Source organism: Microbacterium aureliae (assembly GCF_054780155.1).
This window is the reverse complement of sequence record NZ_BAAGWW010000002.1, coordinates 337004-378161: the sequence shown is the minus strand read 5'-3', so window position 1 is coordinate 378161 and position 41158 is coordinate 337004. Positions and strand designations below refer to the sequence as shown.

Annotated in this window: 44 protein-coding genes and 1 pseudogene (1 of these 45 only partly in view); 14 read left to right on the top strand and 31 right to left on the bottom strand. The window is 72.1% G+C overall.

Translation table 11 applies throughout. The features are described from left to right. Window positions 1-309 precede the first annotated feature (309 nt). From ACYVF4_RS07850 to ACYVF4_RS07840, 3 genes are all read right to left on the bottom strand, one after another. Window positions 310-1347, bottom strand: coding sequence for a zinc-binding dehydrogenase (locus tag ACYVF4_RS07850; protein WP_460721453.1), 1038 nt, complete (start codon window positions 1345-1347; stop codon window positions 310-312). Window positions 1348-1507: 160 nt separating this feature from the next. Then, window positions 1508-2389 (bottom strand): EamA family transporter, encoded by an 882-nt coding sequence (locus ACYVF4_RS07845; protein ID WP_460721451.1) that lies wholly within the window; start codon window positions 2387-2389, stop codon window positions 1508-1510. Continuing rightward, window positions 2386-3657 (bottom strand): serine hydrolase domain-containing protein, encoded by a 1272-nt coding sequence (locus tag ACYVF4_RS07840; RefSeq protein WP_460721449.1) that lies wholly within the window; start codon window positions 3655-3657, stop codon window positions 2386-2388. Before ACYVF4_RS07840 ends, ACYVF4_RS07845 begins: the two co-directional genes overlap by 4 nt. A gap of 87 nt (window positions 3658-3744) precedes the next feature. Here ACYVF4_RS07840 and ACYVF4_RS07835 point away from each other — a divergent pair, with 87 nt between their 5' ends. Beyond that, window positions 3745-4044 carry a DUF2470 domain-containing protein gene (locus ACYVF4_RS07835; protein WP_460721447.1) on the top strand — a complete coding sequence of 100 codons (300 nt, stop codon included), beginning with the start codon at window positions 3745-3747 and terminating at the stop codon, window positions 4042-4044. A 44-nt stretch (window positions 4045-4088) separates the two neighbouring features. Then, complete coding sequence (locus tag ACYVF4_RS07830) at window positions 4089-4736, top strand: biliverdin-producing heme oxygenase (RefSeq protein WP_460721445.1); 648 nt, start codon at window positions 4089-4091, stop codon at window positions 4734-4736. 4 nt (window positions 4737-4740) lie between these two features. On the opposite strand, the gene ACYVF4_RS07825 is transcribed toward ACYVF4_RS07830, so the two are convergent. Further along, the gene (locus ACYVF4_RS07825; RefSeq protein ID WP_460721443.1) at window positions 4741-6111 is read right to left on the bottom strand and encodes an ATP-dependent DNA helicase; all 1371 of its coding nucleotides are present in this window, start codon (window positions 6109-6111) and stop codon (window positions 4741-4743) included. A 63-nt stretch (window positions 6112-6174) separates the two neighbouring features. Here ACYVF4_RS07825 and ACYVF4_RS07820 point away from each other — a divergent pair, with 63 nt between their 5' ends. Continuing rightward, window positions 6175-7335 carry a hypothetical protein gene (locus ACYVF4_RS07820; RefSeq protein ID WP_460721441.1) on the top strand — a complete coding sequence of 387 codons (1161 nt, stop codon included), beginning with the start codon at window positions 6175-6177 and terminating at the stop codon, window positions 7333-7335. 185 nt (window positions 7336-7520) lie between these two features. Here the strand turns inward: ACYVF4_RS07820 and ACYVF4_RS07815 are convergent, their stop codons facing one another. From ACYVF4_RS07815 to ACYVF4_RS07805, 3 genes are all read right to left on the bottom strand, one after another. Beyond that, complete coding sequence (locus ACYVF4_RS07815; RefSeq protein ID WP_460721439.1) at window positions 7521-8255, bottom strand: tyrosine-protein phosphatase; 735 nt, start codon at window positions 8253-8255, stop codon at window positions 7521-7523. Next, window positions 8252-10231 carry a cytochrome c oxidase assembly protein gene (locus tag ACYVF4_RS07810; protein ID WP_460721437.1) on the bottom strand — a complete coding sequence of 660 codons (1980 nt, stop codon included), beginning with the start codon at window positions 10229-10231 and terminating at the stop codon, window positions 8252-8254. Before ACYVF4_RS07810 ends, ACYVF4_RS07815 begins: the two co-directional genes overlap by 4 nt. Before the next feature lie 71 nt (window positions 10232-10302). After that, entirely contained in the window at window positions 10303-10590 is a 288-nt protein-coding gene (locus ACYVF4_RS07805; RefSeq protein WP_460721435.1) for an HU family DNA-binding protein, read from the bottom strand. Window positions 10591-10810: 220 nt separating this feature from the next. Here ACYVF4_RS07805 and ACYVF4_RS07800 point away from each other — a divergent pair. Next, window positions 10811-11248: pseudogene (locus ACYVF4_RS07800) on the top strand (ion channel); the annotation flags it as partial. A 353-nt stretch (window positions 11249-11601) separates the two neighbouring features. Here the strand turns inward: ACYVF4_RS07800 and ACYVF4_RS07795 are convergent. The 16 genes from ACYVF4_RS07795 to ACYVF4_RS07720 all read right to left on the bottom strand — a co-directional run bounded on the left by ACYVF4_RS07795 (window position 11602) and on the right by ACYVF4_RS07720 (window position 26482). Beyond that, window positions 11602-12768, bottom strand: coding sequence for an alpha/beta hydrolase (locus ACYVF4_RS07795; protein WP_460721433.1), 1167 nt, complete (start codon window positions 12766-12768; stop codon window positions 11602-11604). An 88-nt stretch (window positions 12769-12856) separates the two neighbouring features. Further along, window positions 12857-13162 (bottom strand): 30S ribosomal protein S14, encoded by a 306-nt coding sequence (rpsN, locus tag ACYVF4_RS07790; protein WP_169583741.1) that lies wholly within the window; start codon window positions 13160-13162, stop codon window positions 12857-12859. A gap of 3 nt (window positions 13163-13165) precedes the next feature. After that, a complete protein-coding gene (gene rpmG / locus ACYVF4_RS07785) occupies window positions 13166-13336 on the bottom strand; it encodes a 50S ribosomal protein L33 (RefSeq protein WP_018173550.1) in 171 nt (56 codons plus the stop codon). Then, window positions 13336-13572, bottom strand: coding sequence for a 50S ribosomal protein L28 (gene rpmB / locus ACYVF4_RS07780; protein WP_055987914.1), 237 nt, complete (start codon window positions 13570-13572; stop codon window positions 13336-13338). The genes rpmG and rpmB overlap by 1 nt, the downstream gene beginning before the upstream one ends. Window positions 13573-13691: 119 nt before the next feature. Further along, window positions 13692-14444 carry a DNA-3-methyladenine glycosylase gene (locus ACYVF4_RS07775; protein WP_460721430.1) on the bottom strand — a complete coding sequence of 251 codons (753 nt, stop codon included), beginning with the start codon at window positions 14442-14444 and terminating at the stop codon, window positions 13692-13694. Between the two features lie 11 nt (window positions 14445-14455). Beyond that, a complete protein-coding gene (locus ACYVF4_RS07770) occupies window positions 14456-15868 on the bottom strand; it encodes a hypothetical protein (protein ID WP_460721428.1) in 1413 nt (470 codons plus the stop codon). Next, on the bottom strand, window positions 15858-16556 hold the full coding sequence (locus ACYVF4_RS07765) for a TIGR03943 family putative permease subunit (RefSeq protein WP_460723074.1): 699 nt from the start codon (window positions 16554-16556) through the stop codon (window positions 15858-15860). Before ACYVF4_RS07765 ends, ACYVF4_RS07770 begins: the two co-directional genes overlap by 11 nt. A gap of 88 nt (window positions 16557-16644) precedes the next feature. Next, window positions 16645-17673 carry a permease gene (locus ACYVF4_RS07760; RefSeq protein WP_460721426.1) on the bottom strand — a complete coding sequence of 343 codons (1029 nt, stop codon included), beginning with the start codon at window positions 17671-17673 and terminating at the stop codon, window positions 16645-16647. After that, a complete protein-coding gene (locus ACYVF4_RS07755) occupies window positions 17660-18073 on the bottom strand; it encodes a Fur family transcriptional regulator (RefSeq protein WP_460721424.1) in 414 nt (137 codons plus the stop codon). The genes ACYVF4_RS07760 and ACYVF4_RS07755 overlap by 14 nt, the downstream gene beginning before the upstream one ends. A gap of 43 nt (window positions 18074-18116) precedes the next feature. After that, window positions 18117-18986, bottom strand: a complete 870-nt coding sequence (locus ACYVF4_RS07750; protein ID WP_460721422.1) for a metal ABC transporter permease — start codon at window positions 18984-18986, stop codon at window positions 18117-18119. 13 nt (window positions 18987-18999) lie between these two features. Continuing rightward, window positions 19000-19809: a metal ABC transporter ATP-binding protein gene (locus ACYVF4_RS07745; RefSeq protein ID WP_460721420.1), complete on the bottom strand. Its 810-nt coding sequence runs from the start codon at window positions 19807-19809 to the stop codon at window positions 19000-19002. After that, complete coding sequence (locus ACYVF4_RS07740; RefSeq protein WP_460721418.1) at window positions 19806-20789, bottom strand: metal ABC transporter solute-binding protein, Zn/Mn family; 984 nt, start codon at window positions 20787-20789, stop codon at window positions 19806-19808. The genes ACYVF4_RS07745 and ACYVF4_RS07740 overlap by 4 nt, the downstream gene beginning before the upstream one ends. A gap of 912 nt (window positions 20790-21701) precedes the next feature. Next, the gene (locus ACYVF4_RS07735; protein WP_460721416.1) at window positions 21702-23084 is read right to left on the bottom strand and encodes a dihydrolipoamide acetyltransferase family protein; all 1383 of its coding nucleotides are present in this window, start codon (window positions 23082-23084) and stop codon (window positions 21702-21704) included. Window positions 23085-23126: 42 nt separating this feature from the next. Next, window positions 23127-24092, bottom strand: coding sequence for an alpha-ketoacid dehydrogenase subunit beta (locus ACYVF4_RS07730; protein WP_460721414.1), 966 nt, complete (start codon window positions 24090-24092; stop codon window positions 23127-23129). Window positions 24093-24181: 89 nt separating this feature from the next. Further along, window positions 24182-25345, bottom strand: coding sequence for a thiamine pyrophosphate-dependent enzyme (locus tag ACYVF4_RS07725; protein WP_460723072.1), 1164 nt, complete (start codon window positions 25343-25345; stop codon window positions 24182-24184). A 15-nt stretch (window positions 25346-25360) separates the two neighbouring features. Further along, window positions 25361-26482 carry a histidinol-phosphate transaminase gene (locus ACYVF4_RS07720; RefSeq protein ID WP_460721412.1) on the bottom strand — a complete coding sequence of 374 codons (1122 nt, stop codon included), beginning with the start codon at window positions 26480-26482 and terminating at the stop codon, window positions 25361-25363. Window positions 26483-26530: 48 nt separating this feature from the next. Here ACYVF4_RS07720 and ACYVF4_RS07715 point away from each other — a divergent pair, with 48 nt between their 5' ends. Genes ACYVF4_RS07715 through ACYVF4_RS07705 form a run of 3 tightly spaced genes read left to right on the top strand, consistent with a single transcriptional unit; the run spans window position 26531 to window position 27536 of the window. Then, window positions 26531-26737 carry a ribbon-helix-helix protein, CopG family gene (locus tag ACYVF4_RS07715; RefSeq protein ID WP_460721410.1) on the top strand — a complete coding sequence of 69 codons (207 nt, stop codon included), beginning with the start codon at window positions 26531-26533 and terminating at the stop codon, window positions 26735-26737. Next, entirely contained in the window at window positions 26734-27108 is a 375-nt protein-coding gene (locus tag ACYVF4_RS07710) for a type II toxin-antitoxin system death-on-curing family toxin (RefSeq protein ID WP_460721408.1), read from the top strand. Before ACYVF4_RS07715 ends, ACYVF4_RS07710 begins: the two co-directional genes overlap by 4 nt. Before the next feature lie 35 nt (window positions 27109-27143). Further along, a complete protein-coding gene (locus ACYVF4_RS07705; RefSeq protein WP_460721406.1) occupies window positions 27144-27536 on the top strand; it encodes a phage holin family protein in 393 nt (130 codons plus the stop codon). Here ACYVF4_RS07705 and ACYVF4_RS07700 read toward each other — a convergent pair. From ACYVF4_RS07700 to ACYVF4_RS07690, 3 genes are all read right to left on the bottom strand, one after another. Then, window positions 27508-28863 (bottom strand): hypothetical protein, encoded by a 1356-nt coding sequence (locus ACYVF4_RS07700; protein ID WP_460721404.1) that lies wholly within the window; start codon window positions 28861-28863, stop codon window positions 27508-27510. The genes ACYVF4_RS07705 and ACYVF4_RS07700 overlap by 29 nt on opposite strands. Continuing rightward, window positions 28860-29153 (bottom strand): hypothetical protein, encoded by a 294-nt coding sequence (locus ACYVF4_RS07695; RefSeq protein ID WP_460721402.1) that lies wholly within the window; start codon window positions 29151-29153, stop codon window positions 28860-28862. Before ACYVF4_RS07695 ends, ACYVF4_RS07700 begins: the two co-directional genes overlap by 4 nt. A gap of 108 nt (window positions 29154-29261) precedes the next feature. Beyond that, window positions 29262-31961 carry an ExeM/NucH family extracellular endonuclease gene (locus ACYVF4_RS07690; RefSeq protein WP_460721400.1) on the bottom strand — a complete coding sequence of 900 codons (2700 nt, stop codon included), beginning with the start codon at window positions 31959-31961 and terminating at the stop codon, window positions 29262-29264. 130 nt (window positions 31962-32091) lie between these two features. Here ACYVF4_RS07690 and ACYVF4_RS07685 point away from each other — a divergent pair, with 130 nt between their 5' ends. The 3 genes from ACYVF4_RS07685 (at window position 32092) to ACYVF4_RS07675 (ending at window position 34937) form a co-directional block, all read left to right on the top strand. Then, window positions 32092-32598, top strand: a complete 507-nt coding sequence (locus tag ACYVF4_RS07685; RefSeq protein WP_460721398.1) for a low molecular weight protein-tyrosine-phosphatase — start codon at window positions 32092-32094, stop codon at window positions 32596-32598. Window positions 32599-32639: 41 nt separating this feature from the next. Beyond that, window positions 32640-34022, top strand: a complete 1383-nt coding sequence (purB, locus tag ACYVF4_RS07680) for an adenylosuccinate lyase (RefSeq protein ID WP_460721396.1) — start codon at window positions 32640-32642, stop codon at window positions 34020-34022. Window positions 34023-34112: 90 nt separating this feature from the next. Beyond that, window positions 34113-34937: a hypothetical protein gene (locus ACYVF4_RS07675; protein WP_460721394.1), complete on the top strand. Its 825-nt coding sequence runs from the start codon at window positions 34113-34115 to the stop codon at window positions 34935-34937. A 17-nt stretch (window positions 34938-34954) separates the two neighbouring features. Here the strand turns inward: ACYVF4_RS07675 and ACYVF4_RS07670 are convergent, their stop codons facing one another. Beyond that, the gene (locus tag ACYVF4_RS07670) at window positions 34955-35287 is read right to left on the bottom strand and encodes an amino acid transporter (protein ID WP_460721392.1); all 333 of its coding nucleotides are present in this window, start codon (window positions 35285-35287) and stop codon (window positions 34955-34957) included. Beyond that, the gene (locus tag ACYVF4_RS07665; RefSeq protein ID WP_460721390.1) at window positions 35284-36057 is read right to left on the bottom strand and encodes an acyl-CoA synthetase; all 774 of its coding nucleotides are present in this window, start codon (window positions 36055-36057) and stop codon (window positions 35284-35286) included. The genes ACYVF4_RS07670 and ACYVF4_RS07665 overlap by 4 nt, the downstream gene beginning before the upstream one ends. A gap of 100 nt (window positions 36058-36157) precedes the next feature. On the opposite strand from ACYVF4_RS07665, the gene ACYVF4_RS07660 reads away from it, so the two are divergent. Then, window positions 36158-36307 (top strand): hypothetical protein, encoded by a 150-nt coding sequence (locus ACYVF4_RS07660; RefSeq protein ID WP_460721388.1) that lies wholly within the window; start codon window positions 36158-36160, stop codon window positions 36305-36307. A 12-nt stretch (window positions 36308-36319) separates the two neighbouring features. Here ACYVF4_RS07660 and ACYVF4_RS07655 read toward each other — a convergent pair whose 3' ends face one another. Beyond that, the gene (locus tag ACYVF4_RS07655) at window positions 36320-37117 is read right to left on the bottom strand and encodes an alpha/beta fold hydrolase (protein WP_460721386.1); all 798 of its coding nucleotides are present in this window, start codon (window positions 37115-37117) and stop codon (window positions 36320-36322) included. A 69-nt stretch (window positions 37118-37186) separates the two neighbouring features. Between ACYVF4_RS07655 and ACYVF4_RS07650 the strand changes: the two genes are divergently transcribed. Beyond that, window positions 37187-38113: an NADP-dependent oxidoreductase gene (locus tag ACYVF4_RS07650; protein WP_460721384.1), complete on the top strand. Its 927-nt coding sequence runs from the start codon at window positions 37187-37189 to the stop codon at window positions 38111-38113. Between the two features lie 220 nt (window positions 38114-38333). Here the strand turns inward: ACYVF4_RS07650 and ACYVF4_RS07645 are convergent, their stop codons facing one another. Beyond that, the gene (locus ACYVF4_RS07645) at window positions 38334-38630 is read right to left on the bottom strand and encodes an Rdx family protein (protein ID WP_460721382.1); all 297 of its coding nucleotides are present in this window, start codon (window positions 38628-38630) and stop codon (window positions 38334-38336) included. 305 nt (window positions 38631-38935) lie between these two features. Between ACYVF4_RS07645 and ACYVF4_RS07640 the strand changes: the two genes are divergently transcribed. Both ACYVF4_RS07640 and ACYVF4_RS07635 read left to right on the top strand, forming a co-directional pair. Further along, on the top strand, window positions 38936-39199 hold the full coding sequence (locus ACYVF4_RS07640) for a hypothetical protein (RefSeq protein ID WP_460721381.1): 264 nt from the start codon (window positions 38936-38938) through the stop codon (window positions 39197-39199). 39 nt (window positions 39200-39238) lie between these two features. Beyond that, window positions 39239-40513 (top strand): NAD(P)/FAD-dependent oxidoreductase, encoded by a 1275-nt coding sequence (locus ACYVF4_RS07635; RefSeq protein WP_460721379.1) that lies wholly within the window; start codon window positions 39239-39241, stop codon window positions 40511-40513. A gap of 8 nt (window positions 40514-40521) precedes the next feature. Here the strand turns inward: ACYVF4_RS07635 and ACYVF4_RS07630 are convergent, their stop codons facing one another. Continuing rightward, window positions 40522-41158, bottom strand: partial view of an SDR family oxidoreductase gene (locus ACYVF4_RS07630; protein ID WP_460721378.1) — the 3' portion only. Its footprint extends 32 nt past the window's final position; the window shows 637 of its 669 coding nt (coding positions 33-669); its start codon lies beyond the right edge, outside the window — the gene reads right to left on this strand; the stop codon is at window positions 40522-40524.

Here is a 41158-nt window from a genome sequence, read left to right as displayed (position 1 = left end):
GTGGGGGTGCGGGGTCAGGGCGTCGGTGGGTCGGGGTGGCCGGGGGGGTGGGGGTGCGGGTGGCGGCGAGCCGCGGGGATCGCGGCGAGCCACGGGGCGACGTCCCCAGTCTCGCGCGGAATCCCCTGGTTCGGCCGGCAGCGCGCACGCCGCAGCCGGCGAGCGCTCGCGGGGAGGGGGGCGGGGGGGTTGGCGAGCCGCGGGGATCGCGGCCAGACACGGGGCGACGCCCCGGTCTCGCGCGGAACCCCTTGGCTCGCGAAGAAACCCCGGGGTCGCCCCGCGAGCGCTATCGCGGCACCCCGCCCGTCACGGCATCCGCGGGTCGAGCATCGTCATGCCCGCGGGCGCCGCACGGTCGAGCAGCGGCAGCAGCTCCGCGGCGTCGGCGAGCCCGATCACGCGCTCGATCAGGTCCTGGGGGCGCAGCGCGCCGGATTCGATGAGGGCGAGCATGGCGGGGTAGTCGGCCGCGGCCATGCCGTGACTGCCGAGGATGTCGAGTTCCCACGCGATGACCCGCGCCATCGGCATCCCGGACGATCCCGTCGCCGACGGCAGCAGACCCACCTGCACGTGCCGGCCGCGGCGGCGCAGGCTGAGGACCCCATCGGATGCCGTCTGCTCGCTGCCGACGGCATCGATCGAGACGTGGGTGCCGCCGGTGAGTTCGTGTACGCGACCGGGGACGTCGGCGTCGCCCGCGTGCACGACGTGCTCGGCGCCGAGCCGGGAAGCGGCGGCGAGCGCGGCGTCGTTGCGGTCCACGGCGACCACCCGCGCACCGAGGGCGCGGGCGATCATGACGGCGCTCAGGCCAACGCCTCCGGCGCCGACGACGGTGACCCACTCCCCCGGCTGGACGCGGGCGCGGCCGGTGAGCGCACGGAAGGCGGTGGCGAACCGGCAGCCGAGCGCCGCCGCGGCTTCGAAGGACACGGCATCCGGGATCGGGACGAGGTTCGTGTCGGCCGCGTGGAGCGACACGCGCTCGGCGAACGAGCCCCAGTGCGTGAAGCCGGGCTGCTCCTGGTCCGGGCACACCTGCGCCTGCCCGGTGAGGCACCACTGGCAGCGCCCGCAGCCGCACACGAACGGGACCGTGACGCGGTCTCCGACCGACCACCGCCCGACGCCGTCGCCGACCTCGACGACGACCCCGGCGAGCTCGTGCCCGGGGACGTGCGGCAGGGCGATGTCCTCGTGGCCCGCCCACGCATGCCAGTCGCTGCGGCACAGCCCGGTGGCACGCACCTCGACCACGACACCGCCTGGCGCCGCCGCGGGTGCGGGCACGTCGCGCACCGCGAGGGGCTGCCGGACGGCATCCATCACGATCGCGCGCATCTGGTCACGGTACCGCGGGCGGGCCACGGCCCCGGCCCCAGGCGTGACCGGATCACGTGATGCGCACGACCTCACCCGTTGTTTCCGGTTCGCAGCGGGTGATCTCGTGCGCATCACGTGATCTGTAACGGAAGGGAGGCCGCGGACGGGATGCGGCTCGTCACCCCAGCGGCTCGGCCGCCCGGCGCGCGGCCCGCGCGGATGCCTGGACGGCCCCGACGCTGGCGGCGATGACCAGGGCGATGCCCACCATCTCGAGCCACGTCAGGTGCTGGCCGAGCAGCAGGAATCCGGCGATCGCGGCCGTGGCGGGTGCCAGCGACATCAGGATCGCGAAGGCGGATGCCGGCAGTCGCCGCAGCGCCAGTAGCTCGAACGCGTAGGGGATCGTCGAGGACAGCACCGCCACCGCCGCCCCCAGGGCCACCAGCTCGAGGCGGAGCAGGGCGGCACCGGCATCCGTCAGCCCGAAGGGCAGCGACAGCAGCGCGCCCGCCGCCATCGCGAGGGCGAGCCCGTCGAGCTTGGGGAAGACCCGGCCGACGCGCGCCGACGCCAGGATGTAGAAGGCCCAGCTCGCCGCGGCGCCGAGTGCGAACGCCACGCCGAGCGGGTCGAGACGGTCCCACCCGCCGCCGCCCAGGGCGAGGACGCCCGCGAAGGCCACGATCGCCCACACCCACGCCGACGCGCGGCGGCTGGCGACGATGGACAGCACGAGGGGTCCGAGCACCTCGATCGTCACGGTGACGCCCAGGGCGAGACGCTCGAGGGCGAGGTAGAAGAAGCCGTTCATGACGGCCAGGACGACGCCGAACCACACCACGTCACGCCACGCGGATGCCGTGTGCCCGCGAAGCCGCGGACGGGCGATCAACAGAAGCAGCACCGCTGAGAAGACCAGCCGCAGCATGACCATGCCGAGGGGCCCGACCTCGGGGAAGAGCAGGACGGCGAAGGACGCCCCGATCTCTTGGCAGGCCAGGCCCGCCACGACGAGCAGGACGGCGGGCGCCCCGGCCGGACGCGCGGTGGCGCTCACTCCGTCGGTGCGGAGCAGACGGCGTTCTTGTCGATCGTCTTCGAGAACTGCTCCGGCGTCCACGGCAGGCCGGCGCTTGGGGCCTCCTGCCCGGACGCCGCCGGCGCCTTCGACGCGATGGCGGCCAGCTCGAACGCGAGCCAGCCGGCGAAGTTCGGGTGAGCCGAGGAGTTGTTCAGCACGACGGCGACGGTGAGGCCGGTGTCGGGGTCGGCGTAGGCGGAGGTCAGGTACCCGGGCACGGAGCCGGTCTGGCCGACCATCGACCCGGCGCGGAACGCACCGCCGGCGTAGGTGTACCACGACGACGAGGTCGGCGACGGCGGCTTGCCATCGTCGAACCGGGACGTGCCGGTGAGGGTGCCCGTGGCGAGCGCCTGCGTGTACCGACCGAGGTCGGTGATCGTCGTCATGACGCCGCCGTCGGTGAACGCGGTCGTGAGCGAGACGTTCGAGACGTCCGCCGGCTCCGCGCAGTCCCAGGTGCCCTCCACGCGCGGGGAGCGCAGACCGCTCAGACGCGGGGCCTCGGTGGGGGTGGCGGCGAGGTAGGTGCCCTCGAGGTCGAGGGGGTCGGTGACGTACTCGCGCAGCAGGGCGGACATCCGCTCGCCGCTGGCGTTCTCGAGCGCGAGGCCCAGCAGCAGGTAGCCGGCATCCGAGTCGGTGTAGCGGGCGCCCGGCTCGGCCGTGCGCTCCTGCCCGAGCCCATAGGTGGCGAGCTCGAGCGGCACCCACTTGCGCTCCGGATTGTCGAGCCACATGCGCAGCAGCCGCTCGGAGTACGAGCCGATGCCGCTGGTGTTGTCGCACAGCATCTCGAGGGTGACGTCGGTCAGGTCGGCGACGCCGGGGACGTGAGTGGCCACGTCGTCGTCGACGTCGAGGACGCCCTCCTTGGCGAGCTCGTACACGACGTCGCACGTCATCGCCCGCGTGATCTTGCCGGCGCGGAACTGCATGTCGGCGGTGACCTCGTCGCCGCCGGGCGTCGTCGTGCCGACACCCGAGACCCAGCTGCCGCTCCACGGCGCCCACACCCCGACGATCGCCCCCGAGGCGCCGCTGGCGACGACCGCGCGGTCGACCGCTTCGCGCAGGGGCGTCAGGGTCTCTTCGGGAAAGTCGCCCTCGACCTGAGCGGGGACGTCGATCGAGACCGAGACGTCGTTGGAGCAGGCGGAGAGGCCCAGGACCAGGGCCGCTGCAGTGACGACGGCCGCGGTGCTCCTCGTCGCTGAGGACCACGTGGTGGGTCGGAACGGCATAACACTCCCCGAGGATCGTCCTTAGATTCAAACACACGCCGCTCGCACCAGGACATTCCCTTACAATCCGGCTCGTAGGCTGGCGAGGTGACGCACACCTTCGACGCGGGCGCGACCGCCGGCATCCTTCGCCATATGAATGAGGACCATGCCGGGGACAGCCTGCTCATCGCACGTGCGTTCGCGGTCGAGGACGCCGTCGCCGCGACGATGACGGGGCTCGACGGGGATGCCGGCACCTGGCTCGTCGAGCGCGCCGACGGCTCGCACACCGAGGTCCGCGTGGCGTGGCCGCAGGGCGCGATCTCGGAGCGCCCCGAAGTGCGGCGCGAGATCGTCGCGCTCTACCGCGCCGCGTGCAAACGCCTGGGGGTCACGCCCCGCTGAGGCCTCACAGGGGCGGGTCGGGGGCGGCGCCTAGCATGGAGCGGATGGACGACACCACTCCGTTCTCGGCCGAGCTGCGCGAGCGCTCGTCGCAGGCGCACTCGTCGAGTGAATCGGCCGGCTTCATGTCCGACCTCGTCACCGGCGACGGCACGCGCGCCGACTACGTCGCCCTGGTGGCCCAGCACTGGTTCATCTACGACGCCCTCGAACGCGCCGCCGAACGGATGCGGGAGGACGCGGTCGCGCGCGTCTTCATGTCGCGCGAGCTGACCCGCGTGCCGGCGCTCGAGGCCGACCTGACCTACCTCATCGGCGACGACTGGCGGCAGCGCATCACGCCGCTGCCGGCCACGCGGCGCTACGTCGAGCGGATCGAGCACGTCGGCCGGACCTGGCCGGGCGGATTCGTCGCCCATCACTACACCCGCTACCTCGGCGACCTGTCGGGCGGGCTGTACATCGGCCGGCTCATGGCCCGCCGCTTCGGCTTCGACACCGACGGGGTGGCGTTCTACGTCTTCGACGACATCGCCGACCCGAAGGCGTTCAAGGACGTCTACCGCGAGCAGCTGGATGCCGCCCCGTGGGACGACGCCGAACAGGAGCGCGTGATCGACGAGGTGCTGCTCGCCTACCGGTTCAACACCGAGGTGTTCGAGGAGCTCGCTGCCGCGAAGCGCGCGGGCTGACGCGTCAGGCGGTCGCGGGGCGGGCGGCGGCGCGCCTGTCCGCCATCCACCGCTGCACGTCCGGGTCCACGCGGATGTCGCTCGGCCGCAGCGGCCGCGACAGGTAGAGGCCGTCGAGCGAGGTCAGCCGCGACAGCGCCACGTACGTCTGGCCGGGCGCGAACGCGCCGGATCCCAGGTCGATCACGGCACGGTCGTAGGTCTTGCCCTGCGACTTGTGGATCGTCACCGCCCACGCCAGCCGCAGCGGGAACTGGGTGAACTCGGCGACGATCTCGCGGCTGAGGGACTTCGAGCCGGGGTCGTACGCGTAGCGGAACCTCTCCCACACCGCCGGCTCGACATCGACCTCGTCACCGTCGATGTCCACCCGCACGGATTCGCCGGCGATGCGGGTGACTGTTCCGATCGTCCCGTTCACCCAGCGCGGCGGCTCGCCGAAGGACGACGTGTCGTTGCGCAGGAACATCACCTGCGCCCCGACCTTGAGCCGCAGCTCGGCGTCGGCGGGGTAGGCCGCATCCCCGCGCCCGAAGTCTCCGTTCACCTCGGCGTTGGCGGTCTGCAGTCGTCCGGGCAGCGCATCGAGGTGGCGCCGGTTGATGGTGTTGACGATGTCGTTGCGGGTGGCGAGGGTGATGATCGGGGTCTCGTCCTCGGCCGGGTCGGGGGGCGTGCGGGCGCCGGTGTCGTTGAGCACCTGCGCGATGTCGGCGGTGACCCGGCCGTAGCGGACGGCGTTGAGCATCGCCTTGAAGGACTGATCCGCCTGCCGGTGGATGTCGATCAGCTCGCGCACGCGCAGATCGGCGCCGTACGACCCCACATCCAGGATGCCGTCGGTCGCCGCCTCGCCGTTCCACACCTTCGCGTCGAAGAACCAGAACGAGCGGTAGTGGTCGCGGATGTAGCGCAGCTCGTCGCCGCGCGGCGGCACCGGGGCCAGCTGATACGGGTCGCCGAACATGACGACCTGCACGCCGCCGAAGGGCTCGGACCGCCGCCCGCGGGCCTGCCGCAGCGACCGGTCGATGCCGTCCATGAGGTCGGCGTTGACCATCGAGACCTCGTCGATGACGAGGGTGTCGATCGCGTTGAGGATCTTGCGGGTCGCGTCGGACTGGTCCAGCTGGGTGTTGGCGATCAACCCGATCGGCAGCCGGAACAGCGAGTGGATCGTCTGCCCCTCGACGTTCAGGGCCGCCACGCCCGTCGGCGCGCACACGGCGATCGTCTTCGAGGTGTTCCACGCCAGGTGCTGCAGCAGGGTCGACTTGCCGGTTCCTGCGCGCCCGGTGACGAACACGTGCTCGCGGGTGTCCTCGATCAGCCGGAAGACCGCCTCTTGTTCGGCAGAGAGCGGCGGCCTGGTCACCGGTTCATGGTAATCGGCGGCGGCTCCTGCCGTTTCCCAGGTGTGGGTTCCTAGACTGACCCTGTGGACCAAGGGGCGGTGGACACCTACGCTGCGCGCGCGTCGGCGCCTGCAGCCGCCGGGCCCGTGAGGACGCCCCCGCCCGCGCCGCCGGCATCCGATGCCCCCACGCCCGCGCCGCCCAAGCGCATCCGGGTCTGGCCGTTCCTCGCCGTGCTGGCGCTGCTGTTCGCCCTGCTCGCGGGAGCCGTGTGGGCCACCAGCGCCTTCCTCTACCGCGAGCTCTACAGCCCCGGCGCGTTCGTCGAGCGGTATCTGTCGCTCCTCGCGGACGGCCGGGCCGCCGACGCACTTGCCGTACCCGGCGTCGCGGTGGACTCCGCCGCCCTCGAAGATGCGGGCCTGCCGGCCACGGCATCCCAAGCCCTTCTGCGCCGCGCGGCGCTGGCGCAGCTGAGCGACATCGTGATCGTCGCGGAGTCGACCGACGCCGAGACCGGCATCACCCGGGTCACGGCGGACTACCGCTCCGGAGGGTACGAGGGCCAGGCCGTGTTCGCCGTCGAGCGCGCGGGGATGATCGGGGTCGCGCCGACGTGGCGCTTCGCGCGGAGCCCGCTGGCCGTGCTCGACCTCACCGTGCGCGGGTCGATGAGCTTCGAGGTCAACGGCTTCGCGATCGACAAGCGCCAGGTCTCGGTCGACGGGGTGGATGCCGACCCCGCCGACGCGGTGCCGCTGCTGGTGTTCTCGCCCGGGGTGTACTCCGTCGCCGTCGATACCCCGATCTCCGAGAGCCCGGGGGTCGTCGTGGTGTCGGACAGCCCGTTCACCAACGTGCCGGTGACGGTGCAGACGAAGCCCACCGAGGAGTTCATCGGCGTCGTGCAGGACCGCGTGGACGAGTTCCTCGACAACTGCGCCACGCAGGAGGTGCTGCAGCCGACCGCCTGCCCGTTCGGGCTCGTGCTGCAGGACCGCGTCGTGTCGACCCCCGACTGGTCGATCGCCGAGTATCCGCCGGTCGAGGTCGTCCCCGACGGCGCCGGCTGGCGGATCCCCGACACCGACGCCGTCGCGCACCTCGACGTCGACGTCCAGTCCCTCTTCGACGGGTCGATCTACCCGGTGTCCGAGGACGTCCCGTTCATCGTGACCGCCCGGATCTCGGTGCTGCCCGACGGGACCGCGTCGATCGTGGTGTCCGGCCCCGACACCCGGTGAGGGTGGGGGTTGGTGGGGGCGCGGGGTTGGTTGACGGCATCCGTCGCTATGGCGCGCGGTAGCCGCGGACAGCGTCAGCAACCCCGCCGCCGCCTCCCCCGAACCACCGCATCACGTGATCCGTACGCGCAATGCGGGGGCGGGCGCGACAACACTTCCGACCGACGGATGCCGGCGCCCGGCCGTCACGGGGCAGTGAGCAGGCCCCTCAGCCGCAGGCGGCGATCGTCGTCCAGCCCCACCGCGTCCAGCACCGCCTGCGGGTCGGCGACGAAAGCATGGACGTGGTGCGCCACGCTTCCGAGCCACGCGGCCGCCTGCGCCGGCGTCCACCGGGATTGCCGGTCCGGGGTGGGTCCGCCGTGGTGGGCGGCGCCCGCCATCGCCCGCACCGATTCGGCGTAGTCGGCGACGATCTCGGCGGCCGGCACGCCCGCGTGGGCGAGCAGCAGGGCGCTGATCATCCCGGTGCGATCGCGTCCGGCCGCGCAGTGCACGAGCACTCCCGGCTCCGCGTCGGCGACCGCCTCGAGCGCTCCGCGCACCAGGTGCGGCAGGATGCGGACGTTGTGCGGCCAGTACTCCGGCGAGTCCAGGATCGGCAGGCATACGGCCCGGAACTCGGGATGCCGCTGGTCCTCCGTCGGCGCGAGGGTGACGGCCACCTGCGGCGGGGCCGGCACCGCCGGGTCGCCCTCGCGAGGACCGACCTCGTCCGCTGCTCGCAGGTCGACGATCGACCGCAAGCCCCACGCGGATGCCGCAGTCCACCCGGCATCCGTCAGCAGTTCTCGCCGCGGCCCACGGGCGACGCGTCCGAGAAGCGTCGTGCCCGTCGGCGACAGGTCGGTGGTGAGGCCGCCCAGGTCGCGGACATTGCGGAGTCCGTCCCAGTCCAGGACGCGCGGAGCGGGCGTCATCGCCGGGCGGCGCGCGCGTCGCGCTCGGCCAGTTCGGCCAAGCGGGCGTTGTAGGCGTCGAGCTCGGCGTCTCCGGTGCGGTCGGCGTGCCGGTCGCGGCGACGGGTCTCGCGGGTGTCGCTGCGCGACCACTGGATCGCCACCATCACCGCGAGGATGAGCGTCGGGATCTCGCCGATCGACCACGCCGCGCCGCCACCGATGTACTGGTCCTCGAGCGGCGAGACCCCCCACGTGCGGCCCATCGCGCCGAACCAGTCCGCGATCATCAGGCCCTCCTGCATCATGATCGCGATGCCGAAGAAGGCATGCACCGCCATGACGCCGATGAGAAGCAGGAGCCGTCCGGCATACGGCAGCCTGTAGGGCACCGGGTCGGCGCCGACGAGCGACAGCGCGAAAAGGTATCCGGTGATCAAGAAGTGCGCGATCATCCACTCGTGACCGAGGTGGTCGTACAGCGACCAGCGGAAGAGGTCGGTGTAGTAGAACACCCACAGGGACCCGATGAACAGCGCCGCCGCGACGAACGGGTGCGTCACGACGCGCGAGAACGGCGAGTGCACGGCCCACAGGATCCACTCGCGGCCGCCGCGCGTGCCATCGTCCCGCTTGCGGATCGTCCGCGCGGCGAGCGTCACCGGGGCGCCGAGCACGAGCAGCAGCGGGATCGCCATCGTCAGCAGCATGTGTCCGACCATGTGCATGCTGAAGAGGTAATCCTGGTAGACGTTCACGACGCCGCCCGTCACCCACACCAGCAGCGCGACACCGGCGAGCCACGTGATCGTGCGGTGCACCGGCCACGCGTCGCCGCGGCGGCGCAGCCGCCACACTCCGGCGACGTAGAAGAACGCGCCGAGCCCCGCGGCGACCGCCCACAGCAGGTCGATGTCCCACGCGGTCACCCAGGTGGCCGGCGTCGGCTCCGGCGGCAGCGGCGCGCCGGTGAGGATCTCGGCCGGCGTCTGCTGCAGGGGCAGCCCGGCGCCGGCAGGAGGGGGCGTGCGGGCGAGCGCCGCGGCCGCGCCGCTGGCCGCTCCCATGATGGCCAGCTCCACGGCGATCAAGCCCCAGAACGCTCGGGATGCCGGTGCCTCGGCCAGCCGCCCGATGACGCGTCGCCGGTACCACGCGCCGAGAACCCCGAGGGCGACGAGCGCGACGACCTTCACCATCAGGATCAGTCCGTACGGCGAGAACAGCGCGTCCCACGTGCGGAGCCCCACGACGGCCCGGACGGTTCCCGTCAGCGCGACGACGATGAAGGCGGCCAGCGCGAGGCTGGAGTACCGCGCGACGACGTCGGCGATGCGGGCGCGGTCCAGGACGGGCCGCACGACGACCAGCAGCACGAGTCCCCCGAGCCACACCGCCGCGGCGACGATGTGCAGGGCGAGGGCGACGACGGCGGAGTTGTGGTCGGCCTCATCGCCGGAGTGCCCCTGCGTCGCCATGGGCACGAGCGAGGCGGCGGCGAGCACCGCGACCAGGAAGACGGCGGTGAACGAGCGGACCGCGAAGGTCAGGACGGTGAGGACGGCGCCGGCGATCGCGGTGATCAGCCACGTGCGGCCGGGCTCCGTCTCGACGAGGAACCTTGCCAGCTGCGCCCCGAACTCCGGACTCGCGCTGACGACGGGGTTGAACGCGTCGACGAAGGTGAAGAAGCCGACGACGGCCGAGGCGAGCGTGAAGAGGGCGGCAGAGATGGATGCTGCATCCAGGGCCGTGTCGAACTCGCGCTCACCCGCGCGAAGGGTGAACAGCGCTGTGACCAGCGTGCCGGCCAGGCCCGCGGCCGACAGGTTCACGATGAGCTTCGCGGCGGGCAGGCCCCAGCGCACGAGCGGTCCGGGATCCCCGATCAGGAGCGGCTCGACGGCTCCGCCGTAGGCCAGCGCCCACGCCAGGACGGCGACGGCCGACACGGCGAGAATGGCGGGCCCGGCGGCCCGCAGGGCACGGGAATCCACCACACAAGCCTAATCGGGCATGCGAAAGGGGGATGCCGGGCGAGCGGCATCCCCCTTCCGACGACGACGTCTTACTTGACGGCAGCCTTCAGCTTCGAGCCGGCGGTCACCTTGACGCGCTTGCCGGCGGGGATGGCGATCTCTTCGCCGGTCTGCGGGTTGCGGCCGGTACGGGCCGAGGTGGCGACCTGCTCGAACGAGATCCAGCCCGGGATCGAGACCTTGCTGCCCTTGGCGACGGCCTCGGAGACGGTCGAGAACAGGGAGTCGAGAACGCCCGAGACGGCGGACTGGCTCTGGCCCGTCGCGCTGGCGATGCTCGCGACGAGTTCGGTCTTGGTGATGGACTTGTCGGCCATTAGGTGTGTCCTCCAAAGGCGGCGGGATCCGCTGCCTTCTTCATTGCTCGGACCGAGGGGCGTCGTGCCCGTCGGCTGGTCGGATCGACCGCCTCGACTATAGCCAGAAACCCCGGAAATTCGCGGATTTTCGACTCTTTGGGCCAATTCGCCCCGGCGTGTCGGGGTCGGAAGTGACGGATGTGGCCGATGTGGGAGCACCCCGCCGTACGCTGAAGGAATGAGCGTCGTGAGCACGGTGGCCGGGGCGCTCCTGGTGCTGATCGCCCTCATCGACGTCTTCCAGACCCTGCTGCGGCCGAGCGCGACGGGCCGCCTGACCCACCTGATCTTCCGCGGAGCGTGGGCGGTGGCCAGGCGCCGGCCTCGCGCGCTCGTGGCCAGCGGCGCGCTCACGGTGCTGCTGACGATCGGGCTGTGGGTGGTGCTGATCGCTGTCGGCTGGGCCCTGGTCTACCTGCCTCACGTGCCCGACGGCTTCGCGTACTCGGGCGTGGATCCCGGTCGCTACCTGCCGTTCTTCGAGGCCCTGACATTCTCGCTGGTCGCCCTGACGACCCTGGGTCTTGGCGATGCGGTGCCCACCGACCCGTTCATCCGCGTTCTCTCGCCCCTCGAGGCGCTCACCGGCTTCGCACTGCTGTCGGCATCCGTGTCGTGGTTCATGCAGCTCTATCCCGCGCTCGCGCGCCGCCGGGCACTCGCGATCGAGCTCACCGGGCTGCACGAGGCGGGACTCACGCGCGAGCTGGCCGCCATCGGACCCGCCGCCGCGCGGGACACGGTGCGCTGGGTGACCCAGTCGCTCGCCGCGCTGACGGCCGACCTCGTGCAGAACACCGAGATCTTCTACTTCGCCGAGCGCGACGCCCGCCTGTCCGCCGCGCGCGCCCGTGCGCGGCGAATCCCCCGCGGAGGTCCTGGCCCACGTCGCGACCAGCTCCGGCCACCGCGTCGACCCCTGACTCCGGCATCCGCCGACCGCCGACGCCCCGCGGCGACGCCGCGAGGTCAGGCGTGCAGGCGGCGCAGGGCGGACACGACGTCGTCGTGCCAGCGGCGTGCGGCGGGCAGAGCGCCGGTGAAGATCGGGGTGTCGTGCGTCACGCCCTGGTACCGCACGACGCTCGCATCGACTCCGGCGCGCCGCAGCGCGGCCCCGTAGGCGTCGCCGTCGCCGCGCAAGGGATCGAACTCGGCGGTCAGGATCACCGCGGGCGGCAGGCCGGCGTGCGAGGCGGCGCGCAGCGGCGATGCGTACGGCTCCCGCGCGGCGCGCATGGACGGCAGATAGGTGCGCGCGACGGAGCGCAGCTCGCGCGCGACGATGAGACGGGGGATGCCGAGGGCCCGCGTCGCCCGCAGATCCAGGCTTCCGCCGGTGAGGTCGACCACCGGCACCTCGAGCACCTGCACCTGCAGCGGAATCGCCGCCCCGTCCCGATTCTTCAGGGTGACGGCGGCGGCGATGCCGGCTCCGGCCGAGGTGCCGAGGATCCCCAGCCGGTCCGCGTCCACGCCGATCGCGGCCGCGGACTCCACGAGCCAGAGCAGCGCCGCGTACCCCTGCTCGACCGGAGTCGGATACCGGTGCTCAGGGGCGAGGGCGTAGTCCACGGCGACCACCGCGACACCGGAATCGGCCGCGCGGCGGCGGAAACCGGCATCCGTCGTGGGGTAGTCGATCCCCCCGATGCGGAACGCGCCGCCGAAGAACGCCAGCACCGCCGGCACCGCCTCGCCGTCGTCGCGCGGGTGATAGACGCGCACCCGCACCGCGGGGTGTCCGGCGACCTCGACGAGATGCTCGCTGGTCCGGATGCCGGGCCCCGGGGTGCCGACCGTCTGCAGCTCGGTGCGGTCCCAGGCGAGGGCCGCGCGCCGGTGCCGCGCCCGCGCGCGGGCGTGCGGCGCCGCGGCGCCGCCCGCGACGCCGCGATCAGCACGCGCGTCCCCCGCGCCGCCCGCGCCCCCCGCGCCCCGCTTCGCTTCGCTTGTCGTGGATGTACGCGTGGAGGGCGCGAACGCCGACATCCAGGGCAAGCGAAGGAAGGGGAGGCGGGAGCCGAGCGACGCGACACGGGACGTCAGCCGGGAGCGCAGGGTGCCGAGAGCCTGGTCGAAGAGGTACCGGCGGTGCACGCGCAGGCGCTGCTCGAAGAAGGGGTCCAGCGGCATCTGCCCATCCTGCCCCCGGCGGCAACGGGAAAGGCCCGGAGTTCCGAGGAACTCCGGGCCTTCACAGCGAAATGCTTCGCGTACTGGCTTACCAGCTCGACTTGGTCACGCCGGGCAGCTCGCCGCGGTGCGCCATGTCACGGAAGCGGACACGCGAGATGCCGAACTTCGTGAGGACACCGCGGGGGCGGCCGTCGATGACGTCGCGCGAACGCAGGCGGACCGGCGACGCGTTGCGGGGAAGCTTCTGCAGGCCGACGCGGGCGGCCTCGCGCTGCTCGTCGGTCGAGGTCGGGTCGACCAGGGCCTTCTTCAGCTCGGCGCGCTTGGCGGCGTAGCGGTCGACGACCTCCTGGCGCTGCTGGTTGCGCGCGATCTTGCTCTTCTTAGCCATGGATCAACGCTCCTCTCGGAAATCGACGTGCTTGCGGATGACCGGGTCGTACTTCTTCAGGACGATGCGGTCGGGGTTGTTGCGGCGGTTCTTGCGCGTCACGTAGGTGTACCCCGTGCCGGCGGTCGAACGCAGCTTGATGATCGGACGGACGTCCTGTGCCTTCTTGGCCATCAGAGCTTCACACCCTTCGCGATCAGGTCCTTCACGACCGACTCGATGCCGCGGGCGTCAATGACCTTGATGCCCTTGGCCGACACGTTCAGCGTGATCTTGCGACCAAGCGAGGGAACGAAGTAGGTCTTCTTCTGCACGTTCGGGTCGAAGCGGCGCTTCGTCCGGCGGTGCGAGTGCGAGATGTTGTGACCGAAGCCGGGAACTGCTCCGGTCACCTGGCACACTGCTGCCATGGTGATGTCTCCTTAGTACCGTGGGAGCCGGACGGCCCCACCCAAGATCCCTTGTCTGCGTCCCGGGCGCGGACGCACCGGAACACGAACTGCGTGCTGGAGTGCGCGCAGACAAAGAGTCATCCTAGCACGGGGGGCGTGTCGGGCTTGACAGGGCCCGCTCCGCGGCCCCACCGGAACGCCGACACCGTCGGGTCGCCCGCGATCCAGAACCGCCACGGATACCCGTGGCCGCCCGCCTCGCCCGCGACCCCCACGCGAGGCCCGGTCGCGACGGCGGCGACCGGTTCGTCGAGCAGACGCAGCCACGCCCGTGCCCCGGCGAGGTCGTCACCGGTGACCGCGTCGATGCCGTCATGCACCGGATGCCGCAGACCGACCGCGTCGCCCAGTCGCCCCGGCCCGCGCGCGAGGTCGCGGTGCGTTCTCGCCGCGGGGCGTCGCCGCAGGGCGGCATCCGTGCCCTTGATGACCTCGGCAGCGCGCAGCAGCACCCCGCCGGCGGTGCCCTCGGGGCCGCACACGACATTGACGCACGAGTGGATGCCGTGGCTGAGGTACACGTAGAGGTGACCCGGTTCGCCCCACATGGTGGCGTTGCGGGCGGTGGGTCCCATGCGGGCGTGCGAGCCCGGGTCCGGCACGTCGCCCGTGCCGCGGCCGTGATACGCCTCGACCTCGGTGATCCGCACGGTGACGCGGTCGCCCGCGACGAGCGTCGACAGGTGGGCGCCGAGCAGCCGCGGCGCGACCTCGAGCGGCAGCGCGCTGAGCTCCTCGCGCGTGGCGGGATGCCGCGGCGTGGCGTCGCCGGCGGGCTCGCCGCCGGCGGGCTCGGTGACGGGCGGCTCGGTCGCAGGCGGCTCGGTCACAGGCGGCTCGGTCACAGCGGCGGGGTCTGGCACCACGACATCGACGACCCGGCGAGCGCGACCACCTCGGAGGCGTCGGCGAGCTCGATCACGCGGGTCTCGAGGCGGCCGGGGAGCGGCAGCAGATAGGTGTCGTAGGGGTTCTCGATCGCGTCGGGCGCGACGAGCACCGCGAGGTAGCGGCCGCTGGGCGAGGCGCAGGTCTGCAGCACCGCGTCGGTCTCGGGTGTCTCGAACACGACGCGCGAGGCGCCGTCGGGGTCCACGACGGCCACGGCGGTGCGGCCGGTGGGCCGGTCGCCCTCGACGACGGCGGCGGAGCGGATGGTCGACCCGTCGGGCAGCGGTGTCAGCGCGTCGATCCGGCCGAGGGCGGGCACGGCATCCGGAAGCTGCTCTTCACTGGCGTCGGTGAGGTCTATCGCGACGAGGCTCTCGAGCCGCTCCACCACCGCGACCGTCGACCCGCGCGGGATCCCCTGGATCGACAGGGCGTTGCCGAGCGAGGTGGCGTTCGCGCCGTCGGAGCCGGTGAGCAGCAGCGACCCGTCGAAGGACAGCAGCAGGATGCTGTCGGTGTCGGGCACGAAGCGCCATTCGGCGATCCGGGGGTCGACGCCCGAGGGCGCGACCGGCACCAGGCCGAAGTCGGAATTCGCCCCGAGGGACACCGTGTACAGCTGGCTCTCGCGGCCGCCGTCCTCGCCGAGGTTCGCGTCGGAGTAGACGAAGCCGATGCGCTCACCGCGGTCCGCGCTCTGCAGCGCCGTGACGAAGCCGTCGCCGGGCAGCGGGATCTCGCGCGGGTTCTCGCCGTCGAGGTCGGTGACCAGCAGCGCCGCCTCGTCGTCCTCGGTGCGCACCGACACCACGAGGTGGCCGGCGGTGGTGCGGAAGTCCTCGATGTGCGGATGCCGGAACACCGGGACCGCGTTCTCGCCCGACAGGTCGGTGGCGAAGACGGTGTCCTCGTCGTCGCCGCGCTGCAGCAGGTGCGCGGTCGCCGACGCGGTGCGGAACGTGTGCTCGAGGGTCGCGTCGGGGCCGCCGCCGAGTCCGGTGACGCCGTCGATCCGGACGGTGTACTCGGTGTCGTCCCACAGCGGCAGGGTGAAGCGCACGCCGGCGCTGCGACCCGACGTGTCCACCGCGAACGGCGTCGCCGGGGTCACGGTCACCTGCGACGCATCGATGTCGGCCAGCGACTGCGACGTGGTGAAGATCAAGCGAGATCCGGATGCCGCGACCGCCGCCTCGGGATCGACCTGCACGCTCGAGATCCGCGGCCCCTGCGCGACGTTGACCACGGCGCCGGCGGCGCCGAGCAGCGCGAGCACGCCGACGACGGCGGCGAAGGTGACCGCGAAGGTCCGGCCCCGCCGGGCGCGTCCGCGGGTGCGGCGCGTCGGGGAGTCAGTACTCATACGGGTCCTCAGGCTCGTCGATGACCTCGATCTCGGAGGCGTCGATCGTGAGGCTGCCGTCAGACGACGAGCGCACGGTCCCCGTGATCGTCACCCACTGGCCGGTCGAGGGGGCGTCGCCGCCGACGACCGGCACCGACGCGGACTGCGCGTCGATGACGCAGTGGGTGATCACGAGGCGCGTGAGGTCGAAGTCGCCGCCCTCGCCCGGGGTGACGAAGCCCGTCAGCTCCACCTCGTCGCCGTCGAAGGCCTCGGGGTTCGTCGACGAGGCGAACACCGCCGACCATTCCCCGACCCCGAACGACGCCGTGTCTCCCGTGGACGCGAGGGTGACGGCATCCGACCCGGCGAACAGCGGCGGAGCGCCCACATCACGTGATATCGCGAGTTCGGCCGACAGCGACGCCGGCGGCAGCAGCAGGGTCAGCAGCACCACGCCCGAGGCGAGCGCCCCGCCCGTGGCGGTGGCGACGGCGCCGAGCGAGGGGCCGCGGCGGCCGTGCGCGTCGCCGTGGTCGTGGTCGTGGTGGTCGTGGTCGTCTTCGGCACCCAGGGGCAGCGCGAACGACGCGACGGCGCCGACGACCGTGAGGATCGCCATCGAGATCGCGAACCACGTCGAGTCCGGGTTGATGTAGAGCCCGAGCCTGCCGGTGAGGGCGAGGGCGATCGTGACGACGGCCATGACGGTGGCAAGACCCACCCCGAGCCAGCGGGTGGCGAGGGCGTGGCGCGTCGAGTGACCGGGCGCGTGTGCGGGTGTGCGGGTCGCGTCAGACAACGAGGTTCACCCCCACGGCGAGCGCGAATGCGAAGAGGATGACCACGGCGACGATGCCGGCGAGGGTCCGCGTGGTGAAGGTCGTGCGCAGCAGCGCCAGCATCTTCACGTCCACGAGCGGCCCCACCAGCAGGAACGCGAGGATCGAGCCGGGCGTGAAGGTCGAGGCGAACGACAGCGCGAAGAAGGAGTCGACGTTGGAGCAGATCGACACGACCATCGCCAGGGCGATCATCGCGACGATCGACAGCGCGGGGTTCGAGCCGATCGCCAGCAGCGCCTCGCGCGGGACGAGCACCTGCACGGCGCCGGCGATCGCGGAGCCGATGACGAGCGCCGGCATCACGGCGCGCAGCTCGATGGCGAACTGGGCGAGCGTCCGCCGCCAGCGGCTGCCGGGCTCGTGGGTCACGAGCACGCACGTGTCGCGGAAGCGATCGGTCAGCAGGGCGTCCGGCGACGGATGCCGGCTGTACAGCCAGCCGATGAGGTTGGCGATCGCGTAGCCGCCGAGCAGGCGCAGCACCAGGATGCCGTCGTCGAAGCCGAACGCGGCGTGCGTGGTGATGATGACGATCGGGTTGACGATCGGTGCGGCGATGAGGAAGGCCATCGTCTCGGGCACCGTGAAGCCGCGCATGAGCAGACCGCGGGCGAAGGGCACGTTGCCGCACTCGCAGACCGGGATGAACATGCCCAGCAGCGACAGCACCGCGCGTCTCGCCCACGCCCGACGCGGCATCCATCGCTCGATGACACCCGGCGGCACCCACACCTGCACGACGATCGAGAGGATCACGCCGAGCGCGACGAACGGCAGCGATTCGATCAGGACGCTGACGGCGAGGGTGAGGCCGTCCTGTGCGCGGGTGGGGAGGGGCGCGGGGAAGAGCGACGGCGCGAACGCGTCGATCGCGAACAGCGCGGCGATGACGGCCGCACCGATGCCCAGTGCGACCAGAGCGCGCGCGGTGGGAGTGGGTTCCAGCCGCGCGGTGCGGGGCGGGTCAGTCCGCGTCACGCTGCTGTTCCCGGGCCTGGGCGCACGTCGCGCACAGTCCGAAGATGTCGACGATGTGCTCGGCGTCGCGGAAGCCGTGGGTCGCGGCGGTGCGCTGCGCCCACTGCTCGACGTCGGTCGCCTCGATCTCGACCGTTAGGCCGCACGACCGGCAGATCAGGTGGTGGTGGTGGCCGGCGCTCGTGCACGCGCGGTACAGCGATTCGCCGTCGGGGCTCTGCAGCGAGTCGGCGTCGCCCTGGGCGGCGAGGCCGGCGAGGGCCCGGTAGACCGTGGCCAGTCCGATGCCGGTGTCCTCGTCGCGGAGGGTGGCGTGCAGCGTCTGCGCACTGACGAAGCCCCGCGCGTCGGCGAGGGCCTCGCGCACGCGTTCGCGCTGCCACGTGTTCCGCTGGGCCATGGTCGGGGAGTCTACCGGCGCGTCCTGAACGGGACCCGGGCGCTCACGCGTTCTCGGCGGACCGCGCGAAGCGGCCGCGGCGGGCGCCGATCGCGCGGCACACGATGTAGATCGCGAACGAGATGGTCGTGATGTAGGGGCTGACCGGAAGGGTGCCGGCGATCGCCAGCAGGATGCCGCCGACGGCCGAGACGAACCCGAAAACGGCCGAGAGGACGGGGACGGACACGGGTCCCGAGGCGATGCGCATCGCGGCGGCGGCGGGGGTCACCAGCAGCGCCATCACGAGCAGCGCGCCGATGATGTGGACGGCGACGGCGACGATCAGGCCGAGCAGCAGCATGAAGGTCAGCGACACCGCGGTCGTCGGCACACCGCGCGCGGCGGCGGCCTGCGGGTCGAGGGAGTCGAAGCGCAGCGGGCGCCACACCAGCACGAGGCCGAGAAGGACGAACGCGCCGATGCCGATGAGCCAGCCGAGCTGGCCGGTCTGCACCGACACGATCTGCCCGGTGAGCAGACTGAAGCGGTTGGCGCTACGGCCGTCGTAGAGCGAGAGGAACAGGATGCCGAGGCCGAGGCCGAACGGCATGAGCACGCCGATGATGGAGTTGCGTTCGCGCGCTCTCGCCCCGAACCAGCCGATGAGCGCGGCGGCGATGAGCGAGCCGAGGATCGAGCCGGTGACGACGTCGAATCCGATGAGCAGGGCGGCGGCGGCCCCGGCGAACGACAGCTCGCTGATTCCGTGGACGGCGAAGGCCATGTCGCGCTGGATGACGAAGACGCCGATGAGTCCGCCGACGAGCCCGAGCACGGCGCCGGCCCACACCGAGTTGGACACGAGCGCGAGGATCTCGCCGTAGACGGGGATGCCCCCGAACATGGCGTCGCCGATGTCGTTCCAGTTCATCGGTGGCCCTCGTTCATACGTGGTCCTCGTGGTGGTGGTGCGAGGCTTCGGCGTCGGGCGCGCCGACGACCACGAGCCGGTCGCCGGCGCGCAGGACGAACACCGGCGCGCCGTACAGGTCGGTGAGCACCTGCGAGGTCAGGACGTCCTTGGGCTTGCCGAGGGTGAACCGGCCGCCGGCGAGGTACAGGATGCGGTCGACCTTGCCGAGGACGGGGTTGATGTCGTGGGTGACGAGCAGCACGGCGGCGCCGGTGTCCTTGCGGTGGCGGTCGATGAGGTTCACCACCGCGCGCTGGTTGGCGAGGTCGAGGCTGGTGAGCGGCTCGTCGCACAGCAGCAGGCGAGGGTCGTCGGCGAGGGCCTGGCCGACGCGCAGACGCTGCTGTTCGCCGCCGGACAGCAGTCCGACCGGACGGTCGGCGAAGCTCTCGGCGCCGACGGCGGCGATCAGCGCGTCGACACGCTCGTGGTCGGCGCGGCGCGGCAGCGGCGGACCGAAGCGGTGCCCGTTGACGCCCAGGCGCACCAGGTCGCGGCCGCGGAGCGCCGTCTCGCGGGGCAGCGGGCGCTGCTGCGGGATGTAGCCGATGCGGCGGTTGCCTTTGCGGCGGACAGGTTCGCCGAGCGCGGTGATCGTGCCCGAGCTCAGCTGCTCGAGGCCGAGGATGGCGCGCAGCAGCGTCGTCTTGCCCGACCCGCTCGGACCGAGGACCGCGATCAGTTCACCGGGCTCGACGGTGAGGTCGAGCCCGCTCCACAGTTCGCGGTCCTCGCGGTGCAGGCTCGCGCCGCGGATCTCGAGGGGTGGCGCGCCGGTCACGACCCCAGCGCTTCGGCGAGGGCGTCGATGTTCTGCTGCATCCACGAGATGTAAGTCTGGTCCCCGGGCAGGGTCTCTGTGTACTCCACGACCGGGATGCCGGCATCCGACGCCTCGTCGAGCAGCTGCGTGGTCTCGGCTCCGCCGGTCTGGGCGTTGGCGATGACCGCGGTGACACCGCCGTCGCGCAGCAGGGTGAGGGCTTCGAGCATCGTCGCGGCGGGGACGTCCTGCCCCTCTTCGACGGCTTCGCTGAACGCCGCGGGCGTGACGTTCTCGAGTCCCGCGTCGTTGATGAGGTACGTGGCGAGGGGTTCGGTGGCGAACACGCGATCGCCGTCGTGGGTGGTTGCAATGTCTGCGAGGGACGCCTCGAGGACTTCGATCCCTGCGAGGAGTTCGTCGGCGTTCGCGCTGAAGGCGTCGGCGTCGTCGGGGCTCAGCTCGCCGAGCTCGGCCGCGATCTGCTCGACGACGCCGCCGATCGCGTGCGGGTCGTACCAGACGTGCTCGTTGAAGCCGTCGACGTGCTCGTGGGAGTGGTCGTCGCCGACCGCGGCTTCGTCGTGCGCGTCGTCGTCGTGGCGGGCGTTCTCGGGCCACGCGTCAGAGAACTCGACGGCGGTGACGATGCGCGCGTCGCTGCCGCTGGCCTCGATCAGCGCGTCGATGAAGGCGTCGTAGCCACCCCCGTTCTCGATGATGAGGTCGGCGGACGCGACGGTGAGCTGATCGCGCGCGCTCGGCTCGAAGGAGTGCGGATCCTGCGACTCCGACGACACGATCGAGGTGACGTCGACGAGATCGCCGCCGACCTGCTCAGCGAGATGCCCGTACACGTTCGTCGAGGCCACGACCTGGATGGCGCCGTCCTGCGCGCCGGCGCCCGGGGACGCTGCGCCGCCCGCACAGCCCGCGAGGGCGAGCGAGGCGGCAGCGGTAAGGCCGAGGACGATCGAGGCACGACGAAGAACGGGCATGCGTTCATCGTACTGCTATTGATAATCGTTCTCAAACTCGCGGTTTCGAACCTTTGTGATTTCGCCAATGAACTTCACGCTCACATAGCCGGAGGGAACTGGGCGCCGACACGGTCAGCGCCGCGCGCTCACCCGCACCGGCGCTGCAGTTGACGTCATCCGTCGCCACCGGGCACAACGATCGCAAACAGCGTCAACCTGCCAAGCGTGCGATAGCCGCAGATGACCGCATCCGTTGTCAGCCACGCAGCGACCGCAAACAGCGTCCACCCGCCGAGCACTCGGCGGGTGGCACCGACCGGATCCCTCGCCATCGCCGTTCCTCGCCGTCGCCCACGATGTCCGCAAACGGCGACAACCCGCGGCATCCGTTGTCACCCACGGCGGAGACCGCCGATAGCGTCAACCCGCCGAGCGATCGGCACCCCCGCCGACCGCGTCCATCGTCGCCGGGCACGACGACAGCCGGTGGCGTCAAGCGGCACCCGCCGCCGAGCGCGTCGGTCGTCACCGCGCCTGGAGATGACCGCATTCGTCGTCATCCGCGACGGTAATGACGGATGGCGTCAACATGCCGAATGCCCTCCCGACGCGGATGACCGCATTCGTCGCTATCGACGGCGGAGATCGCGGATGCCGTCAACTTTCCGGCCCGTAACGGCCCTCTCGACCGTCTCCTGCCAAGCATCGGCACGCGAGTCGATGTGCGCGGCGCCGAGCAGGGTGGCAGCGGAGGGCCGTGTGAGCGTGAAGTTCAATGGCGAATTGGGAAACTGTCGACGGGTTTTCGGCGGCGAGGAACGCAGGCGCGCCACCGTTCGCCCGACGGCGCGGCGCGCGGTTGGCGCGGTGCGGGAAGGGCGGCGCGGGGCAGGCGGGGCGGGGCGGGGCGGACCGGACGGGCGGGGCGGATCAGTCGAGGAGGAGGGCGGGTTCCTCGAGGATCGACGCGACGTCGGCGATGAAGCGCGACATGCCGTCGCCGTCGATGACGCGGTGGTCGAAGGATCCCGCGACGGTGGTGACCCAGCGGGGGCGGACCTCGCCGTCGACGACCCACGGCTTCTGGCGGATCGTGCCGAGGGCCACGATTCCGGACTCGCCGGGGTTGATGATCGGGGTTCCGGCGTCCATTCCGAAGACGCCGATGTTGGTGATCGTGATCGTGCCGTTCTGCTGATCCGCGGGCGAGGTCTTGCCTTCGCGGGCGGTGAGCGTCAACTTCTCGAGGGCACGGGCGAGGTCGCGCATCGACAGATCCTGCGCGTCCTTGATGTTCGGCACGAGCAAGCCGCGGGGGGTCGCCGCGGCGATGCCGAGATTCACGAAACGGCGGACGCGGATCTCCGCTCCCCCGTCGGTGTCCACCCACGCCGCATTGACCATCGGCGTCCGGCGCGCAGCCCAGATCACCGCGCGCGCCATGATCAGCAGCGGCGACACCTTCACGTCGGCGAAGTCCGGCGACGCCTTCAGCCGCTTGACGAGCTCCATCGTGCGGGTCGCGTCCACATCGGTCCACACCGAGACGTGCGGAGCCGAATACGCCGACTGGACCATCGCCGACGACGTCGCCTTCCGGACGCCCTTGACGGCGATCGTCTCTTCGCGGCCCTCGGCATCCGGCGCCGGGGTCGAGCCCGGCCCAGAAGCGCTCGCCGACACCTGCGCGGGGCCGCGTTGCGCGGGCGCCGGGATGGTCTCCTCGCGGACATCGCCCCACTCGGGCGTCGCGATGTTGCGGAACACGCTCGCCTGCGACGCATGCTGCACGACGTCCTCGCGGGTCACCTCGCCGGCGGCGCCGGTCGGCGTGACTGCGGCGAGATCGACCCCGAGATCACGCGCGAGCTTGCGGATCGGCGGCTTGGCGATGACTCCGACCGACGACACGACCCGCTCCACGGCGGACGGCGCCGGCTTCTTGCGCCGCGACTGCACGTGCCCGCCGGTGCCGTACCCGACAAGCACGGCGCCATCGCCCTCGGGGGTTGCGGGCTCGGACGGCTCGCCGTGCTCGCTGCGGCCGACGACGGCAGGAGCACCGGCATCCGTCAGCGATTCGATCGTGATGATCGGGGCGCCGACGTTGACCGTCTGCCCCTCGGCGGCGACGAGCTCGCCGACGGTGCCGGCGAACGGCGACGGCAGCTCGACCAGCGACTTCGCCGTCTCGATCTCGACCAGCACGTCGTTGACGGCGACGGTGTCACCGGGGGCGACCCGCCACGAGACGATCTCGGCCTCGGTCAGCCCCTCGCCGACATCGGGGAGGACGAATGTCTGGGTGCTCATGGAGCTCTCCTCAGCGAATCAGCTAATCAGCGAATCAGCGAATCAGTACGCGAGCGCGCGGTCGACGGCCTCGAGGACGCGGTCCGCGTCGGGCAGATACGTCCCCTCGAGCTTCGCCGGCGGGAACGGGGTGTCGAAGCCCGACACCCGCAGCACAGGAGCCTCGAGCGCATAGAACGCCTGCTCCATGACGGTGGCCGACACCTCGCTGCCGAGCGAGGTGAAGCCGGGGGCCTCCTGCGCGTAGACCATCCGGCCGGTGCGGCGCACCGAGTCGAGGATCGGCCCGTAGTCCACGGGCGACAGCGAGCGCAGGTCGATGACCTCGCACGACGTGCCCTCGCCCTCGGCGACGGCCGCCGCCTGCAGCAGCGTGTGCACCATCGCGCCGTGGCCGACGAGCGTCACGTCGGTGCCGCGGCGGACGACCCGGCTGGCGTGCAGCGGCAGGGCGCGCGCCGACGTGTCGACCTCGCCCTTCATCCAGTACTTGCTCTTCGGCTCGAGGAAGATCACCGGATCGGGCGAGGCGATCGCGTCCTGGATCATCCAGTACCCGTCGTTCGGCGTCGACGGGCTCACCACGCGCAGGCCCGGCGTGTGCGTGAAGTACGCCTCGGGGCTCTCCTGGTGGTGCTCGACCGCGCCGATGTGCCCGCCGTAGGGGATGCGGATGACCACCGGCATCTGCAGCGCACCCTCGTTGCGGTACGTCAGCTTCGCCAGCTGCGACGTGATCTGGTCGAAAGCCGGGAAGACGAACCCGTCGAACTGGATCTCGACCACCGGGCGGAAGCCCGCCATCGCCAGCCCGATCGCCGTGCCGACGATGCCCGACTCCGCCAGCGGGGTGTCGAGCACGCGCCGGTCGCCGAACTCGGCCTGCAGGCCCTCGGTGACGCGGAACACCCCGCCCAGGCGCCCGATGTCCTCGCCCATCAGCAGCACGCGGTCGCTGCCGGCGAGCGCCGCGCGCAGACCGGCGTTGATCGCCCGGCTGAGCGGCATGGTCGTCGGCGCGACAGACGCGACAGGCCCGGCAGGCGCGCCAGTCGCAGCAGGCGCAGCGGCGGATGCCGGCGCAGAAGCGATGTCGGTCACGACGCACTCCCCTCATCGAACGACGCCTCGTACGAGGCGAGCCACGCCTGCTGCTCGTCGATGCGCGGGTGGGACTCGGAGTACACGTGGCGGAAGATGTGGTCGCGGTCGAGCCCGCCGAGCTCGCTGGTGCGGACCCGGACGTCGTCGGCGACGGCCGCCGCCTCTGCCTCGACGTCGGCGAAGAAGGCATCCGCGGCCCCGCGTCCGCGCAGGTAGGCGCTCATGCGGGCGATCGGGTCCCGCCGCGCCCAGCTGGACTCCTCGTCGGAGGTGCGGTACTTCGTCGGGTCGTCGCTGGTCGTGTGCGCGCCCATGCGGTAGGTCATCGCCTCGATCGCGCGGGGACCGGCGCCGCCGCGCGCCTCATCCAGCGCGACGCGGGTCACGGCGTAGCTGGCGAGCACGTCGTTGCCGTCGACCGGCACCGACGGCATCCCGTAACCGTCGCCGCGGCGATACAGCGGCGAGCGCGACTGCGTCGCCACCGGCACCGAGATCGCCCACTGGTTGTTCTGCAGGAAGAACACCTCGGGTGTGTTGTAACTGGCGGCGAAGACCATCGCCTCGTGCACGTCGCCCTGGCTGGACGCCCCGTCGCCGTAGTAGACGATGACGGCCTCGTCGCGGTCGACGTCACCCGTGCCGCACCGTCCGTCGAAGACGAGCCCCATGCCGAAGCCCGTGGCGTGCAGGGTCTGCGCGCCGAGGACGAGCGTGTACGGGCGGGTGTTGCCGTTCTTCGGGTCGGTCGGGTCCCACCCGCCGTGGGTGAGCCCGCGCATGAGGCGGATGATGTCGATCGGGTCGACGCCCCGGATGCGGGTGACCACGTGCTCGCGGTAGGACGGGAACAGGTGGTCCTGCGCGCGCGCCGCGCGCGCCGAGCCGACCTGCGCCGCCTCCTGCCCGAGGCTCGGCGGCCACAGCGCCAGCTGCCCCTGCCGCTGCAGGTTGGTCGCCTGGCGGTCGAAGGCGCGGATGATCGCCATGTCGCGGTAGAGCCCCTCGAGCTCGGCGTCGGCGAGGCCGTCGATGACCGAGAGGTACGGTTCGGCGGCAGGGGTCGGCGCCAGGGAACCGTCGGCGGCGAGCACGCGCACCAGGCGCGCGTCGTCCGAGTGTGCTGCGTCGTCGGCCGCGGCCGAGATGTCAGGCAGAGTCACCGTTCCACGCTAGCCCTTCGCGGCGTGCCCCTCTGGGAGGTCTCTCACAACGGATGCGGCGATCGCTAGGACCTTCTCGACAGACTCCTCTTCGCCGACAGAGATCCGGATACCGTCACCGGCGAACGCGCGGACGATCAGACCGGCCGCATCGAAGGTCTCGGCGGCCTCGACAGTGGCCTCGCCGGTCGGCAGCCACACGAAGTTGCCCTGCGCCGCGGGGATGTCCCACCCGGCCTCGCGGAGTCCGGCCGCCAGCCGGTCGCGGCGCTCGGCGACGACTGCGACGCGCTCGAGCAGGTCCGCCTCGGCGTCCAGGCTCGCCAGCGCGGCGGTCTCGGCCTGCCCCGTCACCGACAGCGGAATGCTGGTGCTGCGGGCGGCGTCCAGCACGCGCGCGTGGCCCACGGCGTACCCGACCCGCAGTCCTGCCAGCCCGAACGCCTTGGAGAACGTGCGCAGCACCACGACGTTCGCGCGTGCGGGCCCTCCCGGCATCCGGAGCCCGTTCACGGCCTCGGAGTCGGTGACGAACTCGGCATACGCCTCGTCGAGGATGACCAGGACGTCGCCCGGCACGGCGTCGACGAACGCGTCGAACTCCGCCTGGGTCACGACCGGCCCGGTCGGGTTGTTGGGCGTGCACACGATGATCGCCCGGGTGCGGTCGGTGACCGCGGCCGCCATCGCCGCGAGGTCGTGCCGGGCGCCCTCGGCGAGGGGCACCATCACCGGCTTCGCGCCGGCGAGCACCGCCAGCCACGGGTAGGCCTCGAACGAGCGCCACGCGAAGATGACCTCGTCGCCCGGCGAGCACGTCGCCTGCACGAGCTGGGCGAGGATCGACACGCTCCCGGCCCCGACGTGCACCTGGTCCTGCGTGACGCCGTAGCGTTCGGCCAGTCGCGCCCGCAGGCGCCCGGCCGTCGCGTCGGGATAGCGGTTGAAGGCGGATGCCGCGGCCACCGCCTCGACGACACCGGGCAGCGGGTCGAAGGGATTCTCGTTGCTCGAGAGCTTGAAGGCGTCGGCACCGGCCTGCCGCCCCTGCTTGTAGGGCGGGAGCGCGGCGATCTCGGGCCGGACCCGCACGGGGATGTCGGAAGCCGGGATGTTGGAAGCCTCGGTCACGTGCCGAGTCTACGAGCCCTGCCAGGCGCCCGCTGATACCATTTCGGTATGGCCATGACGCTGCGTCTTCCCGAAGAACTGGACCGCCGGCTCGAAGAGATCGCCGCGGCGGAACACATCTCCAAGCACGCGCTGCTCCTCCAGGCGGCGCAGATGATCGTGGAGCGCCGTGGAAGGCGAAGCGAGATTGCGGAAGCGATCGAGTTCGTCGTGAGCCACGATGCCGAGCTGCTCGATCGACTCGCCGACGCATGAGGGCGGACTACCTGACGCTCGACGACGCCGTGCAGGTGACCCAGTCGCTCGGCTTCCACGTGCGGGATGCGGGGTTGCTCGCCTCCGCACTGGCTCGGCCGGCGGCATCCATGTTCGGCGAGGACGCGTACCCCGACCTTGACACCAAGGCCGCCGCGCTTCTGGAGTCGCTCGTCAAGGATCATGCTCTCGTCGACGGAAACAAGCGCACCGGATGGACCCTGATGGTGGCATTCCTGTGGATAAACGGGTATCGCCACGACTTCACGACGGACGCGGCCTTCGATCTCGTCGTCGGCGTGGCCGAGGGACGTGTGGACGTCCCCTCCGCGGCGACTGCGACCAGCCGGCACCGCGTGCCGCGCGGCTGATTGCGCGCCGCGGCGGGCGCTGGGAGACTTCCGCCATGGGATTCATCGTCCGCATCCTCGTGAACGCGTTCGCGATCTGGATCGTCACCCTGATCGAGCCGCTGCGCGTCTCGGTCATCCCGTTCCAGCCGGGCGAGACGCTGCAGCTGGTGCTGACGCTGCTGCTCGTGGCGCTCATCTTCGCCCTGGTCAACGCTCTCATCGGCACCGTGATCAAGGTGCTCGCCTTTCCGTTGTACATCCTGACCCTGGGCCTGATCGGCCTGGTGATCAACGCCTTCCTGCTGTGGCTGACCGGCTGGATCACCGAGTTCTGGAGCTTCGGCCTGCGGGTCGAGGACTTCTGGCTGGGGCTGGTGGCGGCGCTCATCATCACGCTCATCAACTGGCTGTTCGGCCTCATCCTGCGCCCGAAGAAGAGGGACTGACCTCGTCCCGCGAGGCGGCGTACTCCATCGCCTCGACCTCGACGGCCTGACCGAGCGTGTCGAAGACGCCCCGCACGGCGCTCACCCGTGGGTCGGACGAGTCGTCGACGAGGGCGGCGGTGTCGGCGTAGCCGGCGAGGGTGTGGCCCGGCAGCGAGAAGTCCGACACCCCGGATGCCGGATGCGCTTCGCGTTCGGCGATGAAACTGCCCGGCGCACCCACCCCGCCCGGGTGCCCGCCCCCGGCGAGGGCGCCGACCGGGTCGTCGGTGTGGCGAAGCGCCACGCTGAGCGTCGATTCGGGGACGTCGGCGCTGATCGGCGAGCCGTAGGACACGACGGTGCGGGCGTCGAACTCGCCCTCGAGAGCCAGGTGCGACGCGATCATCGCGCCCTGGGAGTGACCGAAGGCGTGCACGACGTCGCCGGGCTCGGCACCGGCATCCCGCAGCGCCGCCACCGTCGCCTGGTAGGAGGCGGAGCGCTCGCCCCGGTAGAGCTGCTGGTTCGAGGCCATGTCCCACGGTTCCCGGCCGCCGGCGCCGAGCGTCCTCGTGCCGGCGACGTAGACGGCGAACTGGCGTGAGCCGTCGCCCATCGTGTACTTCTCGACGCGGATCTGCGACGCCCCGCCCTGCGGCACCCGGCCGGCCGCGGCGGCGAGGCCCGCCGGCGCGGTGACCGGAGCCACCGGCACGGGTTGCAGCAGGACGGGCGGGGCAGGACCCTGCAACCGGCTCTCGCGCGACACCCGGCCGGCCCCGCCGGCGGCGAGCAGCGCTGCCGATCCGAGGACGAAGCCGCCGGCGGCGACGCCCCCGACCGGACCGCCCCACAGCCCGAACGCCGACCCCAGATCGCGCCCCACCTCGGTGCTCTGGCGGACGAGGTGTCGCGGCCACATCGCGCCGTGCTCGACCTCGAGGCCGACCGCCGCGGCCATCGCGGTGTCGTCCTCGGCCATGATGCGCTGCCGTGCGGCGTCGATGCGCTTCAGAGCCGCGTCGTCGCCCGCGAGCAACGCCGCCCGGTGCTGGGCGTTCAGCTCGACGAGCTCGTAGATGCCCGCGACGGAGCGCAGCCGGTCGGCGATGACCTCAGCCGCGGCGATCACCTCGCGCACCTTGCCGTGGAGCACGGCGGCGGCAGACACCGCCGGCCACGCGTGAGCGCGCTGCGCGGCCAGCTGGTTCTGCAGCGGGCCGAACCGGTCGAGCGCCCGCTCCAGCTCTGCGCAGGTGGCGTCGAAGCGGGCGGCGGCCGCACGGACGGTGGCGGTGTCCACCGCGATCGCGCCGCCCCCGCGAAGCTCGAGCTCGTCGCTCACGGGCAGCTCCACGCCGCGAGCCGCACCGTCGCGTACGCGCGCTGCACCTCGGCCCGCAGGTCATCGGCGTAGGCGGTGATCGCCACCGTCTGCCGCGCCCAGTCCTCGGCGCGCGCGAAGAAGTCTCCCGCGGAGCGGGACTGCCACTCGACGTCGGCAGCGACCTGCCAGGCGCCGGCGGCGACCTCGTCGAGGCGGGTGAGGACGCCGTCGAGAAGCCGCGCGACGATCTCGAGGTCGGGCAGCGCCGCGGCCGCCGAGGCGGCCGACGAGCAGAACGCGAGCGTCATGCCCCCATGCTGGCGGGCGGGCCGCATCGCACACGGCCGAGCCGCGGACCTGTGAACGAACAGGCCCGCGGCTCGGACTGGGGAGGAGACGTCGCTCCTCGCGGTGGATCAGCGCATGCCGTAGGGCGCCTTCACGACCACCGTCGCGGTCGCGGTCGCGGTGTTGCCCGCGGCGTCCGTCGCCGTGTAGGTGAACGTGTAGTTCGCCTTGTTGGCCGCCACGATCGCGAAGGTGGTGTCGTCGATCCGGCGGATCGCGGCCTTCTTCGATCCGGTGGCGGTGGTCCCGGCCAGCTCCACCGAGACCTCGCCGCTGTCGTCGGCGGCCTCGACGGTGATCGTCACCTCGCGCTCACCGTTGTCGGGCGGGAAGATCGCCGACGGCGAGGCGGTCGCCGTGATGGTCGGCGCCGTCACATCGGGGGCGGTCAGGTCGAGGCCCACGAGCACCGGGTCGTGGTCGCTCGAGCGGAACGGGTCGGGCGCGAAGATCGCGTCCTGCGCCGGCAGCTTGAACGACATGTCGTAGTCGAGCAGGCTCGGCTCGTCGGCGTTGATGCGCCACACGGCGGCACCCGTCACGTCCTCGGTCAGGCCGGTGCCCGCCAGTGCGTAGTCGAGGTAGCCCAGCTGCCCGTCGAAGACGTACGAGTAGGCGTTCTCGCCCTGGTACTCCAAGAGCAGGTCGGAGTAGCCCCCGGCCACCAGCGCGTCGATCGGGTCCTCCTTGTCGTAGGAGTTGAGGTCGCCGATGACGAGCTCGCGTCCCGCGCCCTGCCCGGTCGGGTCGCCGGCGAGCCAGTCGACCATCGCTTCGGCGGCCGCCGTGCGCACGCCGGCGCAGTTGGCCTGGCCGTCGCCGGTGTCGGGGTCGCCGACGTCGGCGCACGAGGAGCCCTTGGACTTCAGGTGGTTGACCACGACGGTGACCGTCTCGCCGGACTCCACGTCCGCGAACGTCTGAGCCAGCGCCGGGCGGTTCTTGGTGTCGAGCCAGCGGGAGTCGACGGAGCCGTCCAGCAGCGCGAAGTCCCCGACGGGCTCGACGGTGGCGGGCTTGTAGACAAGCGCCGTCGTGATCGCGTCGGTGCCGATGCGCCCGGTCTCGATGTAGTCGTACACGTCCGCGCCGAGCTTGTCGTTGAGCGCCTGCGTCAGGGTCGCGACGGCGGTGCCGTTGTTCTCGATCTCGATGAGACCGAACACGTCGGCGTCGATCTCGCTCAGGGCGGCGACGATCTTGGCCTCCTGGCGGTCGAACTCCTCGGCGGTGTCCGCGCCGCGGGCCGCGGAGCTCTGCGAGGTCAGCGTCGTGAAGTAGTTGAGCACGTTGAAGCTCGCCACCGTCACGTCACCGCCCACCTCGGGCACCTCGGGACGCGGGTTCGCGGCGTCGTAGACGGCGCCCTGCGTGGGCTGGATCGCCCATGTGCCGAAGCGGTAGTCCAGGATGCCGGTGACATCGGTGACCGTGTCGCCACCGCGGAAGGTGTTCTCGAGGCCGAACATCTCGCCGTTCGGGTGGATCGCCGGGTCGGGGTTCTGGATGCTGCGGCCGTCGTCGATCGTGATGCGCTCGAGAAGGTTCCGCTCCAGCAGCTGCGCCGCCTCGTCCGAACCGGGCTCGTAGACCGCGGTCGGGGTCATCTGCCGGTCGAGGCCGACGTCGATGGTGCCGTAGCGGGCGAACTCGAAGTACTCCAAGATCGACAGCGTCTGCGGCAGGACGACCCGCATGCCCTCGAGCGGCTCGTAGACCTCGGGCGCGGCCGGCAGCGTCAGCTCGGTCGCCGCGGGCAGCTCGGCGGTGCCGCAGACCGCGACGTCGTCGGCGGTGATCTCGGTCAGCTGGTTGAACTCGCTGACCTTCCCGACCACGTGCACGGCGTCGCCGGGCTCGACGGCGGCGCCGGCGGGGGCGTAGACGAAGACGGCGTCGGACGTGGCGGGGTCGCCGTCACCGGCATCCTGCACGTAGTAGCCGTTGAAGCCGCCGACCTGGAAGTCGCCGGTGACGACGCCCTCGACGCGCACCGTGCTGCCGGCGACCGGCGAGGCGGCGCCGGAGCCCTGCACCGAGCCGATGGTGACGACCGCGGCGTCGCAGTCGGCGACGCCGCCGGGGTCGGTGGTGACCTCGGTCGCGTTCACGGCGCCCGAGGTGTTCAGCGCCTCGCCGGCGACCAGCGTGCCCGCGAAGCCGGGGATGCCGGCCAGGTCGAAGTCGTTGCGCACCCAGTCCGACGCGGCGTCGGTGTCGGTGCCGTCGGGGATGCGGCTGGCACCTCCAGGCGCGAAGGACAGCCCGTCGTACGCGACGCCGAGCGTCGTGCCGCCGTAGGTCAGGTCGCCGGCCCCGCCGTCGTTGACGGCGATCGCGTCGACGACGGTGAAGGCGAGGCCCGCGTCGACCACGCCGTCGTTGTCGACGTCGATGTCGGTGCCGCGCGCGGGGGCGGTGCCGGTGACCAGCAGCAGGCTGATCGTTCCGTTCTCGAGGGTGTTGGCGGCGAGCTCCGCCGTCGAGCGCCCGTCCGCGCCGGCGGCCGGGAAGGTCGTGACCGAGTCGACCGCCCCCGTCGGCGAGCCGTTGTCGCCCTCGATCTGCAGCACCGAGTAGCCGGCGACGGTCGCGCCGCCAGTGGCCAGCAGCTCGATGTATTCGACGTCGGTGCCGGCCGTCGAGGCCGAGAACTCGTTGATGACGACGCGGGGCTCGGCCGCTGAGGCGGCCGGCGCCACGAGCGCGGTCGTGGCGAGAGCGGCTGCCGTGGCGACGACGGCGGCCTTTCGGGCAGGACGGTGCACGGATCCTCCTTGTGGGAACGGAGGCCGACCGACCCCCTCGGCCACGCTAAGCGAGCCGTGCGACACCCCGTGAGGGACGCAAGATGAGAGTTTCGTGAACTTCCGGCTCCGGATGGACACAATGGAGATCATGACTGTCGACGCCGTCGCGCCCTTCCGCGTCGTGTTCGTCTGCACCGGCAACATCTGCCGCTCCCCCATGGCCGACGTGGTCTTCCGCAGAATGGCGGATGCCGCGGGCCTGGGCTCGCGGGTGGCCTCCAGCAGCGCGGGCACGGGTGACTGGCATGTGGGCGAGCGTGCCGACGAGCGCACGATCGAGGCGCTCACGCGCCGCGGGTACGACGGCGCGCACCACCGCGCACGGCAGTTCACCCCGCAGGACTTCACGCGCAGCGACCTGGTCGTGGCGCTGGACCGCAGCCACGAGCGGATCCTGCACGGCTGGGCGGCGGACGAGTCCGACGCCGACAAGATCGCGCTGCTGATGTCGTTCGACCCGCACGCGCCGGTCCTCGACGTGCCCGACCCGTACTACGCCGGGCCCCGGATGTTCGACGAGGTCCTCGCTATGATCGAGAGCGCGAGCCGGGCCCTCTTCCGGCAGCTCGAGCCGGCGATCCGTCCGGCGGTGTGACCCGCCGGGCGCCGCGCCGCGCACCCCGCGAACGGAGCACCGTGACCCCTTTTCCCCCGCAGCCCCTGAGCCCGCTCGACGGCCGCTACCGCACGGCGGTCTCGCCGCTGGCCGAGTACCTGTCCGAAGCAGGCCTGAACCGGGCGCGCGTCGAGGTCGAGGTCGAGTGGCTGATCGCCCTCACCGACCGGTACCTGTTCGGCACCTCGCCGCTCAGCGACGTGCAGAAGGACCGCCTGAGGGTGCTCTACCTCGACTTCGGGCAGGCCGAGATCGACTGGCTCGCCCAGAAGGAGGCGGTCACCCGCCACGACGTCAAGGCCGTCGAGTACCTCGTGCGGGACCGGCTGTCGGAGCTCGAACTCGACGGCATCGCCGAACTCACCCACTTCGCGTGCACGAGCGAGGACATCAACTCCACGGCGTACGCGCTGACGGTCAAGCGCGCCGTCCACGACGTGTGGCTGCCGAAGCTCCGCCAGGTCGTCGCGACGCTGCGCACGATGGCGCACACCCACCGCGATGCCGCGATGCTCTCGCGCACCCACGGCCAGCCGGCCACGCCCACCACGATGGGCAAAGAGCTCGCCGTGTTCGCGTCGCGGCTCGAGCGCGTCGCGGCCCAGGTGGCGGCATCCGACTATCTGGCGAAGTTCTCGGGCGCGACCGGAACCTGGTCGGCGCACCTGGCCGCGGACCCGAAGGTCGACTGGCCGCTGGTCTCGCGCGAGTTCATCGAGTCGCTGGGCCTCGGGTTCAACCCGCTGACCACCCAGATCGAATCGCACGACTGGCAGGTGGAGCTGTACGACCGGGTGCGTCACGCCGGCGGCATCCTGCACAATCTCGCCACCGACATGTGGACCTACATCTCGCTGGGGTTCTTCTCGCAGATCCCCGTCGCCGGAGCGACCGGCTCGTCGACGATGCCGCACAAGATCAACCCGATCAGGTTCGAGAACGCCGAGGCGAACCTCGAGATCGCGGGCGGCCTGCTCACCACGCTCGCCTCGACGCTGGTGACCTCACGGCTGCAGCGGGACCTCACCGACTCCACGACGCAGCGCAACATCGGAGTCGCGTTCGGGCACTCCCTGCTCGCGCTGGACAACCTGAACCGCGGCCTCGGCGAGGTCTCGCTCGCGCAGCCTGTGCTCGACGCCGATCTCGACGCGAACTGGGAGGTGCTCGCCGAGGCGATCCAGACGGTCGTCCGCGCCGAGATCACCGCCGGGAACTCCGCCATCACGGACCCGTACGCGCTGCTGAAGGACCTCACGCGCGGGCGCCGCGTCGGAGCCGCCGAGCTCGCCGAGTTCGTGCGCGGGCTCGATATCTCGGATGCCGCGAAGGAGCGCCTCATCGCGCTGACGCCCGCCTCGTACACCGGTCTGGCGTCGCAGCTGGTCGCTGACGCGGACTGATCCGGGTCGGCGGGGGGCGACAGGGTACGCCCCCCGCGGCCCCACCGCAACGGGGCTGAGGGGGCGAGGGCGCGTCGATAGTTTTCGAACATGAACGCCGACGCATCGAACCGAGCCGACCGACCCGTGCGCGACGACGGCGTCGTCAGAGACGACCGCGATGTCGTCCGCGACGACCGCGGAGTCGTCCGTGATGAGCACGGGGTCGTGCGAGACGAACACGGGGTTGTCCGCGATGAACACGGGGTCGTGCACGACGACCGCCGCGTCGTCCACGACGAGCCCGTGACGCGCGCCTACGACTCGCGCGCCGACGACCGAGAGGCCGTGCGCGCCGAGCAGGCCGCCGTCGTCCGCGACGATGTGCTGCGCCGCGAGCACGAGCGGTTCGGCGGCTTCAAGTTCGGCTCCGCCTTCTTCGGCTGGCTGACCGCCATGGGCGCAGTCGTCCTGCTGACCGCCCTCGTCGCCGCGATCGGCGGCGCACTGGGACTCGGCGCACCCGAAGCCGTCGACGACGCCGCCCAGGCCGCCGCCGACAACCTCGGCGCCGCCACCATCATCGGCGCCATCGCGATCGCGCTGGTGCTGTTCATCGCCTACTTCGCCGGCGGATATGTCGCCGGGCGCATGGCCCGCTTCGACGGCGTCAAGCAGGGCGTCGCCGTGTGGCTGTGGGCGGTCGTCATCGCCATCGTCGTCGCGGTCATCACCGTGATCGCCGGCAGCGAGTGGGACGTGCTGGCCAACCTCGACAGCTTCCCGCGGATCCCCGTGACGGCCGAGACCGCCACCACCACCGGCATCCTGACCGCCGTCGGCGCCGCCGTGATCACCCTGATCGCCGCGATCCTGGGTGGGCTGGCGGGCATGCGGTTCCACCGCCGGGTCGACCGCGTCGGGTTCGGGGCGTGACCCTCGACGCCTGAGAGCTAGGGCGAACGGGTGCCGGCGCTGCCGGCATCCGTTTCGCCTTCTCCGGTCTTCTCGTCGGGCAGCAGGACGGGACGGTCGATGGTCTTGGCGACCTGCGCCGGGTCGACGGCGAGCAGCAGCAGCGCCATGATCAGCAGCACCGCGATGAACGAGATGCCGCCGACGACCAGCGCCAGGACGACGGCGTTCTGCATCTGCTCGGCGGAGCCGCCCTGGAAGAAGCCCATCGACACGAGCGTCACGACCCCCGCGAACGCGGCGGCGGCGAAGGCGAGTCCGATCAGCTGGACGGGCTTCATGAGGTCGCGGCGGGTGGGGCGATCGGTCACGAGGGATCCTTCGGGTCGGCGGCGATGAGAGCGGGGTCGGCCGGCTGCGCCGCGCCGGGGCGCGGCGAGAACGCGGCGATGCCGAGGTAGACGGCGAGCACGGCGGCGTATCCGCCGAAGACGCCGACGGCGATCGTGATCCCGGTGAGGGTGAAGGATCCGGCCTCGGCGATCGTGTAGTCCAGCGAGAACCCCGCGGGGACGGCGAGCGTGCCGGCGGCGAGGACGAGTGTCAGGATGCCTGCGGTCAGGGCGTCGCGCGACTCGGCGCGGGGTGCGGGCGGGGCCTCGCCGGCCGGGCCGACCCACGGGGCGACATAGCCGCGGCGGGGTGCGGGGGGCGCCGGTTGCGGGGTCGCGGCGGTTTCGTGCGCTGCGGCGGGGTGCGTGGCGGGGGCGGGCCGGCGGCGGAGTTCGCGCCAGGCGGCGAGCGCCTCGACCAGTCCGCTCAGGACCGCCCACGCGATCACGACCGCGAAGAATCCGGCGACGGTGCGCGCGCTCGGGACGCCGCTCACCATGCCGGCGACCAGGGCGAGAAGGCCCAGGACCAGCGCGGGCCACCGGCGGCCCGCGGGGTACACGAGCCAGAGCGACAGCATCCACACCAATCCCGTCGCCACCGCGAAGCCGCTGAAGACGGCGAGTCCGACGGCGGCGGAGTGGTCCGACGAGAACGTGATCATGATCGCCGCGATCGCCGCGAACAGGGCGCGCGCCAGCTGCACGTGGCGCACGTCGAACGTGCGGGGGGCGGAATCAGGGCTCACGGGGGTTCCTGCGGGGGTGTCGGGGACCGTTCCAGTCTAGGTCGTGGGGTGGTGCGGCAGGTCGGGCGCGGGTTGACGGCGTCTGCGGCTACGGCGGCCGTTGACCGCGAACGGCGTCAACCCCGCGGGCGCGCGGGCTGCCGGGTTGACGGCATCCGTCATCACCGGCCCCGGTGACCGCAAACCGCGTCAACTCGCGCAGCGGGCGCAGCGCCGGGATGACGGCATCCGTCGCCACCCGCGCCTGTGACCGCGAACGGCGTCAACCCTGCTGCAGGAACTCCACGGCGCGCTGGCGGAAGACGCGCGAGCCCGGGGTGTTGAAGTGGTGGCGGTCGGGGACCTCGACGAAGCTGCCGTTCGGGGTCGCGGCGGCCAGGCCGCGTGAGCGCTCGAGGATGGCGTCGTCGCTTCCGGTCGCGAAGAGGACCGGCTGCAGCGGCGGGTTCTGCGGATCCGGGTCGGCGTCGCCCTCTCGCATGCCCTCGCCGAGCGCCACGAGCGCGCGCAGGTCGTTGCCCGACACCCGCTCGGCGAGGGTGATGTAGTTGCGCGTGACCTGGTCCTCTACGGGGGTTCCGTGGTCGGCGTAGGCGCGGGCCTGTTCCAGCTGCAGCCGCGCGAGGGGACGGCCATCGGGGATGCCGCCGAGCACCGCCCGCGACACCCGCTCGGGCGCATCGACCGCGAACTGCCAGCCGACGCGCGCGCCCAGGCTGTAGCCGGCGTAGCGGACCGTGTCGATGAGGTAGGTGTCGAGGACCACGTGGAGGTCGGCGACGAGCGCGCGCATGGAGTAGTCGCCGGGCTCGTGCGGCTTGTCGCTCGCGCCGTGACCGCGCTGGTCCACGCCGATGACGCGGAAGCCCGCGCGCAGCAGGTCGCGGACCCACCCGGTGCTCACCCAGTTGTCGCGGCAACTGGACGAGAAGCCGTGGACGCAGAGCACGGGTTCGGCGTCGTCGTCGCCCCACGTATAGGTCGCGATGCGGTGGCCCTCGGCCGACATCACGAACTGCGGTGCGGGCATCTCGGTCAGGGCGGAGGGCACGGCATCCATTGCTCCATCATCGTCCTCGTGCGGGCGGCATCCGGAATATGACGGGACGGCGACCCGTTGGGCCCCGGCATGAAGGCACTCGTCTATCGCGAATTCGGCGGCGCTGACCGCTTCGAGCTCACCGAGATCGATCCGCCCCACATCGGTCCGGACACGATGCTGGTCCGCGTGGTGGCCGCGGGGATCAATCCGGTCGACTACAAGGTCCGCGAGGGGTACCTGCAGGGGCTCATCGACACGCACCTGCCGGCGGTTCCGGGCTGGGACGTCGCCGGCGTCGTCGAGAAGCCCGGGCTCGACACCCCCGAGTTCGAGGCCGGGGACGAGGTGCTCGCGTACGCGCGCGCCGACGTCGTGCGCAACGGGACGCTCGCCGAATACGTGGCCGTGCCGGTGCGGACGGCCGCCCGCAAGCCCGCCGGTCTGTCCTTCGAGGACGCCGCGGCGATCCCGCTCACGGGGCTGACCGCGCTGCAGAGCGTGGAGCGGTCGGGGCTGACGCGCGGCGAGACCGTGCTGATCCACGGGGCCGCCGGCGGTGTCGGCTCGTTCGCCGTGCAGCTCGCCGTCCGCGCGGGCGCCCGCGTGGTGGGCACCGCGTCGCCCGGCAACCACGACTACCTGCGCTCGCTCGGCGCCGAGCCGGTCGCCTACGGCGAAGGGCTGGCGGATGCCGCGCGGGCGCTCGCTCCGGAGGGCTTCGACGTCGTCCTCGACTTCGCGGGCGGGGACTCGCTCGACTCGACGCCCGCGCTGCTGCGCTCCGGCGGGCGCCTGGTGTCGATCGCCGACCCGCGTGCGCGCACCGAGTACGGCGGGCAGTACGTGTGGGTGAGGCCGGATGCCGGTCAGCTCGCCCACCTGGCGGAACTCGCCGCGGCCGGCGACCTGCGTGTCGAGCGCAGCGGCACGTACCCGCTCGAGCGCGCGGTCGAGGCCTACCGCGCACTCGAGCAGGGACACACGCGCGGCAAGATCGTGGTGCGCGTGGGCTGAGCCGGGGTCGGGGTTGGGTCGGCAGCGGGTCGGCGGTCGGCTGCGGCGGGGTCGGGGTCGGCGCCGAGCCAGGGGATTCGCGGCGAGACGGATGCCGTCGCCCCCGGTCTCGCGGGGAATCCCTTGACTCGCGGTTCGGCACGTCGCCGGGGTCGGCGCCGGCGGGCTTCAGCGGCGGGCTTCGCCGGCGGGCTTCAGCGGCGGGCTTCGGCGGCGGGGTTCAGCGGCGCGCGGCGCGGTCGGCGTGACCGAGGACGCGACCGGGCGCGATCCGGTCGCGGACCAGGCGCTTGAGGGCGACGATGTCGGGAAAGCCGCCGTTATCGGCCCGCGACCACACCCGCTCGCCGTCCGCGTGGATCTCGAAGATGCCGCCGGTGCCGGGCTCGAGGGTGACCCCGCCACCGGTGAGCTCGTCCTGGAACGTGGTCAGCAGCTCCTGCGCCACCCACGCCGCGCGCAGCATCCAGTTGCACTGCGTGCAGTACACGATGCGGATCTGGTGAGTCACCGGCATCCCTCCCCCGCCCATCGTACGAGGGCGTCGCCGCGCGCGGTGGGGCGGCCCCCCTCACCCCCGGATAGGAGATGCGCACTCGAAAGGATCAACCTCGCCCCGGGTTACCTCACCAGCACCATTTCTCCTAGCCGGCGCGCGAGCGGATGCGAGCGCGCGGTGAGGGCCCGGCCGGACCCGCGAGGCCCGGAAGCGCGGCGGTGGCACCCGGCCACCCGCGGACCTAGCCGGTCGGGGGGCGGGCGTCAACGGGATGCGGGGGGCGAGTGCCTCGGCGAGGCTGGGCGGGACAGCGAAGGAGAATCATGAACCGCGATTCCAGCATCGATCCCGACGACGACGTGATCGTCGAGCCGCTCGCCTCCGAGACCGACGGCGTCGACGTCAGCGAGATCCCCGCCGTCGACACGCACGCCGGCGACCTCGATCAGCCCGACACCCAGGGCGAGGACCCGCTCGAGGCCGAGCTCGGCGAGGACGGCCAGGGCGACCTCGCGCCCGAGGACGACCCCGCCGCCTCGTCCAGCCTCGAGGACGCCGGCCCGACCGACCTGCGCACCGAGATCTGACCGCGCCTGCGGGGCGACGCGGGGCCTAGCGTGAGAAGCGTGACGGATGCCGCGTCCCCCGCCCGCGCCCCCGGCCGGCACGTCGTCGTGGTCGGCGCGGGCCTCGCGGGCCTGAGGTGCGCCCTGCGGCTGGCCGAGCACGGGTGCCGCGTGACGGTGCTCGAGGCCGCCGACCGCGTGGGCGGCCGGCAGCGCACCGACCGCGTGGACGGGTTCCTGCTGGATCGCGGGTTCCAGGTGCTGAACCCGGCCTATCCCGCCGTGCGCCGGTGGGTGGACGTCGGCGCGCTCGACCTGCGGGCTTTCCCCGTCGGCGTGCGGGTGCGGCGCACCGATCGCACGGTCGCGCTCGCCCATCCGCTCCGCCATCCCACCCGCATCCCGATGACACTCGCCAGCGGGCTGACCGGATCACGTGATCTGGTCGCCCTGGCCAGGTGGGCGGTGCCCGCCGTGCTGCGGCCGAAGGCGGTCATCGCCGGGCGCGACACCACGCTCGCCGAGGCGTGGGATCGCGCCGGGTTCACCGGGCCGCTTCGCACCGAGGTGCTCGAGCCGTTCCTCGCGGGGGTCGTCGCCGACGACACCGGGGCCACGTCCGACGCATTCGCGCGCCTGCTCGTGCGGATGTTCGCGCTCGGGCGCCCGGGGCTTCCCGCCGCGGGCATCGCCGCCCTGCCCGCCCAGCTCGCCCGCCGCGCCGAGGCCGCCGGGGTCGAGTTCCGCCTGAACGCACGCGTCGACGCCGTGCGCGCGACCGCGCGGGGCGTCGACGTCGAGTCCGGCGACACCCTCCACGCCGATGCTGCGGTCGTCGCGGCCGACCCGCGGGCGGCCGCCGCACTGCTCGGCCTGGACACGCCGGCGATGCGTGGGCTGCAGACCTGGTGGTTCGACGCGGATGCCGGGGCTCCGGCATCCGCTCTTCTCACCGTCGACGGACGTCGCGCGGGTCCGATCGTGAACACCGCCGTGATGTCCCGGACGGTGCCGTCCTACGCCCCGCCCGGCCGCCACCTCGCGCAGGCGACGTGCCTGCTGCCGCCGGACCCGGAGCACGCCCCGCGCGAGCCCGACGTCCGCCGCCAGCTCGCCGAGCTGTGGGGACCCGCCGCCGCGACGTGGCGGCTGCTGCGGCGCGATGACATCCGCGACGCCCTGCCCGCCCAGACGCCGCCGCTGCGGACGACGACTCCCGCCCGCGTCGCCGAGCGGCTCTACGTCGCGGGCGATCACCGCGACACCGCGTCGATCCAGGGGGCGCTGGTCTCGGGCGACCGCGTCGCCCGCGCCGTCATCGCCGACCTGGCCTGAGGCTTCGTTCAGTACCGCGCCGAGAACCCGCCGTCGCTGTGCAGCAGCTGACCCGAGATCCACCGGCCCTCGGGCGAGATCAGGAACGCCACGAACGCCGCGATGTCGTCGGGCGTGCCGAAACGGCCGAGCGGATGCAGCGGCTGCAGGTGCGCGCGCGTTCCGTCGTCCATCCACCCGGTGTCGATCGGTCCGGGGTTCAGCACGTTCGCCGAGATCCCCAGCGGACCGAGTTCGCGCGCGGCCGAGATCACCAGGCGATCGAGGGCGCCCTTGGACGCCCCATACGGCAGGTTGCCGGTGGTGTGGTCGCTCGTGAGAGCCACGACCGCCCCGCCGTCCGGCCCCACCTGCCGCGCGAACGCGGCGATCAGCAGCAGCGACGCACGGGCGTTGACGGCGACGTGCCGGTCGAAGCTCTCGGCGGTGGTGTCCAGGATGCCGCTCTCGACGTCGTGGGCATGACTGAGGATCAGTGCGTCGATGCGGCCGTGGTCGCGCACCACCTCGGCGATGAGGTCCTCGGGCCCCTCGGGGGTGGACAGGTCCGCGAGGTGGTCGGCGTCGGCGAGGTCGCTCGTCACGACCTGCCATCCTTCCGCGCGCAAGCGCGGGACGATGCCGGCGCCGGCGATGCTGTCGGCG

Coding starts and splice junctions, on each gene's coding strand:
- ACYVF4_RS07675 (WP_460721394.1), top strand. CDS start 34,113: ATGAACGCCGACGCATCGAACCGAGCCGACCGACCCGTGCGCGACGAC.
- ACYVF4_RS07740 (WP_460721418.1), bottom strand. CDS start 20,789: ATGCCCGTTCTTCGTCGTGCCTCGATCGTCCTCGGCCTTACCGCTGCC.
- rpmG (WP_018173550.1), bottom strand. CDS start 13,336: ATGGCCAAGAAGGCACAGGACGTCCGTCCGATCATCAAGCTGCGTTCG.
- ACYVF4_RS07755 (WP_460721424.1), bottom strand. CDS start 18,073: ATGGCCCAGCGGAACACGTGGCAGCGCGAACGCGTGCGCGAGGCCCTC.
- ACYVF4_RS07730 (WP_460721414.1), bottom strand. CDS start 24,092: ATGCCGCTCAGCCGGGCGATCAACGCCGGTCTGCGCGCGGCGCTCGCC.
- ACYVF4_RS07685 (WP_460721398.1), top strand. CDS start 32,092: ATGACTGTCGACGCCGTCGCGCCCTTCCGCGTCGTGTTCGTCTGCACC.
- ACYVF4_RS07750 (WP_460721422.1), bottom strand. CDS start 18,986: ATGAACTGGAACGACATCGGCGACGCCATGTTCGGGGGCATCCCCGTC.
- ACYVF4_RS07770 (WP_460721428.1), bottom strand. CDS start 15,868: ATGAGTACTGACTCCCCGACGCGCCGCACCCGCGGACGCGCCCGGCGG.
- ACYVF4_RS07645 (WP_460721382.1), bottom strand. CDS start 38,630: ATGCCGGTGACTCACCAGATCCGCATCGTGTACTGCACGCAGTGCAAC.
- ACYVF4_RS07715 (WP_460721410.1), top strand. CDS start 26,531: ATGGCCATGACGCTGCGTCTTCCCGAAGAACTGGACCGCCGGCTCGAA.
- ACYVF4_RS07640 (WP_460721381.1), top strand. CDS start 38,936: ATGAACCGCGATTCCAGCATCGATCCCGACGACGACGTGATCGTCGAG.
- rpmB (WP_055987914.1), bottom strand. CDS start 13,572: ATGGCAGCAGTGTGCCAGGTGACCGGAGCAGTTCCCGGCTTCGGTCAC.
- rpsN (WP_169583741.1), bottom strand. CDS start 13,162: ATGGCTAAGAAGAGCAAGATCGCGCGCAACCAGCAGCGCCAGGAGGTC.
- ACYVF4_RS07850 (WP_460721453.1), bottom strand. CDS start 1,347: ATGCGCGCGATCGTGATGGATGCCGTCCGGCAGCCCCTCGCGGTGCGC.
- ACYVF4_RS07795 (WP_460721433.1), bottom strand. CDS start 12,768: ATGCCGCTGGACCCCTTCTTCGAGCAGCGCCTGCGCGTGCACCGCCGG.
- ACYVF4_RS07815 (WP_460721439.1), bottom strand. CDS start 8,255: ATGACGCCCGCTCCGCGCGTCCTGGACTGGGACGGACTCCGCAATGTC.
- ACYVF4_RS07830 (WP_460721445.1), top strand. CDS start 4,089: ATGGACGACACCACTCCGTTCTCGGCCGAGCTGCGCGAGCGCTCGTCG.
- ACYVF4_RS07695 (WP_460721402.1), bottom strand. CDS start 29,153: ATGACGCTCGCGTTCTGCTCGTCGGCCGCCTCGGCGGCCGCGGCGCTG.
- ACYVF4_RS07650 (WP_460721384.1), top strand. CDS start 37,187: ATGAAGGCACTCGTCTATCGCGAATTCGGCGGCGCTGACCGCTTCGAG.
- ACYVF4_RS07805 (WP_460721435.1), bottom strand. CDS start 10,590: ATGGCCGACAAGTCCATCACCAAGACCGAACTCGTCGCGAGCATCGCC.
- ACYVF4_RS07840 (WP_460721449.1), bottom strand. CDS start 3,657: ATGCCGTTCCGACCCACCACGTGGTCCTCAGCGACGAGGAGCACCGCG.
- ACYVF4_RS07710 (WP_460721408.1), top strand. CDS start 26,734: ATGAGGGCGGACTACCTGACGCTCGACGACGCCGTGCAGGTGACCCAG.
- ACYVF4_RS07705 (WP_460721406.1), top strand. CDS start 27,144: ATGGGATTCATCGTCCGCATCCTCGTGAACGCGTTCGCGATCTGGATC.
- ACYVF4_RS07655 (WP_460721386.1), bottom strand. CDS start 37,117: ATGGATGCCGTGCCCTCCGCCCTGACCGAGATGCCCGCACCGCAGTTC.
- ACYVF4_RS07765 (WP_460723074.1), bottom strand. CDS start 16,556: ATGGCCGTCGTCACGATCGCCCTCGCCCTCACCGGCAGGCTCGGGCTC.
- ACYVF4_RS07735 (WP_460721416.1), bottom strand. CDS start 23,084: ATGAGCACCCAGACATTCGTCCTCCCCGATGTCGGCGAGGGGCTGACC.